This is a genomic window from Streptomyces sp. NPDC059718, from assembly GCF_042733315.1.
Classification (GTDB): Bacteria; Actinomycetota; Actinomycetes; order Streptomycetales; family Streptomycetaceae; genus Actinacidiphila.
Map to the genome: position 1 here is coordinate 93,781 of NZ_JBHWGA010000021.1, position 41,389 is coordinate 135,169.

Annotated in this window: 47 protein-coding genes (1 of these 47 cut by a window edge); 25 read left to right on the plus strand and 22 right to left on the minus strand. The window is 73.6% G+C overall.

The annotated features are described in order from the left end of the window. Together ACFV3E_RS23790 and ACFV3E_RS23795 are read right to left on the minus strand one after the other, a co-directional pair. Positions 1–312, minus strand: partial view of a Sco1979 family transcriptional regulator gene (locus ACFV3E_RS23790; protein WP_500536454.1) — the beginning only. It extends 597 nt beyond the left edge of the window; 312 of the gene's 909 nt are visible here — the first part of the coding sequence; it begins with the start codon at positions 310–312; the stop codon falls past the left edge of the window. 89 nt (positions 313–401) lie between these two features. Beyond that, a complete protein-coding gene (locus ACFV3E_RS23795; protein ID WP_500536455.1) occupies positions 402–638 on the minus strand; it encodes a DUF397 domain-containing protein in 237 nt (78 codons plus the stop codon). 173 nt (positions 639–811) lie between these two features. On the opposite strand from ACFV3E_RS23795, the gene ACFV3E_RS23800 reads away from it, so the two are divergent. From ACFV3E_RS23800 to ACFV3E_RS23810, 3 genes are all read left to right on the plus strand, one after another. Further along, a complete protein-coding gene (locus tag ACFV3E_RS23800) occupies positions 812–1,273 on the plus strand; it encodes an ATP-binding protein (RefSeq protein WP_499509520.1) in 462 nt (153 codons plus the stop codon). A gap of 432 nt (positions 1,274–1,705) precedes the next feature. Next, a complete protein-coding gene (locus ACFV3E_RS23805; RefSeq protein ID WP_500536456.1) occupies positions 1,706–2,665 on the plus strand; it encodes an NAD(P)-dependent oxidoreductase in 960 nt (319 codons plus the stop codon). 137 nt (positions 2,666–2,802) lie between these two features. Further along, entirely contained in the window at positions 2,803–3,702 is a 900-nt protein-coding gene (locus ACFV3E_RS23810; protein WP_500536457.1) for a LysR family transcriptional regulator, read from the plus strand. A 221-nt stretch (positions 3,703–3,923) separates the two neighbouring features. Here ACFV3E_RS23810 and ACFV3E_RS23815 read toward each other — a convergent pair whose 3' ends face one another. After that, positions 3,924–4,556, minus strand: a complete 633-nt coding sequence (locus tag ACFV3E_RS23815; RefSeq protein ID WP_500536458.1) for a CGNR zinc finger domain-containing protein — start codon at positions 4,554–4,556, stop codon at positions 3,924–3,926. Between the two features lie 68 nt (positions 4,557–4,624). On the opposite strand from ACFV3E_RS23815, the gene ACFV3E_RS23820 reads away from it, so the two are divergent. Beyond that, positions 4,625–5,557: a 2-dehydropantoate 2-reductase gene (locus tag ACFV3E_RS23820; RefSeq protein WP_500536459.1), complete on the plus strand. Its 933-nt coding sequence runs from the start codon at positions 4,625–4,627 to the stop codon at positions 5,555–5,557. A 36-nt stretch (positions 5,558–5,593) separates the two neighbouring features. Here ACFV3E_RS23820 and ACFV3E_RS23825 read toward each other — a convergent pair whose 3' ends face one another. After that, positions 5,594–7,042, minus strand: coding sequence for an alpha/beta hydrolase family protein (locus ACFV3E_RS23825; protein WP_500536460.1), 1,449 nt, complete (start codon positions 7,040–7,042; stop codon positions 5,594–5,596). Positions 7,043–7,182: 140 nt separating this feature from the next. On the opposite strand from ACFV3E_RS23825, the gene ACFV3E_RS23830 reads away from it, so the two are divergent. After that, positions 7,183–7,443 (plus strand): acyl carrier protein, encoded by a 261-nt coding sequence (locus tag ACFV3E_RS23830; protein ID WP_500371795.1) that lies wholly within the window; start codon positions 7,183–7,185, stop codon positions 7,441–7,443. 27 nt (positions 7,444–7,470) lie between these two features. Here ACFV3E_RS23830 and ACFV3E_RS23835 read toward each other — a convergent pair whose 3' ends face one another. From ACFV3E_RS23835 to ACFV3E_RS23845, 3 genes are all read right to left on the minus strand, one after another. Next, positions 7,471–8,247, minus strand: a complete 777-nt coding sequence (locus ACFV3E_RS23835) for a class I SAM-dependent methyltransferase (protein WP_500371796.1) — start codon at positions 8,245–8,247, stop codon at positions 7,471–7,473. A 149-nt stretch (positions 8,248–8,396) separates the two neighbouring features. After that, a complete protein-coding gene (gene sthA, locus ACFV3E_RS23840) occupies positions 8,397–9,800 on the minus strand; it encodes a Si-specific NAD(P)(+) transhydrogenase (RefSeq protein ID WP_499509511.1) in 1,404 nt (467 codons plus the stop codon). 133 nt (positions 9,801–9,933) lie between these two features. Then, the gene (locus tag ACFV3E_RS23845) at positions 9,934–11,178 is read right to left on the minus strand and encodes a glycoside hydrolase 5 family protein (RefSeq protein ID WP_500536461.1); all 1,245 of its coding nucleotides are present in this window, start codon (positions 11,176–11,178) and stop codon (positions 9,934–9,936) included. Between the two features lie 445 nt (positions 11,179–11,623). Between ACFV3E_RS23845 and ACFV3E_RS23850 the strand changes: the two genes are divergently transcribed. Together ACFV3E_RS23850 and ACFV3E_RS23855 are read left to right on the plus strand one after the other, a co-directional pair. Beyond that, positions 11,624–12,652, plus strand: coding sequence for a LacI family DNA-binding transcriptional regulator (locus ACFV3E_RS23850; RefSeq protein ID WP_500536462.1), 1,029 nt, complete (start codon positions 11,624–11,626; stop codon positions 12,650–12,652). A 45-nt stretch (positions 12,653–12,697) separates the two neighbouring features. Next, entirely contained in the window at positions 12,698–13,666 is a 969-nt protein-coding gene (locus ACFV3E_RS23855) for an SDR family NAD(P)-dependent oxidoreductase (protein ID WP_500536463.1), read from the plus strand. A gap of 52 nt (positions 13,667–13,718) precedes the next feature. On the opposite strand, the gene ACFV3E_RS23860 is transcribed toward ACFV3E_RS23855, so the two are convergent. Beyond that, positions 13,719–14,204, minus strand: a complete 486-nt coding sequence (locus ACFV3E_RS23860; RefSeq protein ID WP_500536464.1) for a winged helix-turn-helix transcriptional regulator — start codon at positions 14,202–14,204, stop codon at positions 13,719–13,721. 101 nt (positions 14,205–14,305) lie between these two features. Here ACFV3E_RS23860 and ACFV3E_RS23865 point away from each other — a divergent pair, with 101 nt between their 5' ends. Both ACFV3E_RS23865 and ACFV3E_RS23870 read left to right on the plus strand, forming a co-directional pair. Then, on the plus strand, positions 14,306–15,895 hold the full coding sequence (locus tag ACFV3E_RS23865) for an MFS transporter (protein ID WP_500536465.1): 1,590 nt from the start codon (positions 14,306–14,308) through the stop codon (positions 15,893–15,895). Positions 15,896–15,930: 35 nt separating this feature from the next. Beyond that, positions 15,931–16,350 (plus strand): PaaI family thioesterase, encoded by a 420-nt coding sequence (locus ACFV3E_RS23870; protein WP_500536466.1) that lies wholly within the window; start codon positions 15,931–15,933, stop codon positions 16,348–16,350. A gap of 73 nt (positions 16,351–16,423) precedes the next feature. Here ACFV3E_RS23870 and ddaH read toward each other — a convergent pair whose 3' ends face one another. The 3 genes from ddaH to ACFV3E_RS23885 all read right to left on the minus strand — a co-directional run bounded on the left by ddaH (position 16,424) and on the right by ACFV3E_RS23885 (position 18,875). After that, on the minus strand, positions 16,424–17,260 hold the full coding sequence (gene ddaH / locus ACFV3E_RS23875) for a dimethylargininase (protein WP_500536467.1): 837 nt from the start codon (positions 17,258–17,260) through the stop codon (positions 16,424–16,426). A 122-nt stretch (positions 17,261–17,382) separates the two neighbouring features. Beyond that, positions 17,383–17,886, minus strand: coding sequence for an Lrp/AsnC family transcriptional regulator (locus ACFV3E_RS23880; RefSeq protein ID WP_500536468.1), 504 nt, complete (start codon positions 17,884–17,886; stop codon positions 17,383–17,385). Positions 17,887–17,903: 17 nt separating this feature from the next. Then, positions 17,904–18,875 carry a transcriptional regulator gene (locus ACFV3E_RS23885; RefSeq protein ID WP_500536469.1) on the minus strand — a complete coding sequence of 324 codons (972 nt, stop codon included), beginning with the start codon at positions 18,873–18,875 and terminating at the stop codon, positions 17,904–17,906. A gap of 74 nt (positions 18,876–18,949) precedes the next feature. Between ACFV3E_RS23885 and ACFV3E_RS23890 the strand changes: the two genes are divergently transcribed. Continuing rightward, entirely contained in the window at positions 18,950–20,164 is a 1,215-nt protein-coding gene (locus ACFV3E_RS23890) for an MFS transporter (protein ID WP_500536470.1), read from the plus strand. Here the strand turns inward: ACFV3E_RS23890 and ACFV3E_RS23895 are convergent. From ACFV3E_RS23895 to ACFV3E_RS23915, 5 genes are all read right to left on the minus strand, one after another. Continuing rightward, positions 20,118–20,804 (minus strand): alpha-ketoglutarate-dependent dioxygenase AlkB family protein, encoded by a 687-nt coding sequence (locus ACFV3E_RS23895; protein ID WP_500536471.1) that lies wholly within the window; start codon positions 20,802–20,804, stop codon positions 20,118–20,120. The two genes, ACFV3E_RS23890 and ACFV3E_RS23895, sit on opposite strands and share 47 nt — an antisense overlap. After that, positions 20,801–21,637: an Ada metal-binding domain-containing protein gene (locus tag ACFV3E_RS23900; protein ID WP_500536472.1), complete on the minus strand. Its 837-nt coding sequence runs from the start codon at positions 21,635–21,637 to the stop codon at positions 20,801–20,803. The genes ACFV3E_RS23895 and ACFV3E_RS23900 overlap by 4 nt, the downstream gene beginning before the upstream one ends. After that, a complete protein-coding gene (locus ACFV3E_RS23905; protein ID WP_500536473.1) occupies positions 21,634–22,371 on the minus strand; it encodes a 2OG-Fe(II) oxygenase in 738 nt (245 codons plus the stop codon). Before ACFV3E_RS23905 ends, ACFV3E_RS23900 begins: the two co-directional genes overlap by 4 nt. An 11-nt stretch (positions 22,372–22,382) precedes the next feature. Next, the gene (locus ACFV3E_RS23910; RefSeq protein WP_500536474.1) at positions 22,383–22,898 is read right to left on the minus strand and encodes a methylated-DNA--[protein]-cysteine S-methyltransferase; all 516 of its coding nucleotides are present in this window, start codon (positions 22,896–22,898) and stop codon (positions 22,383–22,385) included. A 104-nt stretch (positions 22,899–23,002) separates the two neighbouring features. Next, complete coding sequence (locus ACFV3E_RS23915; RefSeq protein WP_500536514.1) at positions 23,003–24,484, minus strand: AlkA N-terminal domain-containing protein; 1,482 nt, start codon at positions 24,482–24,484, stop codon at positions 23,003–23,005. 100 nt (positions 24,485–24,584) lie between these two features. On the opposite strand from ACFV3E_RS23915, the gene ACFV3E_RS23920 reads away from it, so the two are divergent. Beyond that, positions 24,585–25,106: a hypothetical protein gene (locus ACFV3E_RS23920; RefSeq protein WP_500371811.1), complete on the plus strand. Its 522-nt coding sequence runs from the start codon at positions 24,585–24,587 to the stop codon at positions 25,104–25,106. Positions 25,107–25,189: 83 nt separating this feature from the next. Continuing rightward, positions 25,190–26,158, plus strand: a complete 969-nt coding sequence (locus tag ACFV3E_RS23925) for a YihY/virulence factor BrkB family protein (RefSeq protein WP_500536475.1) — start codon at positions 25,190–25,192, stop codon at positions 26,156–26,158. 42 nt (positions 26,159–26,200) lie between these two features. Here the strand turns inward: ACFV3E_RS23925 and ACFV3E_RS23930 are convergent, their stop codons facing one another. After that, positions 26,201–27,295, minus strand: coding sequence for an NAD-dependent epimerase/dehydratase family protein (locus ACFV3E_RS23930; RefSeq protein WP_500536476.1), 1,095 nt, complete (start codon positions 27,293–27,295; stop codon positions 26,201–26,203). Positions 27,296–27,450: 155 nt separating this feature from the next. Then, a complete protein-coding gene (locus ACFV3E_RS23935; protein WP_500536477.1) occupies positions 27,451–28,617 on the minus strand; it encodes a MalY/PatB family protein in 1,167 nt (388 codons plus the stop codon). 148 nt (positions 28,618–28,765) lie between these two features. Here ACFV3E_RS23935 and ACFV3E_RS23940 point away from each other — a divergent pair, with 148 nt between their 5' ends. Beyond that, positions 28,766–29,422, plus strand: coding sequence for a class I SAM-dependent methyltransferase (locus ACFV3E_RS23940; RefSeq protein ID WP_500536478.1), 657 nt, complete (start codon positions 28,766–28,768; stop codon positions 29,420–29,422). Positions 29,423–29,492: 70 nt separating this feature from the next. On the opposite strand, the gene ACFV3E_RS23945 is transcribed toward ACFV3E_RS23940, so the two are convergent. Both ACFV3E_RS23945 and ACFV3E_RS23950 read right to left on the minus strand, forming a co-directional pair. Beyond that, the gene (locus ACFV3E_RS23945) at positions 29,493–30,611 is read right to left on the minus strand and encodes an SRPBCC family protein (protein WP_500536479.1); all 1,119 of its coding nucleotides are present in this window, start codon (positions 30,609–30,611) and stop codon (positions 29,493–29,495) included. Positions 30,612–30,615: 4 nt separating this feature from the next. Next, entirely contained in the window at positions 30,616–31,416 is an 801-nt protein-coding gene (locus ACFV3E_RS23950) for a histone protein (protein WP_500536480.1), read from the minus strand. Between the two features lie 211 nt (positions 31,417–31,627). Between ACFV3E_RS23950 and ACFV3E_RS23955 the strand changes: the two genes are divergently transcribed. From ACFV3E_RS23955 to ACFV3E_RS23990, 8 genes are read left to right on the plus strand one after another with little or no spacing between them, the layout of a single operon-like run. After that, complete coding sequence (locus tag ACFV3E_RS23955) at positions 31,628–31,867, plus strand: gas vesicle protein GvpO (protein WP_500536515.1); 240 nt, start codon at positions 31,628–31,630, stop codon at positions 31,865–31,867. A 27-nt stretch (positions 31,868–31,894) separates the two neighbouring features. Next, positions 31,895–32,371 (plus strand): gas vesicle structural protein GvpA, encoded by a 477-nt coding sequence (locus tag ACFV3E_RS23960; protein ID WP_500536481.1) that lies wholly within the window; start codon positions 31,895–31,897, stop codon positions 32,369–32,371. 2 nt (positions 32,372–32,373) lie between these two features. Further along, positions 32,374–33,087 carry a GvpL/GvpF family gas vesicle protein gene (locus ACFV3E_RS23965; RefSeq protein WP_500536516.1) on the plus strand — a complete coding sequence of 238 codons (714 nt, stop codon included), beginning with the start codon at positions 32,374–32,376 and terminating at the stop codon, positions 33,085–33,087. 15 nt (positions 33,088–33,102) lie between these two features. Continuing rightward, on the plus strand, positions 33,103–33,357 hold the full coding sequence (locus tag ACFV3E_RS23970; RefSeq protein ID WP_018559348.1) for a gas vesicle protein GvpG: 255 nt from the start codon (positions 33,103–33,105) through the stop codon (positions 33,355–33,357). Between the two features lie 14 nt (positions 33,358–33,371). Next, a complete protein-coding gene (locus tag ACFV3E_RS23975; RefSeq protein WP_500536482.1) occupies positions 33,372–33,821 on the plus strand; it encodes a gas vesicle protein in 450 nt (149 codons plus the stop codon). Continuing rightward, the gene (locus tag ACFV3E_RS23980; RefSeq protein WP_500536483.1) at positions 33,814–34,641 is read left to right on the plus strand and encodes a GvpL/GvpF family gas vesicle protein; all 828 of its coding nucleotides are present in this window, start codon (positions 33,814–33,816) and stop codon (positions 34,639–34,641) included. The genes ACFV3E_RS23975 and ACFV3E_RS23980 overlap by 8 nt, the downstream gene beginning before the upstream one ends. Continuing rightward, entirely contained in the window at positions 34,638–34,853 is a 216-nt protein-coding gene (locus ACFV3E_RS23985) for a gas vesicle protein (RefSeq protein ID WP_500536484.1), read from the plus strand. Before ACFV3E_RS23980 ends, ACFV3E_RS23985 begins: the two co-directional genes overlap by 4 nt. After that, on the plus strand, positions 34,850–35,248 hold the full coding sequence (locus tag ACFV3E_RS23990; protein ID WP_500536485.1) for a gas vesicle protein K: 399 nt from the start codon (positions 34,850–34,852) through the stop codon (positions 35,246–35,248). Before ACFV3E_RS23985 ends, ACFV3E_RS23990 begins: the two co-directional genes overlap by 4 nt. A gap of 25 nt (positions 35,249–35,273) precedes the next feature. Here ACFV3E_RS23990 and ACFV3E_RS23995 read toward each other — a convergent pair whose 3' ends face one another. Further along, a complete protein-coding gene (locus ACFV3E_RS23995) occupies positions 35,274–36,038 on the minus strand; it encodes a YqjF family protein (protein WP_500536486.1) in 765 nt (254 codons plus the stop codon). Between the two features lie 198 nt (positions 36,039–36,236). On the opposite strand from ACFV3E_RS23995, the gene ACFV3E_RS24000 reads away from it, so the two are divergent. From ACFV3E_RS24000 to ACFV3E_RS24015, 4 genes are all read left to right on the plus strand, one after another. Beyond that, positions 36,237–36,668: an ATP-binding protein gene (locus ACFV3E_RS24000; protein WP_500536487.1), complete on the plus strand. Its 432-nt coding sequence runs from the start codon at positions 36,237–36,239 to the stop codon at positions 36,666–36,668. Positions 36,669–36,838: 170 nt separating this feature from the next. Beyond that, entirely contained in the window at positions 36,839–38,050 is a 1,212-nt protein-coding gene (locus tag ACFV3E_RS24005; RefSeq protein WP_500536488.1) for a PP2C family protein-serine/threonine phosphatase, read from the plus strand. After that, entirely contained in the window at positions 38,013–38,627 is a 615-nt protein-coding gene (locus ACFV3E_RS24010; protein WP_500536489.1) for a class I SAM-dependent methyltransferase, read from the plus strand. Before ACFV3E_RS24005 ends, ACFV3E_RS24010 begins: the two co-directional genes overlap by 38 nt. Before the next feature lie 49 nt (positions 38,628–38,676). Further along, positions 38,677–39,273, plus strand: a complete 597-nt coding sequence (locus tag ACFV3E_RS24015; protein WP_500536490.1) for a ferredoxin — start codon at positions 38,677–38,679, stop codon at positions 39,271–39,273. A gap of 126 nt (positions 39,274–39,399) precedes the next feature. Here ACFV3E_RS24015 and ACFV3E_RS24020 read toward each other — a convergent pair whose 3' ends face one another. Next, positions 39,400–41,205 carry a S8 family serine peptidase gene (locus ACFV3E_RS24020; protein ID WP_500536491.1) on the minus strand — a complete coding sequence of 602 codons (1,806 nt, stop codon included), beginning with the start codon at positions 41,203–41,205 and terminating at the stop codon, positions 39,400–39,402. Between the last annotated feature and the right edge of the window lie 184 nt (positions 41,206–41,389).

Below are 41,389 nucleotides of genomic sequence, written 5' to 3' on the forward strand. Positions count from 1 at the left end.
CCAGCCGGGGGTGTTGGCCTGGTGGGCGAGCTTGAGGCAGTCCGCGCGCTCGGTCTCGTCGGTCACGCCGTAGAGGGTGAGGAGGTCGGCGACGTCACGCTCCTTGTAGCCGACGCGGCCCAGTTCAAGACGGCTGATCTTGGCGTGGGAGCCGCGGATCGCGTCACCCGCCGCTTCGCGGGTGATGCCCCGGGACTCCCTCAGCCTCCGCAGCTGGGTGCCGAGCACGATGCGCAGCACCGTCGGACCACCGCGCGGGTGCTCCAGGTACCGCCTTATCGACGGTTCGTTGCTCGGCCGCGTCGCGGTCATGCCGGCTCCCGTGGTGACTGGGCGGACCGTCAGTGTCTCACTGAGTGGCGCCCGAATACAGCCGCATCTTATGGCATGCCGACGTTTTGTCAGCCCGTCATGTCATCGAAGTCCCCGTCCTTCACGCCGCCGAGGAAGGCCTCGATCTCCGCGCGCGTGTAGATGAGCGCAGGTCCGCCCGGGTGGCGGGAGTTGCGCATCGCGAAGCCCCCATCGGGCAGCGCCGCCAGCTCGACGCAGTTGCCGCTGGGGTTGCTCCGGCCGCTCTTCCTCCAGACCGCGCCCTCGATGTCGGTGGCCGGTACGCCGTTGTCGAACTCCCGCATGGCTACGCCTCCTTGACGGGCCATCTGCACGTGCAGATGCACGTGCAGATGTACTTACCCTTGCACTTACGACTGTAATTGCAGATGTGCTTGCACCGGTAGGGATCCGGCGGGGATAGTGGTGGACGCAGACAGCACCGCGCCCCCCGCCCGACAGCTCTGCGGAGTTCCCGATGACCACGCATCCGGCGATCCCCCTCGACTACGGCCTGACCGAGGACTCAGGGTCACGCTTTGCCGCCTGCGGCCTGAGCGGTGACCTCCATGCCGCAGGTTCCGCACGGCAGTTCACGCGTGCCACCCTGAGCAACTGGGGGATGCTCGCGATCGTCGACACCGCCTCGATCGTGGTGTCGGAGATGCTGACCAACGCCGTGCGCTACGGCCTCGACGACCCGGCATACGCGCCGTTGTCTAGCCGGCCGGTCTGGCTGGGCCTGCTCCGCCGCGACGAGTCCGTGCTCTGTACGGTCGCCGACCCCGGCACGGGCGTCCCGGTGGTGAAGGAACCGGACTGGTTCGCCGAGACCGGGCGGGGGCTGCACATCATCGACTCGCTCAGCGAGTCCTGGGGGTGGACACCGCCCGACGAGGCGGGCAAGTCCGTCTGGGCGCTGATCTCCGCGCCCATGTGACTTCCGCCGTACGGCGTCCCGCAGACCGGACGCCGTGGGACGGGGGAACGGGGGCCGGAAGCGCCGCGGCGGGGCACCGGGGGGATGCCTCGCCGCGGCCTGACGGTTCGCCGCTCCGCTTCGCCGCTCCGCGCGGCCGGGAGGACGCATGCGCTCCCCGAGGGCGGTCGATGACTGGCGTCTTTGCCTTTCCCGGGAAAGGAATTCACCTTTTGTTGACGCACCGCCGTTTCCTGCCGCTCGCCGCCAATGGCCCTTTCGTCAGGTGTGCTAGCGTTCGGGAGGTTCACGTCCTGACAACGATGTCAGATTCTCCGGGCCCGCGGACCCGTCCGTCCGCGACGGAAGGGCCCCTGCTCTGAAGGACGGAGCCCCGGGGCACCCGGCGTGGCACGCCCGTTCTCCGAGCTCCACAGAAAAGCACAGCGAATCATGCAAGAAAGCCGCGCGGTCTGGCTCCCCTATCGGTCCGGTGAATTCGCCGGTCCGCTGCCCGACGGCCTCTCGTACCACTTCTGGGACGGCCTCTCGGCCTTCCCCTCCGATCCCCGGGACGTACGGTTCGTCGTCGTCCCGCCCGTCCCGGCCAAGCAGCACCGGATCCTCGACCGGCTGCTGCCCCACGCCGAGCGGCTGGAGGTCCTCCAGGTCCTCAGCTCCGGGCACGACTACCTCGCCCCCTTCCTGGGACTGCTTCCCTCCGGCACCCGCGTCGCCACGGCCAACGGCGTGCACGGCGAGGCCACGGCCGAGCTGGCGGTGACGCTGCTGCTGGCCGCGGGGCGCGGTCTCGACGACTTCTCCCGCCGGCACGCCCTGGGGCAGTGGCAGCCCCGCGTCTTCCCCACGTTGTCCGGCAAGGAGGTCCTGATCGTCGGCCAGGGCGCGGTCGGAAGGGCCGTGGCCGCCCGGCTCGCCCCGTTCGGCTGCCGGGTGGTCCGGCTCGCACGTACCGCGCGCGACACCGCGGACGGGCACGTGCACGGGTTCGCGGACCTGCCCGGGCTGCTCCCCTCCGCCGACGCCGTCGTGCTGTGCGCGCCCCTGACGGACGAGACCCGCGACCTGATGGACGGCTCGCGCCTGGCCCTGATGAAGGACGGGGCCGTCCTGGTCAACGTGGCCAGGGGGGAACTCGTCGACACGCGGGCGCTGGTGCGGGAAGCCGGCCGCGGGCGGCTGCGCGCCGCCCTGGACGTCACCGCGCCCGAGCCGCTGCCCAGCGGTCACCCGCTCTGGTACCTGCCCGGTGTCCTCATCACCCCGCACGTCGGGGCCTTCACCGACGCCTTCACGCCCACCTCCCTCGCCTTCATCGCGCAGCAGCTGGCCCGCTACGCGGGCGGCGACTCTTTGGTGAACGTGCTGCCGCTGATGGCCGCCGCGCGCTGATCGGTGGCGGCCCCCGGGAAACATCCCGGGGGCCGGTCGGCCCGGCGAATCACCCCCAGGGGTCGGCGTGTTCCCCGATCGGGAAATCGCCTGGCCTGTCGGGACGTCCTTCCGGATCCGCGTGCTGGGATGGCCGGATGGAACTGCGGGAGCTGCGTGTCTTCGTCGCCGTGGCGGAGGAGGGCGGGATGTCCGCCGCGGCGCGGCGGCTGCACGTGAGCCAGTCGGCGCTGTCGCAGACCGTCACCGCGCTGGAGCGTCAACTCGGCGTCAAACTCCTGGTGCGGTCCAGTTCCGGCGTACGGACGACGGAGGCCGGGGCGGTCCTGCTCTCCGAGGCGCGCGCCGTGCTCGCGCGCCACGACCAGGCCGTGCGGACGATGGCGGCCCTGACGGCGCAGGGCGGGGGCACCCTGCGGCTGGGCATCCCGCTGGAGCTGCCGCCCGACCTGCTGACCCCCGTGCTCACCGAGTTGTCCCGGGCCTACCCCGACACCCGGGTGCAGGCCCGTCATCTGTCCACGGCGGCCCAGCTGGAGGCGCTGCACGCGGACGAGCTCGACGTCGGCCTGACGCGTGAGCGCCCGGCCGGGCCCGAGTTCGACGCGATGCTGGTGGTCCGGGAGAACCTCGGGGTGCTGCTCGCGGCCGACCAGGCGGCCGAACTCGCCGGACCGCACGGAGTCCCCCTGGAGTGCCTGGCGGGGCTGGAGTGGGTGGGCTTCCCCCGCGCCGGGAGCCCCGCGTGGTGGGACGAGCTGACCTCGGTGCTGCGCAGCCACGGGCTGGACGTGGGTCCCGAGGCGGGCGCGGGGGAGCCGCTGATCGCGGAGGTGAAGCTGGCGGCCGTGATCACCGGGCGGGCGTTCGCGCTGGCCCCGCCGAACTGGGCGCAGCCGATGCCCGAAACGGTGGTGTGGTCGCCCCTGGTGGGAGATCCCCTGGTCCGCAGGACCTGGGCGGTGTGGCCGTCCAGTTCGCACCGGCGTGACCTCGGCCATTTCATCGCCGCCTTCGCCCAGCCGGTGTCGCCGTAGGCCCTGTCGTCAAAGTAGCTCCCCCAGCTACCGCCGGGAGGTGCCCCCACCGCCCGGAGGGCGGGCCCCGCGGTTCCCCCAGCTCCGCTGGGAGGTGCCCCCAGGTGCGGTGCATCGCAAGGCGGAGAGTCGTCCTCGTAGTGGGCTACTCGGACGATTCGACAACTCCCCCGGCCGAAGGCTGGGGGAGGGACTTTGACGACAGGGCCCAGGCGGTGGGGCTACGGAGTGGGCGCGGAGGCACGGTGCCGGTGCCGCGCGGCCTTCGCGTTGTTGCCGCAGCGCTCCATGGAGCACCACTTGCGCGGCTTCCCGTTGCCGGGGTCGAGGTAGAGCATGCCGCAGATCTCCGCGGCGCAGGTGCGCAGCCGGTCCCGCAGGCGCGGCTCGGTGACCAGCGCGATCAGGTCCCGGGCGACGGCGGAGAGCAACTGGGCGGCCGACAGCGGTTCCGTCCCGGCACTCGGACGCCCGTGGGCGTCGACGCGGAGGAGGGGCGCGGGCGGCTCGACGCGGGCCAGGTCGTTGAGCAGGCCCACGCACTCCGCTCGCGGCGTGCGGCCGTCGACGACCGCGGTGGCGACGTCGGTGGCGGCGGCGCGCAGCTCGTGGAGTGCGTCGAGCAGGGCCGTGGCGTCCTCCCCGTCCCGCAGGGTCAGTCCTACGCCGCCGCACCAGTCGCGGAGGCGGTCGTGATCGCCGAGCCGCTCCACGGGGGTGCCGGGACGGCGGCCGACGGTGGCGACGAGGTCGAGCGAGAGGGAGCCCGCGTCGAAGCGCAGCGCACGGACCTTGGCCGTGACGCGGGTGCGGGGAGTGGCCGGGGTCCCCGTGGCCGGTGCGCGCTCGCTCATGGGTTCATAGTAACCTTGAAGACGGTTACCAAGCCATCGGTCAGGCCGGGCCGGGAAGGGAGCACGCCATGCGCATCGCGGTCGTGGGAGCGGGCGGAGTGGGGGGCTACTTCGGCACCCGCCTCGCGGAGGCGGGCAACGAGGTCACCTTCGTCGCCCGCGGTCGGCATCTGGAGGCGATCCGGGCCAACGGCGGGCTGGCCGTCCGCAGCCCGCTGGGGGAGTTCCGGGCACCGGCCGACCAGTTCGTGCCGGACATCGGCGACGTCGGTCCCGCCGACGTCGTGCTGGTCGCGGTCAAGCTGTGGGACACCGAGGACGTCGCCACCCGGCTGCGCGGACTCGCCGAGGCGGGCGCGCGGGTGATCTCCCTCCAGAACGGCGTCCGGAAGGACACGGTCCTGCGCCGGCACCTGCCGCCCGAGGCCGTGTGGGGCGGGGTCTGCTACATCTCCGCCGTCATCGAGGAACCCGGCGTCGTCTCCCACCGCGGGACGATGCAGAAGCTGGTCTTCGGCCCGTACGACGGGGAGGGGGCCGCCCGGGCGGAGGAGTTCCGAGAGGTGTGCGAGAAGGCCGGAGTCGACGCGGAGGTCAGCGCCGACATCGCGCGGGTCGTGTGGCAGAAGTTCGTGTTCCTCACGGGCCTGTCGGGCACCACTTCGGCCGTGCGCCAGCCGATCGGCGTCGTCCGCGCCGATCCCGCGACGCGGTCGCTGCTGCGGGACGTCATGGCGGAGGTCGTCGCCGTCGGCCGGGCCTCGGGCGTGCACCTCGACGAGTCCTACGTCGACGAGCAACTGGCCTTCTGCGACACGCTGCCCGCCACGATGACCTCCTCCATGCACAACGACCTGGAGCAGGGCAACCGCCTGGAACTGCCCTGGCTCAGCGCAGGCGTCGCCGACCTCGGCCGCGAACTGGGCGTCCCCACGCCACGCAACCGCACCGTGGCCGACATCCTCGCGCCCTATGTGCCGGGCCGGCCGCGCGTGCCGTGACCGCCGTACGGGGCGGCCGGTCGCCACGCCCCCCGGTCAGCGCACCGAGAGCGTGTCCTGCAGCCAGTCGAAGACGACCTCGCAGTGCTGCTGGGGGGCCATCGGGGAGCAGTGCAGCTGCGCCCCGGTGGCCGCCGTCAGTTTCACGTAGTCCTTGGGGGCGGTGAGCCCGTCGTACAGCCGGCGCGGCTGCCCCGGGTAGAACTGCTCGAACTCGTAGTCCAGCACCAGAGTGGGCGCCTTGATCCGGTCCAGCACATCGCTGACGTCCAGTGAGGCGATGAGCCGGGCGGGGGTGAAGAAGTCGGTGAACATCCTGCCCTCCCGCGCCTCGGTCATCGCCGGGGCCGAGAAGGGTTCGAAGCGCTTCTTGAGCGTCGCCGCCTCGGACGGGCTCAGCGCCGGGACGACCTCCTTGTTCCAGAGGGCGTTGGTCCGTTCCTTGTCGGCGGTGAGGATCTCCCTCACCTCCCGGGGGAAGGCCAGCCAGGGGGACACGCAGCCGGGCATCGCCACCAGGGCGGCGATCCGGTGCTCGAAGGCCGCCGCCCGGGGCGCCAGGTTGCCGCCCATGCTCAGCCCGGTGAGGGCGATCCGGCCGGGGTCCACGTCGGAGCGGGCGGTCAGCCAGTCCACCAGCGGGGTGACGACCTTCTCCCAGCGCGGGGTGAAGACGACCTCCTCCACGAAGAGCACATGGCCCTGCCCCGGGCCGTCGTAGACGAGCGCGTTCCAGCCGCGGTCCAGGGCCGCTGACACGCCGTAGGTCCACATGTCGACGTTCTGGCCGTCGCTGCCGTTGGTCAGGATCACGGTGGGCCGCCGCCGTTCCGCCCCTTCCGGCCGGAAGAACCACACCGGCATCCGCGTCCTCCCGTAGGCCACGCCCGCCGTCACCGGGGCCGGATCGCAGCGCTCGCAGAAGGCGTCCCAGGCGCGGCGCCCGGCACGGTAGAGCCGCTCCTCGTCGCCCGGGTCCTCGGAGCCGAGGACGAAGAACAGCGCCTGGCCGTAGTACTGGGCCGCCCGCAGCGTCCGGAACCGTGTCGTCTGACGCCCGGGCATGCTGCCCCTCGGTGTCGTCAGCAGCCGGTCGCCCAGTTCCCTGAAGGTGCGGGTGTACGCCTGCGCCGACACCCCCGCCGTGGTGACGGCGTTCACGGCGGTGAGCACCTCGCCGACCTCTGCGGAGCCGTAGCCGCAGGCACCGAGGGCCAGCAGCGCGCTGAAGTCGTAGGCGGGGTCGTCGAAGAGGGCCATCACCCCGGGGGCGGCACCGCCCGCGGGACCCGCAGCGGTGGCCGACGTCCGCCCGGACCCGGACCCGGGCCCCGTTCCCGGACCGCCGGGCGAAGGCGGGCCCGTGGGGGAGGCGCCCGAGGGCGTACACCCGGCGGCCGCCAGGGCCCCGGCCCCTACCGCGAGCCCGGCCAGTGCGGTGCGACGGGTGGGCGCGGGGGCGGGGTCGTACGGAAGGCGCGTCATGCCAGCCGAACGTACGAGCCCCGCCCCGGCACGCCGCACCACGACACCGGCCGTTCCCCCGAACGGCCCGGCGCACCGGTGCGGTCCTCCGCCGCCAGCGGGGTAGACGTATCGGGCAGTCACCGGAGGGGAGAGGGAACATGACCGAGGACGTCGCCGGGATCGTGCGCAAGGTGGTCGCCGGATGCGCGGACGTGGCGCCGGAGGAGATCGGGCCGGACACGACTTTCGCCCAGTTGCGCCTGGGCGACCGGGCCAAGCAGCGTGCCGCCGACGCCGTCGAGCGCGAGGTCGGTGTGATGCTGCTGGCCGACGAGGTCGAGCGGATGGGCACCGTGCGCGACCTCGTCGAGCACGTGGCCGGCAAGCGCGCCGAACAGGAGGCCGCGGAGGCCCCCTGACGACGGCCGAGGGCGTCCCGGCCCGGCTCAGCCCGCGTAAACGCGGATCTTCGACTGCCCGTGGCCGCGCAGCTCCCAGTCGTCCATGAAGCGGGCGCGCAGCTCGTGCCGGGCGGCCAGACCGACCAGCGTCTCGGTGCGGTAGTAGAAGTCCTCGCGCAGCACGTGGTGTTCCTTCCCCTCGGTGCGGTCGAACGTGAAGTCGAACCACCCGCCCGGGGCCAGGATCCGCGCCACGTGGGCCAGGCACTCGTCGATGACCTCCAGGGGCGAGTGGGAGAAGACGCTGTGCGCGTGGACCACGTCGAAGTGGCGGTCCGGCAGGAAGTCGAAGGTCAGGTCGTGGGTGAGCGTGAGGTACGGCAGCTTGCGCTGCAGGCCCTGCGCGGTCACGGTGCGCTTGGCGGCGATCAGGATGTCGGGGGAGATGTCGATGCCGTAGTAGTGGCCGGCGTCGAGGTGCTCGATGAGACGCCAGCCCGCCCGCAGGTTGCCGCACCCGATGTCCAGCAGCCGGTGCCGGGGCGACAGGCCGTGCTCGCGCAGGTAGTCGAACTGCATCGCGCCCAGCGCCAGCCAGCGGTCGTGGCTGCCGCTGCCGACGGCGGCCTCGGGGTCCCGCGCGGTGTCGCTGGCCATGACGGCCCGGTAGTACGCCACGTGGTCGCGGTGCCGATGCGCGAGCCAGCGGTCCCGAGCGGCCCGGCGCGCGTACCCGGCGACCCGCGTGGGGTGCCGGAGGGCGTAGCCGACCTTGTGGGTGAGGCTCGTCCGGTCGGCCCGGAGGTTCTTCCTGGTGGCCATGGCGGGTACTCCCTCGGGGATCACGGGGGACGCGTTCTTCGCCCCTCTCGGGAGGCTGCCACGCAGCGCCCTCGCCGCTCCCCCTCCGAACGGGTGGTACCGGTGCGGGGCGCCCCGGCCCGGGGCACCCCGCACACGACGGCCCGGCGTCAGCCGGTGAGGCGGTTGATCTGGCGGAGCTTGTTGGTGGCGTCGAGGGCGGCCACCTTGTACGACTCGGCGAGGGTCGGGTAGTTGAACACGGCGTCGACCAGGTAGTCGACCGTGCCGCCGCAGCCCATCACCGCCTGGCCGATGTGCAGCAGCTCCGTGGCACCGGTGCCGAAGCAGTGGACGCCGAGCAGCGTGCGGTCCTCCGTCGACACCAGCAGCTTCAGCATGCCGTGCGAGTCGCCGATGATCTGGCCGCGGGCCAGCTCGCGGTAGCGCGAGATGCCCACCTCGAAGGGCACGTTGTCGTCAGTGAGCTGGTCCTCCGTGCGGCCGACGAAGCTGATCTCCGGGATCGTGTAGATGCCGATCGGCTGCAGGCCGTGCATCGCGTTCACCGGTTCGCCGCAGGCGTGGTACGCGGCGAGCCTGCCCTGCTCCATGGAGGTGGCCGCGAGCGCCGGGAAGCCGATGACGTCGCCGACGGCGTAGATGTGCGGCACGGAGGTGCGGTAGTGCTCGTCCACGGATATCCGGCCCCGCTTGTCCGCGGTGAGGCCCGCCTTGCCGAGGTCGAGGGCGTCGGTGAGGCCCTGCCGCCCGGCCGAGTACATGACGGCGTCCGCGGGGATCTTCTTCCCGCTCTGCAGGACGGTCAGCGCGCCCGTCGCATGCCGCTCCACGGCCGCCACCGTCTCGCCGAAGCGGAAGGTGACGGCGAGGTCCCGCAGGTGGTACTTGAGCGCCTCGACCACCTCGACGTCGCAGAAGTCCAGCATCCCGTCACGCTGTTCGACCACCGTCACCTTGCTGCCCAGCGCGGCGAACATCGAGGCGTACTCGATGCCGATGACGCCGGCGCCGACGATGACCATGGAGCGCGGGACCCGGTCCAGGTTGAGCACGCTGTCGGAGTCCATCACCGTGCGGTCGTCGAACTCCACGGTCGACGGTCGCGCCGGGCGGGTCCCGGTGGCGATGACGATGTTCCCGGCGGTGACCAGCACCTCGCGGCCGGAGGGGTCCTCCACGGCGACCGTGTGGTCGTCCATGAAGCGGCCGGTCCCGGTGAGCATGGTGACGCGGTTGCGGGAGAGCTGACTGCGGATCACGTCCACCTCGCGGCTCACCACGTGCTGGGTGCGCGCGGTGAGGTCCGCGATGGTGATGTCCTCCTTGAGGCGGTAGCTCTGGCCGTACAGGTCCCGCTGGGTGAGCCCGGTCAGGTAGAGCACGGCCTCGCGAAGCGTCTTCGACGGGATGGTGCCGGAGTGGATGGAGACCCCGCCGACCATGTCGGGGCGGTCGACGACGGCGACCCGGCGGCCCAGCTTGGCCGCGGCGATGGCGGCCTTCTGGCCACCCGGGCCGGATCCGATGACGAGCAGGTCGAATTCGGTCACCGGACGAGTCTGTCAGGCCACGGCGTCCCCGGGAAAGGGTTGCCGGAGATGCGGCCGGTGACGTCCCCGAGCCCCCGGGCACGGGTGCGGGACCCGTGCCCGGGGGCCCGCCGGGGGACGGGGCAAGGGGGGCTCAGCGGGCCTGGGCGGGTGTGACGACCTCGGTGATGCCGCGGGCGGCCAGGTGCGCCGCGTCCGCCGCCCGGTCGGCGAGCACCAGGGCGGGCCGTACGCCCCGGGCGGTCAGCGCGGCCCAGGCCTCGAACACCTCGCCGCCGGGGGCGCATCCGGCCCGGTGGGGCGCCGTCAGAGCGTCGCCCACGTCGATGACGAGCGCGGTCGTCCGCGGCCGCGGCGCGTACCCCCGGTCGCGCAGCTCCGCCACGGCGCGGGCCACGGCGGTGCCCGCCGGCTTGACCTCACGGTCGTTGGTGAGGAGCCCGAGGGTGTACTCGAGTTCGGGGAAGTCGGCGAGGGACCGGGCGACGTCGTGCGAGCACCACCAGGTCACCCCCCAGACGTCCTCGCAGTCCAGGGCGCCCGCGACGGTGGCGGTGGCGAACGCCGCCGCGTGCTCGGGCGGCACCACCGGCGCGGGGGCGCCGACCTCCTGGAGCCAGACCGGGCGGTGCGGATCGGTGGCCCAGGCCTTCGACAGCTCGATCAGGTAGGCGGCGTGGTGCTCGGTGGCCACGCCCGCGTGGCCGTGGCGCTGAGCCGTTCCGTTGAAGACCCAGGAGTGGACCGCGGTCGCGAAGCCGAGGCGGGCGGCCTGCGCGGGGGTGAAGGCGTGGTCGTCCTGGTACCAGGCGGCGTCGTACTCGGCGTGCAGGTGGAGCTTGCCGGGGGCGCCGCGCTCGCACGCGTCGAGCATCAGGCGCAGCCAGGCCTCCGCCTCGGCCGGGCCGATGGGGTCCGGGTCCGGGTGCGGCGGGCCGGAGAACTGGTTGATCTCGTTGCCCACGGTCATGCCGAGGAAGTTGGGCCGGTCGGCGAGCGCGGCGGCGAGCGTGCGCAGGTACTCGGCCTCGGCGGCGACGACGTCCGGGTCGGTGAAGATGTTCCGGCGGTGCCAGGTGGCCGTCCAGGAGGGCAGGAAGTCGAAGCTCGACAGGTGGCCCTGCAGCCCGTCCACGTTGACGTCCAGGCCGTGCTCGGCTGCGGCGTCGACCAGCGCGACCAGCTGCTCCACGGCGCGCGGCCGGATCAGGGTGCGGTTGGGCTGGAACAGCGGCCACAGCGGGAAGACCCGGATGTGGTCCAGGCCGAGGCGGGCGATGGACTCCAGATCGGCGCGGACGGCGTCGAGGTCGAAGTCGAGCCAGTGGTGGAACCAGCCCTGACTGGGCGTGTAGTTGACGCCGAAGCGCGGTGTCATGGCGGTTCCCGTGATCGTACGAGCTGGGGTGGGCGCGCGGCGGCGGAACCGGTGGTCGCGGGGCGGTCGGGGGATGTCCGTCCCGTGATCGGCGCGGCTGGGGGAGTCGCCGCCGGCGCCCACGACAAGGTGACACCGCGCTACGGGAAAGTCAACTCGCCTCTCTCACCTACGCCTTGGGGTCATGAAGTCGCAGGTCAGCGGTGTGCGAAGGGAATTCGGGCGTGAGCGCTAATGCGCTTTAGAACCGAGCCGCTCAAGCGCTTTAGTGCCCAACCCTCCCGGGCTGGGGGATACTGGTCCCCGCGTCGCGCCGCCCGGGGCCCGGCGCGTACGACGTCAGGCGGACGATCCGAGGGGGCCCACGATCGCGGCGCACGAGCCACCGGTGGAGCCGCCGCCGGCTGCCCGGACCGGCCGGCGCGTCCCCGCCCGGCGCCCCACGATGAAGGACATCGCCCGGCGGGCGGGTGTCTCCGAGAGCGCCGTGTCCTTCGCCCTCAACGACCGCCCCGGGGTCTCCGAGACCACCCGCCGGCGTGTGCGCCGGGTCGCCGACCAGCTCGGCTGGCGGGCCAGCACGGCCGCGCGGGCCCTGTCGGGGGAGGGCGCCGCCACCGTGGGCCTGGTGCTCGCCCGCCCGGCGAGCTCGCTGGGCATCGAGTCGTTCTTCCTCCAGCTCGTCTCGGGCATCCAGGAGGTGCTGTCGGAACGCCACCTCGGCCTGCTCTTCCGGGTGGTGGCGGACGCCGAGGAGGAGTGCGCGGTCTACCGCAGGTGGTGGGCCGAGCAGCGGGTCGACGGGGTCATCGTCGTGGACCCGCGGATCGGCGATCCCCGGCCGGCCCTCCTGGACGCCCTGGGCCTGCCCGCCGTCGTGGTCGGCGGCCGCGACGTCGACCGTGAACCGCACGAGCCGGTCGCGTACCCGGTGATCTCCACCGTCCGGGTGGACGACGCGGCCGCCATGGGCGCGATCGTCGAGCACCTGGCGGGGCTGGGCCACCGCCGTGTCGTACACGTCGCGGGCCTGGCCGGCCTGGCGCACACCACGCGCCGCATCGGCTCGCTGCGGGCCGGGGCCGCGCGCCTGGGGATGTCCGGCGTCCGCTCCGTCACCACCGACTACTCCGAGGGCCAGGGCGCCGAGGCCACCCGCCTCGCGCTGGCCGGCCCCGAGCCGCCCACCGCGATCATCTACGACAACGACGTGATGGCGGTCGCGGGCGCCGGTGTGGCCCTCGGCATGGGCCTGTCCGTACCGCGCGACCTGTCGGTCGTCGCCTGGGAGGACTCGGCGCTCTGCCGGGCCACGCATCCGCGCCTGACCGCCCTGGACCGCGACGCGACGGCCTTCGGGCGGCGTGCGGCGGCGGAACTGGTCTGCCTGCTCGGCGGCCGCCCGGCCCGCGACGTGGCCCAGCCGACGCCGGCACTCGTCGTCCGCGACAGCACGGTGCCGCCGCGCGGCTGAGCGCGCACTTGCCCTGGAGCGCACTCCAGCTCCGAGCATGGGGGCATGACAGCTCAGACCAGGATCGGAACCGGATTCGGTGCCCGCACGACCGCGCGGGAGGTGCTGCGCGGGATCGACCTCACCGGGAAGCTCGCCGTCGTCACCGGTGGTCACGCGGGCCTCGGACGGGAGACCACACGCGCCCTCGCCGGCGCGGGCGCCCACGTCGTGGTGGCCGCCCGGCGTCCCGAAGTGGCCAGGGAGGCCCTCGCGGGGATCGGCGGAACGGAGGCGGACGCGCTCGACCTTGCCGACCTCGACAGCGTCCGCGGCTTCTCCGAGCGCTTCCTCGCCTCCGGCCGCGGCATCGACCTGCTGATCGGCAACGCCGGGATCATGGCCTGCCCGGAGACCCGGGTGGGCCCGGGCCGGGAGGCGCAGTTCGCCACCAACCACCTCGGGCACCACGCCCTGGTCAACCGGCTGTGGCCGGCGCTCGCCAGGCGCGGTGGGCGCGTGGTCTCGGTGTCCTCGCAGGGCCATCAGCTTTCGGGCATCCGCTGGGACGACGTCATGTTCGAGCGCGGCTACGACAAGTGGGCGGCGTACGGGCAGGCGAAGACGGCGAACGCGCTGTTCGCCGTCGAGCTGGACCGGCTGGGCCGGGAGGCGGGTGTACGGGCGTTCTCGGTGCACCCGGGCGTGATCCTCACGGACCTGGCCCGTCACGTCCCGCTGGAGGAGAGGGTCGCCGCGGGCTGGATCGACGCGGAGGGCAACCCCGCCGATCCGGCGCTCAAGACACCGCAGCAGGGCGCGGCGACCCAGGTCTGGGCCGCCACGTCACCGATGCTCGCCGGCAGGGGCGGTCTCTACTGCGAGGACTGCGACGTGGCGGAACGCCTCACCGAGGACGCGGACGGGCTCACCGGCGGGGTCCGCGACCATGCCACCGACCCCGAGCAGGCCGCGCGCCTGTGGCGGCTGTCCGCGGAGCTGACCGGCGTCGACGCGTTCGCCGCGGGCGCCTGAACGCCCCCGCCCCGGGCGCCCCGCCCCCGCCCCGGGTGCCGCGCGGCCGGTCTCAGGCCGTCGCGCCCGCGGTGGGGCGGGGCCGGGCGCTGGGGCCGGGGTGGCGGTCGACCTCTTCCGGGGCGTCGATCACATGGCCCTCGTCGCAGACCAGCCGGGCCCGGACGGGCGCGCCGCAGTCGTGGTGGGTGGTCAGGAGGGAGGGCCCCTCGGGGTCGGCGAGGTACTTGTCGCCCCACTGCCGCAGGGCGGTGATCAGGGGGTACAGGTCGCGGCCCTTCTCGGTGAGCACGTACTCGGAGCGGCTCCGGGCGCCGGGCTCCCGGTACGCGCGCTGTTCGAGCAGCCCCTGGGCGACCAGGCCGTTCAGCCGGTCGGTCAGCACCGAGCGGGACACGCCCAGGTGCTCCTGGATGTCGCTGAAGCGCCTGACCCCGCGAGTGACCTCGCGAAGGACCAGCAGCACCCAGGAGTCGCCCACGAGGCCGATGGCACGGCCGACGGAGCAGTTGGAGACGTCCTGGTCGAGGTATTCCATGGTCCGGATCCTACCTGAGTTCGCGGAAAGAACTTAGGGCTGGTAGCGTTCGCTCCGCAGCTAGGTTCGAAATGCGGACTCAGCTCAGGAGGGAACAGTTCATGACGAGCACGAGCGCCGCCGCGGCCAAGGCCGTGACCGTGGGTGCGACCACAGCAGGGACCACCGCGAGGACAACGGACCCGGGGGAGTCGAGGAAGCGCTGGATCGGCTTCGTCGTCGCGAGCCTCGGCCAGATGGCGATGTTCGTGAACATCACCCAGACCGTCGCGGTCCTCGCCCCGCTCCAACAGGACCTTCGGGTGTCGGGTGCGGCGTTCGTGTGGATCGCCGGCATCTACTCGATGATGGTCGCCAGCTTCGTGCTCGCCGCCGGCACCGTCGGCGACCGCTTCGGCCGGCGCCGCGTGTTCGCCCTCGGCATGCTGCTGCTCGGCGTGGGCAGCCTGGTCACCTCCCTGGCCTCCGGCGCCGCGGGCGTCATCGCCGGCCAGGCCCTCATGGGCCTCGGCGGCGCCGCGATCCTGCCGAACAGCCTGTCCCTGGTGACGCACATGTTCGCCGAGCCGCACGCCCGCACCCGGGCCGTCGGCATCTGGGTCGCCGTCTCCGGCATCGGCCTCGCCTTCGGCCCCGTGGCCGCCGGGCTGATCCTGGAGCACTGGTCCTGGCACGCGGTGTTCCTGGTCAACGTGGTCCTCGCCGTCCTGGTGCTGGTCCTCACGCCCCGATTCGTCACCGAGAGCCGGCAGGCCGGACGCCACCTCGACCCGCCGGGCCTGGTGCTCGCGGTCGCGTCCATCGGCGCGCTGAACTACGGCCTGATCGAGGGCGGCCACACCGGCTTCGGCACGGCCAAGGCGATCACGGCCTTCGCCGTCGCGGCCGCGGCGCTCGTCGCCTTCGTCGTGCACGAGGCGCGCACCCGTACGCCCATGCTGAAGCTCGGGCTCTTCCGCGGCCGCTCCTTCGCCACGGCCAACGTCGTCGCGATGATCGCCCAGTACGCCTTCGTGGCCACCGCCTTCGCCCAGGTGCTGTACTTCGAGCGGATCCGGCACGAGTCCATCCTCGACGCGGGACTCCTGCTGCTGCCGATCATGGGTTCCTACGTGCTGGTCAGCTACGTCGCCGCGGGGATCGCGCGCCGGATCGGCTTCAAGGCCACCCTCGGCGCGGGCGCGGCGCTCGCCGCGGCCGGGGCGCTGCTGATGACCGCCCAGACCCCCACCGCGTCCATACCCGTGCTCGCGGTGCTGATGGCGATGTTCGGGGCCGGTGCGGGCCTGGTCCTGCCGCCGAGCACGGCCGTGGCCGTCATCAGCGTGCCGCACACCGACGGCGGCATGGCCAGCGGCACCGTCAACCTCTTCCGTCAGGTCGGCGGCACGCTCGGGGCGACCGTCACGGGCACCGTGCTGACCAGCGGCCTCGCCTCCCGGCTGCCGGGCGAACTCGCCGACCGGGGCGTCCCGTCCGGCATCGCCGAGCAGGTGACCCAGGCCGTCGGCACCGGAGCCCAGGGCTCCACGCTGCCGGCGGCGCTCCGCGACACCGTCACCTCGGCCGTCGGCGACGCCTTCACCGGAGCCCTGCACCTGGCCGTGCTCATCCCGGGCGTCGGCCTGGCGGTCGCCGCCGTCGCGGCCCTCGCGCTCATCGCCAACCGTCCCGCCCCGCAGGCCCACTGATCCCGGGCACGTCCAGGACGAACAGGAGAGTCACGATGACGGAGACGACCGGCCCCGCCCTCGGCCCGGAGGCCGCAGGCGCCTTCCTGCGCGCCGTCGGGCTGCGCTTCGACGCGATCAGCGCGCAGGAGGTCACCGCCCACCTGGAGGTCACCGAGGAGCACCACACCCCGTGGGGGATCACCCACGGCGGCCTCCACGCCACGGTCATCGAGAGCGTGGCGAGCGTCGGCGCCTCCCACGCGGTGCGCTCCGAGGGCCGGTTCGCCGTCGGCGTGAGCAACCAGACCGACTTCCTGCTCCCGTACGTCAAGGGCCGCCTCGACGTCCGCGGCACACCCCTGCAGCAGGGCCGGAGCCTGCAGCTGTGGCTGGTGGTGATCACGGACGCCGAGGGCCGGACCATCGCCCGCGGGCAGGTACGGCTGTTCAACCGGTCGCTGCCCGGGCAGTGACCCCGGGGCGTCGTCCAGGGCCCTCGTCCCGGGCGCTCATCCCGGGCCGTCACCCGGGCAGGGACCACGGACGTCAGACCGCCGGGCGGAGCTCCTGCGTGCAGCACTTGATGCCCCCGCCGGCCTTGTGGAACTCCGTGAGGTCGACGGGGACGGGCACGTAGCCCCGCCCGGCGAGTTGTTCGACCAGCCCCGTCGCCGCGGGCGCCACGAACACGTGCCGCCCGTCCGACACCGAGTTGAGGCCGAACGCCAGCGCGTCGTCCGTGGTGGCGACGACCGCGTCCGGGAACATCCGGCGCAGCACCTCACGGCTGCCGGGGGAGAAGGCCTCCGGGTGGTACGCGATGTTCGCCTCGCCGCCGCCGGCCCCGTCGTCCAGGACGAACAGCGCGGTGTCCAGGTGGTAGAAGCGCGGGTCCGTCAACTGCAGGCCGATCGTCGGCACGCCGAAGAACTCCTGCACCTCGTGGTGCGCCGCCCGGACCGTGCGGAAGCCCGTACCCGCCAGGACGAACCCGCCGACCGGCACCAGGTCGCCCTCGCCCTCGCAGACCGACGCCGGGCGGTGCACCTCGAAACCCGCCGACTTGAACCAGGCCGCGTACTCGTCGGCCTCCGGGCGCCGCTCGGGCGCGTGGAACGACGAGCCGAACACCCGCCCCTCCACCACCAGCGCCGAGTTGGCGGCGAACACCATGTCCGGCAGCCCCGCGACCGGCCCGACGGACTCCACCGTGTGGCCGTGCTCCCGGTAGGTCCGCACCAGCGCGGCCCACTGCTCCCGGGCGAGCGCGGTGTCGACCCGCACGCCCTCCCGCATCCAAGGGTTGATCGCGTAGCGCACGTCGAAGTATTCGGGCGGGCAGACCAGATAACGCCGGGGGCGGGCCACACGGTTCTCGGGCACGGCGAACTCCTCCGCTTCCTGCGGGACGGCCAGGGGATGGCTCAACGGTAGGAAGCACAGGCCGCGGGCGACAAGATCGGGACGCTGCGCACAGGCGCAGCGATGCTGCGTCGAAGGACCCGTCAGCGCAGGTCCGTTGCGCTTTCCGCGGCGGACCGTCCCGCCCCCGCCTCCGGGCTCTCCGGCAGCAGGTGCGACAGCACCATGTAGCTGATCGTCTTCCGGATGAAGGGCTCGGTCCTGATCCGCTCCAGGACCTCCTCGAAGTGCTCGACGTCGGTGGCCCGCACGTGCAGCAGGGCGTCCGCGCCGCCCGTCACCGTCATGGCCGCCGTGATCTCCGGGTGGTTCCTGACGACCTCGGCCAGCCGCCGGGGCGGCGCCGCGCCCTCGCAGTACACCTCCACGTACGCCTCCGTACGCCAGCCCAGCGCGGCGGGCCGGACGGTGGCGGTGAAACCCGTGATGATCCCGGACTCGCGCAGCCGGTCCACCCGCCGCTTGACGGCCGTCGCCGACAGGCCGATGTCCGCGCCGATCTCCGCGAAGCTCGTCCTGGCGTTCACGATCAGGGCCGCGACGATCTTGCGGTCGAGCTCGTCGAACGGCGCGGGTCTGTGGACCATGCCCGGTGCTCCTTCCCTCAGCCGTCCTGCTGGGCCGCGACCAGGGCGTCGCCGGTCTCCGTCCGGTAGTAGAGCACGGAACGCCCCGCGCGCCGCCGCCGCACCAGACGGGCGTCGAGCAGCACCCTCAGATGACGTCCCACCGAGCCGAGCCCCTGGCCGGTCAGGGCCACCAGTTGCGTCGTGCTCATCGGGGTCGCGAGCAGCACCAGGACCGCGGCGCGCGCCGGACCGAGCAGCGCGCCCAGCGCCTCGGGGACCGGCTGCCGCCCCGCCTCGGCCAGCGCCCCCGAGCACGGGTACACCACCGCGTACCGTACGTGCTCGTCCCAGGACACCCAGCCGGTGCGTGGGGTGACGGGCACGAACATCAGCCGGGCGCCGGACAGGTCGCGCGGCGGGTACTCCCGCGTGTTGATCTGCAACCGGCCCTCACCGAGCCAGCGCATCCCCCGGCGCATGTCGTCCAGCGCCTCCGCCCAGCCGCCCCGGCCCAACTGGGCGGTGCGTGCCACGATGTCGGCCTCGATGACCCGTCGGCGGCGCGGCCAGTCCGGCAGCACCGTGTGCGTCCACACCCAGGCGACGACGTCCGCCGCACGCTCCGGCAGGTCCGCGCGGCGAAGCCGCCCCGGGAGCGGTCCGCCCAGCGACACCGCCAGATGCTCACGGGCGGCCTCCGGCGGGGTCTCCCGGATCCGCGTCAGCTCCTCCTCGAAGCCCGGGCTGCCCTCGCCGCTGGGCGTGGGGGTCAGGAAGTCCGCGTTCCAGGCGCGCCCCAGGGCGGCGCGCACCAGCAGCCCGGTCACCGGGTCGGCGGCCAGCCGCTCCCGGTACGCCGCCAGGTGCGCGCCCAGCCAGGCGCGCTCCCCGGGGTGCGCGGCCGTGCCCCGGTCGAGCAGCTTCAGTGCCGCGACGGCCTCGGCCAGCGGGGAGACGACGAAACGGCTCGCCACCAGCGTCTCCGCGTCGACCAGCCACCAGCCCATGCCCCGCACTCCTCACCTTTCGCGCCTGCGCGAAACATTAACCGCCCGATGCGCCGCCGCCGAGACTCAGGTCCATGCGCACCTACCAAGAACTCTTCCGCACACGGGAGTTCACCCCGCTCTTCCTGGTCTCCACCGGACAGGTCGCGGCGCAGACGGTGAGCGGGCTGGCCCTGAGCACCCTGGTCTACGACGCCACGGGCTCACCGCTGCTGTCCGCCGTCGCCATGTTCGGCCCGTCCCTCGCACAGGTGGTGGGCGCGACGACACTGCTGTCGGCGGCCGACCGGCTGCCGCCGCGTGCCGCGCTCACGGCGGTCGCCCTGCTCTTCGCCCTGGGCACCGCCGTTCTGGCCGTCCCCGGTCTGCCGATGTGGGCCGTCTTCGTCATCCTGCCCGTCGAGGGCCTGGTGGCGTCACTGGGCGGCGGAGTGCGGTACGGACTGCTCCACGAGATCCTCCCCAAAGGCGGCTTTCTGCTGGGCCGTTCCGTGCTGAACATGGCCACCGGCACCATGCAGATCTGCGGCTTCGCCGCAGGCGGCCTGCTGCTGGCCGCACTCTCCCCCCGCGGCGTCCTGCTCGCCGGCGCGGCGCTCTACCTCACGGCTGCGGCCGCCGCCCTGACCGGACTGCGCCCCAGGCCCCCGCGCGCGGGCGGCCGCCCCTCGGCGGCCGAGACCTGGCGGACCAACGCACTGCTGTGGTCGGCCCGGCCGCGCCGCTATGTGTACCTCGCGCTCTGGGTTCCCAACGGCCTGATCGTCGGCTGCGAGTCGCTTTTCGTGCCCTACGCGCCCGACCACGCCGGGCTGCTCCTGGCCGCCGCGGCCTGCGGCATGCTTGCCGGCGACACGATGGCCGGCCGCTTCGTCCCGCCGTGGTGGCGCGAACGCGCGGGCGCTGCGCTGCGACTGCTGCTCGCGGCCCCCTACCTGCTCTTCGCCCTGCACCCGGTGCTGCCCCTGGCGGCGGCCGTCGTCGCCGTCGCCTCCGTCGGCTACGCGGCGAGCCTGCTGCTGCAGGAGCGGCTGATGGCCCTCACCCCGGACGAACTCAGCGGTCACGCCCTCGGGCTGCACTCCTCGGGCATGCTCGCCTGCCAGGGCCTGGGCGCCGCCCTGGCCGGTGCCGTCGCCCAGCACACCTCCCCGGCCACCGCGATGTCGGTCATGGCCGCGGTCTCCGTCGCCGTCACCCTGGTGCTGGCCCCGGGCCTGCGCCCGGGCGCCGCGGACGCCGTCATCGCCGCGGCGCCCGCCCCCGCGTCCCGTCGTCCAGTCCCGTGACCCGCATCGTGATGTTGAGCCGGCCGGAGGCGAGACCGGTGGCCGGGTCACCCGTGCCCGGGAGGACCTTCGGCACCGCGTGGTAGGCGAAGCGGGACGGGCCGCCGAAGACGAACAGGTCGCCCGAGGCCAGCTCCAGGTCCGTGTAAGGGCGGTTGCGGTTCTCGGTGTTGCCGAAGCGGAACACACAGGTGTCGCCGATGGTCAGCGACACGACGGGGGCGGTGCTGCGCTCGTCCTTGTCCTGGTGCATGCCGAGCTTGGCGTCGCCGTCGTAGAAGTTGATCAGCGCGGTGTCCGGAGTGTAGCCGTCACCTGCCGCCGGGTCCTCGTACGCCTCGACCAGGGCGCGGCGGCCCAGGTCCACCATCCAGTCGGGGAAGGGGGCCACCCGGGCGCCGTTCACGTCGTCCGCGGTACGGGTGTAGCGATAGGGCCGCCAGTGCCAGCCGACGCAGACCGTGCGCACCGACATCACCCCGCCGCGGGGGAGGCGGGTGTGCCGGATCGGGACCGGGCCCATGGCCCAGGCGCGGCACGCGACGACCAGCTCCCGCTGCTGGTCCAGGGTGAGCCAGCCCGGCACGTGCACCGCGCCCGGCGCCACCTGCAGCCGGGGACGCGGGATGAGCGCGCTCACCGGGCACCGCCCTTCCCTGGGGCGGCCGCGGTCACCCGGCCCCGGTCCACGCGCCAGGTCCCGCCGTCGGCGGCCGCGCCGCGCAGGCCCTGGACCGTCTCCGCGCCCGCGGCGGCCACCGCGCGCGCGTCGCCGAGGGAGGCGAAGCCGTACGTACGGGCCGGGTCCCACGGCGTGCTGTGTCGCAGACGGCGGGCCAGCTGTGCCCACCCGGCGGGCGCCGCGGCCACCACCCAGGCGTCCGGCGCCGGCGCGGTCAGCCGCCCGGCGGCCCGCAGCCAGGACGCGGCCCGTTCGGGCCAGTCCACGACGGCCACCACGGTGCCGCCCGACGCGCGCCACGCCGCGGCGAAGGCCCCGGCGGCGGCACGGGAGGCGGCGTCCCGGCTGTGGCCGACGGCGACGGCGCGCACGCGGGGGCGGGCGTCACCGAGCAGGCCGAGCAGGGCCATGAGTTCGGTCCCGGTGTGCGGCTGCGGCGCCGGCACGCCGTCGAGCACGGCGAGCCCCTCGGGCGTGACCAGCGGCGAGGCCGGTGCCGCGGCGGGTGCGTCGGGGTGGGTCATGGCGTTCCGCTCCGTCGGTGTCGCCTTCCATTGTCGGTACCGTCCGGGCAGGCAGCGGGCGCAGGGCCGGAAGCCCGCGGCGACCGCCGTCGCCTCGTCCGCGAAGAAGACCCGCTCCCGCACGTATCCGCCGCGCGCGATGGCCTTCTGTGCTGCCGGGCAGTCGAGGCGGCCGTACAGCCGGCCGCGCCGGTGCCCGCCGAGCGTCCCCGGGACCGCGCTGCGGTACGGCAGCCCGTCCGGGCCGGTGAGCACGTACGTGGTCACGTCGCGTCGTGGAAGACCAGGCCCAGGGTGTGGCGGCGGCCCGCGCGCACGGTGCTCACCCCGTGCCGCATCGGGCCGGCGGACCAGCCGCGGACCGAGCGTACGGGCCGGTCGCGGGTGGTGAAGACCAGCGCGTGGCCCTGGGGCAGGGTGGTGGACGAGCCCCGGGTCTGCGCCCGCGGCCGCTGCTCCGTCATCAGGAACTCGCCGCCGGTGTAGTCCTCGCCGGGGGCGTCGAGCCCGATCACGACCTGGAGCGGGAAGACGAGGTCCCCGTACAGGTCGCGGTGGAGCGCGTTCCAGTCCCCCGCGCCGTAGCGCAGCAGGATCGGGGTCGGCCGCGTCTGACCGGCGGCGTGGCACATGGCCAGCCACGCGTCGAGGGTGTCCGGCCAGGGCGCGGGCTGCCGGAGCCGGGCCGCCCAGTCGCGGGCGATCGGCAGCAGCCGCGGGTAGAAGGCCGCCCTCAGGGCCCGCACCGGCTCGGGGACGGGGTACGCGAAGTAGCGGTACTGTCCGGAGCCGAAGCGGTGCCGGGCCATGTCGACGGTCGAGCGGAACCGCCCGGGCTCGTCGTAGAACGCGGCGACCGCCCGGCACTCGGCGGGGGAGAGGACCGGACGGGCGGTCAGGGCGCTCCCGTGGGCGTCGAGTCCGGCGGCGACCGCGGGCCAGTCCTCGGCGTCGACCCGCTCGGGCAGGGCGGTCGTGGGCGGTGCGGCGGTGGTGGTCATGGCCGTCGTCCTCATGCCGTACCGTGCCCGGCCTCGAGGTCCAGCAGCAGCCGCTTGCGCTCGACTCCGCCCGCGTAGCCGGTGATCGCGCCCTTGGCGCCGAGCACGCGGTGGCAGGGGCGGACGACCAGCAGCGGATTGCGGCCGATCGCGGTGCCGACCGCGCGCGAGGAGGTCCGGGGGATGCCCATGGCGTCGGCGACGTCCGCGTAGGTCAGCGTCGTGCCGTAGCCGATGGCCTCCAGGGCCTTCCACACCTGCTGCTGGAAGGCGGTGCCCGCGCTGGTGAACTCGATGTCGAAGTCGGTCAGTTCACCGGCGAAGTACGCCCGCAGCTGGCGGGCGATCTCGGTGAACGCGGCGTCGTCGGCACGCGCGCTGTCCGCCAGGTCCGCCGCGAGGACGCCGCCCTTCTGGTCCGGTACGGACAGCGAGGAGAGCGCGGTGCCGCCCTTCGCGGTGGGCGACTCCTCGCCGACCAGCAGCAGTTCGCCCAGCGGGCTGTCGAGCGTCGTGTAGACCGTCATCGGTCTTTTCCTTTTCTCACGGTTTCAGTGACATCTACGATTCTGCGGTGGTTCATCACCGATGTCCGGCGGGATTCGGACGTCGCATTCCCGCTGCCTCCCGGTCAACCGGCGCCCCACAGCAGGTGCATCGCGTAGCTGCGCCACGGCCGCCAGCCCTCGGCGTCCTCCAGCGGCACACCGGCACGCGCGGCCCCCGCGCGCACGGCGACGTCGCCCTCCAGCAGCACGTCGGGATCGCCCAGGGCGCGCATCCGGATGTAGCCGGCCGTCCACGGCCCGATGCCGCGCAGCGCGAGCAGGTCCTTCTCCGCGCCGTCCCGGTCCGCGCCCGGGTCGAGGACGACCTCGCCGACGGCGAGGGCGCGGGCCAGGCCGCGCAGCGTCTCCCGCCGGGCCTCCGGCATGCCGACCGCCTCCAGCGACGCCCCGGCGAGGGCGTCCGCGTCGGGGAACAAATGCGTCAGGCCGCCGCTCGGCGCCGCCAGCGGCTCGCCGTGGGCGGCGACCAGGGCCGCGCCGAGCCGGCGTCCCGCCGCCACGGAGACCTGCTGCCCGAGCACCGCCCGCACCGCCAGTTCGTGCGGGTCCGCCGCCCCTGGAGCGCGCAGCCCGGGGCGGGCGCGGGCCAGGGCCCCCAGCGACGGGTCCGCGGACAGTCGTTCCACGACCGCGTACGGATCGGCGTCCAGGTCGAACAGGCGCCGCACCCGCTGCGTCCCGGTGGTCAGGTCGCGGAGCCCGGTCATGTGCAGCCGGGACTCGAGCCAGTCACCGCCCCTGCCGGGCGCCGCCTCCTCGACCTCGGCGACCGCGGGCCCGTGCGGCAGGCGGAGGGTGCGCCGGTAGACACGCCGGCCGCGGGTCCCCGTGATCTCCTCGACGCCGGTGATCGCGCGGGCCGCCAGGTAGTCGAAGACCTGCCCGGTGTCGTACGGCCCCCGGTACGCCAGCCGCAGCGGCACCCCGGCGGCGGCGTCGGCGGCCGCGTGCCGGGCGGGGCGCGCCCGCCGCAGTGCGGTCGGCGTGAGCGCGTACACCTCGCGGACGGTGTCGTTGAACTGCCGTACGCTCGCGAAGCCGGCCGCGAAGGCGATCTCCGCGGCCTGCATGTCCGTGGTCTGCAGCAGGATCCGGGCGGTGTGCGCCCGCTGCGCACGCGCGAGGGCGATCGGACCCGCCCCCACCTCGGCGTTGAGCTGCCGTTGCACCTGCCGGGCGCTGTAGCCGAGCCGTGCGGCCAGCCCGGCGACGCCTTCCCGGTCGACGACGCCGTCGCCGATCAGCCGCATCGCACGGCCCACCACATCGGCCCGCGCGTTCCACGCCGCGGACCCCGGCACCGCGTCCGGACGGCACCTCCGGCAGGCCCGGAAACCGCCCCCCTGGGCGGCCGCCGCCGTTCGGAAGAAGCGGACGTTGCGCCGCTTGGGCGTGACCGCCGGGCAACTGGGGCGGCAGTAGATCCCCGTCGTCGCCACCGCGAAGAAGAACTCGCCGTCGAAGCGCGCGTCGCGGCTGCACACCGCCTCGTACCTGCTGTCCTCGCCGGTCGCGTCGTTCGTCACCCCTCCACTGTGCGGCATCGCGGGAGCGGGACGCTGGCGGGATTCGGACGTCACGTTCCGGGCGTGCCCTGCCGGGCACGGCCGTGCGGGGTCGGGTCGCCTCGGTGATCCTGAAGGGGTGACAGCCGGCTCCGCCCCGCGGGACCTCGCCGGCCGGGAGGCTCCCGGCACGGGACGCGCCAACTACACGGGCGCCGTCTACGGATCGCTGCTGGCCGCCTCGGTGGTGGCCGGGGCCGGCTCGGCGGGGCCGTACCCGCGGCTGGAACTGGTGCTGCTGCTGATCTGCACGGGCCTGGTGTTCTGGGCCGCCCACGTCTACGCGGGCTTCGTCGGCGACCGGTTGCGCGGGGGGAGGATCACCTGGCACGAGATCCGCCAGGTGTGCGTCCGCGAGTGGCCGATCGTGCAGGCCGCGCTGCTGCCGGCGACGGCGGTGGCGGTGAGCCCCCTGCTGGGGCTCGGGCTGGAGGGCGCGGCCTGGCTGGCCCTGACCATCGCCGTCGTCCAGCAGGTCGTGTGGGCCAGCGCGGCCGTCATCCGGGTGGGAGCCTCCCGCTGGGCGGTGGTGTCGGTGGGGATCGTGAACCTGGTGCTGGGCCTGGTCATCGTGGCGGCGAAGGTCGCGCTCCAGCACTGAGGGCCGGTGCGTCGTTCATCCCTTGTGAGGCGGTTTGCCCTGTTTCCTGTGGGGGACGTGTGCCCTGAGGAGAGTGATCGCGCATGGCTCGCCACCCGCAGACCGGCGTCAGCAAGCCGACCGAGCTCCCCCAGGAGTCCTGGCGCGTGGTGCTCCGGCGCACGGTCAAGGAGTTCTGGGCGGACCACCTGACCGACTGGGCCGCGGCGCTGACCTACTACGCCGTCCTGTCGGTCTTCCCGGCCCTCCTCGTCATGGTCTCGGTCGTCGGCCTGCTGGGCGGCCCCAGCGTCAAACCCCTGATCGTCAACGCGAGCGGGCTCGCGCCCGGACCGGTGCGCGACACGCTGACCGGCGTGCTCGGGCAGTTGCAGCACGGCGTCGGCCGCGGGGGACTCGCCCTCGCGATCGGCATCGTGGTCGCCGTGTGGTCGTCCTCCGGCTACGTGGCGACCTTCATGCGGGCCGCCAACGCCCTCTACGACATCGACGAGGGCAGGCCCGTGTGGAAGACCCTGGCCGCCCGATTCGTCATTCCCGTGGTGCTGTTGGTGGTGACGGCGCTCATCGCGCTCGGCGTGGTCCTCACCGGAGTCCTGGCCCGCAGGACGGGTCAGGTGCTGGGGGTCGGCGACGCCGCGCTCGGCGTGTGGGGGATCGCCAAATGGCCCGTGATGCTCCTGCTGTTCAGCCTGGTCCTCGCGCTGCTGTACTGGGCGGCGCCCAACGTGAAGCACGGCGGCTTCCGGTGGGTGAGCCCCGGCAGCATCCTGGCCGTGGTCATCTGGGCCCTCGCCTCGATGCTCTTCAGCCTCTACGTGTCCAACTTCAGCAACTACAACCGGCTCTACGGCAGCCTGGCGGCGATCATCGTCTTCCTCGTCTGGCTGTGGATCTCGAACATCGCCGTCCTCCTCGGCCTGGAGTTCAACGCCGAGCTCGAACGGGCGCGGGCGCGGCCGGACGGAGGCCCGGACGACGGTCCGGACGAGACATTGCCCAAGGCCGAACCGCAGGACACCGAGCGGCTCCACGCCGACGAAGGGCGATGACGGGACGCCGTCCGGCCGCTACGCCGTCACGGCCACGGACCGTCACGGCCGTGAGCCGACGCCGGTCGCGACCTCATGGAGCCGGCTGCCGGCCCCGCCCGGTGCCAGCGGGGCGGTGGAGGTGTCGCCCGCGCCCTCGCGCAGACCCGCGAGGAACTCCTCGATCGCCTGCGTGGCGGTGTGGCGGGGCTCCCAGCCCAGCTCGCGGCGGGCCCGCGCGGTGTTCATCAGCGGCAGTCTGACGACCGCGTCGAACAGGCCGGGCGACGACGGCACCAGGTGCAGCCGCCACGCCCCGGCCAGCGCCGCCCGCACCGCGCCCCGCGGCATGCGGACGACCTGCGCCCCGAGCAGCGTGGCGAGTTCACCCGCGTCCAGCGGCGGATCGGCCGCCAGGTTGAAGGCGCCCCGCACGGGACGGTGCAGCGCCGCCCGGTAGGCCTCGGCCGCGTCGTCGGAGTGCAGCGCCTGGAAGCGCAGACCGCGCAGGTCCGGGACGACCGGCACCAGGCGGGGCCGTACGAGCCGGTTCGGCAGGAACGGCCCGGCGAACAGCCTGCGTTGCTGAGCGGCGGACTCCCGTTTGAAGATGAAGCCCGGTCGCATCCGCACCACGCGCAGGCGCGGGTTCTCCCGCTCGAAGGTGTCGAGGTAGCGCTCGACGTACGCCTTCTCCCGGGAATACGCGGCCCCCGGCCAGCCGTGCGTGGGCCATGACTCGTCGACCGGGTACCGCTTCGGGCCGGGCGAGTACGCCGCCACCGACGAGGCGTGCACCAGGGCCGGCACACCGGCCGCCGCGGCCGCCTCGAAGACGCGGATGCTGCCCAGGACGTTGGTGCGCCACGTGATCGCGGGGTCGTGGGTGGGCTGCAGCAGCCAGGCCAGGTGCACGACGGCGTCGGCACCGCGGAAGTGCTCCACCAGGCGCGTTCTGTCGTCGCCCAGGTCGGCGTGCACCCACGAGGTACGGGCGGGCTGCCAGTCCTCGGGGATCCTGCGGGCGATGCCCACGATCCCGGCCACCGCCGGGTCCTCGCCGAGCGCCCGCACCAGGCTCGTCCCGACGTTTCCGGTCGCCCCTACGACGACGACGCGCAGGCCGCCGCCGCTCCCGGGCGTGGAGTCGTCCGTCACGTTCCTCGCCTCCCTGGGGCCGCCGGGAGCGCCCGGGCACCGCGCGGTGCCGGACCGCGCCGTCCGGCGTCACGGCGGCCTCGTCCGATGCCTGCCTCGGTCTGTCGGGGCGGCTACCCGGCGAGGGACGTTTCAGGCCTCGGCCGCGGCGGCCGTCAGCCGAGCGCCTTCGCCATCCGGCGCACCGCCTCCGTGAGCACCTCGGGCGTCGTCGCGAGGTTCAGCCGTACGTGCCCGTCGCCGCCCGTGCCGAAGTCCGGCCCCGCGCTGAGGGCGACCCGCCCGCGGGCGAGGAAGGCGGCGGCCGGGTCGTCGCCCAGGCCCAGCTCCCGGCAGTCCAGCCAGGCCAGGTAGGTGCCCGGGGCCGGCCGGTAGCCGACCGACGGCAGGTGCTCGGCCAGCAGCTCCGCGAGCAGCCGCCGGTTGTGCGCGAGGTCGTCCAGCACGGCGTCGAGCCACGGGCCGCCGTCGCGCAGCGCCGCCGTGTGGGCGATGACGCCCAGGTGGCTCGGCCCGTGACTCACCTCCTCCGGCATGCGCGCCAGGTCGTCCGCCGCGGCGGGCCCGGCCAGGGCGAGGGCCGCCTTCAGACCGGCCAGGTTCCACGCCTTCGAAGCGGACATCAGCGACAGGCCGCTCTCGCCGCCGGGCACGCTCAGGTACGGCACGAAAGCCGCCTCGGCGGTCACCAGAGGTGCGTGGATCTCGTCCACCACGACCCGCACCCCGTACGACCCGGCCAGCGCCGCCACCGCGGACAGCTCCTCGGCGGTGTGCACCGTGCCGGTCGGATTGTGCGGGCTGCACAGCAGGTAGGCGGCCCGTCCGCCGCCGGCCGTGCACCGGGCGAAGGCCTCCTCCAGCGCCGCGAGATCCAGCCGCAGGCCGGAGCCGAACGGGGTCTGCACCACGCGCCGGTCCATGTGCGTCACGAACTGGTAGAACGGCGGGTACACCGGACAGTTGACGATCACCGGGTCCCCGGGATCCGTGACGAGCTTCAGCATCTCGACGACACCCAGCATCACGTCGGGCACGATGGAGGCGCGCTCCACGGCCAGACCGTCCCAGCCCCACCGCTCACGGGCGAAGTCCGCCAGCGCCTCCGCGTACGCGGTGCCCGCCGGATACCCCGTGTCGCCGACCGCGATCGCCTCCGTGAGCGCGCGGGCCACGGGCCCGGCCAGCGGCACGTCCATCTCCGCCACCCACAGGGGCAGCACGTCCTCCGGATGGGTGCGCCACTTCATGCTCGTCCGGCGCCGGAGCTGGTCGAGCGTCAGGCGGCGCAGGGGGTGGTCGTCATTCGACGCGGTGTCCATGACACCAAACATAGGTGCCGGCCTGCCGCCGGGGCAGAGGACGGCCTGCGGACGAGTTGCCGAACCGGCAAGAAGGCTTGCCCGGCGAGCGCGCGGGGCCGCAAGGTCGGGGCAGGTCCACATCCACGGCACGGAGGAGACGACATCCATGACCGACGGCACCACCAGCACGACCGGCGCCGCATCCGAGGCGGAGTTCTGGGACGCCCGGTACGCCGGGAGCGACCGCGTCTGGAGCGGAAAGGCCAACGAGGTCCTGGTCCGCGAGGTCGGGCGCCTGAAGCCCGGTACGGCGCTCGACCTGGGCTGCGGCGAGGGCGCCGACGCGGTCTGGCTGGCCCGGCAGGGGTGGCGGGTCACCGCCGTCGACATCTCCCGCGTCGCCCTGGAGCGTGCCGCCGCCCACGCGACGGCCGAGGGCATCCCGGACGGCGTCGTCGACTGGCAGCGGCACGACCTGTCCGAGACGTTCCCCGGGGGAACCTACGACCTGGTCTCCGCGCAGTTCCTGCACTCGCCGAACGACATGCCCCGCGAGCGCATCCTGCGCGCCGCGGCGGCGGCCGTGGCACCCGGCGGCGTGCTGCTCGTCGTCGGGCACTCCGGGTTCCCGGCCTGGCAGACCGAGCCGCACCCTGAGGTGCACTTCCCGACGCCGGAGGAGGTCCTGCGGAGCCTCGAGCTCGCCGAGGAGGAGTGGGAGGTGCTGCTGACCGACGAGCACGAGCGCGTCCAGAACGACCCCGACGGACGGCCCACGACGCGTGTGGACAACACCCTGGAGATCCGCCGCTTGGAGCGGTGACACGACGCGCGGCGGGCCGTGCCGACCACGGCCCGCCGGGGCATGTGCGCGGGCAAGGAGTGACGGGGCGTCAGCGGCGCGCGCCCTCGTACTCTTCCTCGTCCTCTTCGTCGTACTCCTCGTCCTCGTCCTCCGGTTCGTCCTCATCCTCCGGTTCTTCTTCGTCCTCGGCGTACTCTTCGTCCTCCTCTTCGTCCTGCTCGTCTCCCTCCTCGTCTCCCTCCTCTTCTTCTTCCTCTTCTTCGTCCTCGTCCTCGGGGTAGCCCTCGTCCTCAGGCTCTTCCTCTTCCTCGTCCTCGGGGTACTCCTCTTCGCCCTCCTCGGCTTCCTCCGCCTCCAGGGCCTCCTCGTGCGTGCGGACGACCTCGCCGTCGCGGATCTCGCCGCGCCAGCCCTCTGGTTCCTCGTTGGTGAGTGAGACGTACCGCTGGAAGTGCTTGAAGTCGAGCCGCAGACGGCGGCCTTGCGCTCGCCAGATGTTGCCGGTCTTCTCGAACAGGCCGGAGGGGTAGTACTCGACGACGAGGACGATGCGGGTCAGGGACGGCGCGAGCTCGTGGAAGCTGACGCTGCCGCGCGTGGTGCCCTTGGCGCCGTCGGAGTGCCAGATGATGTGCTCGTCGGGGACCTGCTCCACGACGGTCGCCTTCCAGCCGCGGGTCGACGGGCCGACCTTGACCTTCCAGTCGCTCGACGTGTCGTCGCCCTTGGAGACGCTGCGGACGCCCTTGGTGAAGGCGCTGAACTTCTCGAACTGGGTCCAGTGGTCGTAGGCGAATCGGAGGGGGACCCCGACGTCCAGGACCTCGACGATGTTCGTCACCTTCTGCGTACCGGACTTGCGGCCCTTGCCCTTGCCGCCCAAGAGCTGTTTCGCCTTGTCCAGGATCCCGCCCCCGCCCCCGTCCCCGCCGCTGCCGCCGCCGAACGCCTGTTTGGCCCTGTCGAGCATCCCGCCGCCGATGGCCTTGAGGGGAGAGTCGCCCTGGAGGATGCGCAGGCCCGCTTTGGGCAGGACGCCGCCGTTGTCGGCCACGTCCTGCAACTGGCCGGTGAGGTCGGCGACTTTGTCCCCCGCCTTGTCGGCCAGGTTCCCCACCTGGGCGCCGAGGAAGTTGGCGAGTTCGTCGCGCAGCTGATCCAGGCCGGAGGCCTGGCCGTTACCGGTGTCCTGTGCCGTCCTGGCCATCGGGCTACCTCCGCCGTGTGGACGTCTTCTTGGCCGCCGTCTTCTTCGCCGGGGCCTTGCGCGCCGTGGTCTTCCTGGCGGGCGCGGAAGTCTTCTTCGCCGTGCGCTTGGCCGGTGCCGCGGTCTTCTTGGCGGCGGCGGACTTCTTCGCGGGCTGTGCCTTCTTGGCGGGTGCCTTCTTGGCCGTCGGCCTGCGCTCCGGTTTGCGTTCCGGCCGTGGCTGCCGGCGCTTCGCGGCGCGGCGCCTGGGCGGTTCCTCCTCGCCTTCGTCCTCCTTTTCCTCCTCTTCCTCGGGCTCCTCTTCCTCGGGTTCCTCGTCCTCGGGCTCCTCTCCCTCGGGCTCCTCGTCCTCAGGCTCCTCGTCCTCAGGCTCCTCTCGCCTCCGGGAGGGACGACGGCGCTTGGGGCGGGGCCTCTCCGCGGCCTCCTCTTCTTCCCCCTCTTCCGGTTCGTATTCCTCTTCCGTCTCCTCTTCCTCGCCGCCTGCCTTCTTGGCGCCGATCTTGGCGGTGCGGTCGTGCAACACGCCCGCCAGGTCGGCCAGCTTGCGGTCCGCCGCCGACGTGAGGGCCTTGCGGCCGGCGTCCATCAGCTCGCCGCGCAATTGCTCGTTGAGGTCGGCGATCTGGGGGATGTCCTGGAGCTTGCGAATACCCTCGGTGACCAGTTGTTGCGGATCGAGTCCGGCACGGCGACCTGCGATAAACGTCGCCATCGCGAAGGCGAGCCGCCCCTTCTTGGCGCGACCGAGCACGTAGCCACCGGCAACAGCGGCGGCAAGAGCGATCTTGGTCGTGTCCTTCATCAGTCGTTCCCTTCGGAAAGCGACCCGTCGCCGCACACAGGGGTGGGGGTGTATATGCTGAAATAGTACGTTTCTTAGTGGGGGTGGCGCTCCTCCGGAACCGGAGAACGGGATGGCCGCAAGCGACAGGAACGCCCGGAGCAAGGGCACCGGGCGCGGCCGGGACGGCGAAGGTGCCCAGCGGCCGCGCAAGCGATCGGCCGCCTGGGCCATGCGTTCCGCGGCCGAGCAGCTCTTCGAACTCCTGGGCCGCAGGCCGGAGTCGGTCTCGGCGGTCAAACCCGTCGACGAGGGCTGGGAAGCGGACGTCGAGGTGCTGGAGTTGGAGCGCGTGCCCGAGACCACCAGCGTGATGGCCACTTACCACGTGAAACTCGACGAGGAGGGAGACCTGGTGGCGTACGAACGCACCCGCCGTTACACGCGGGGGCAGATCGACCGGCGCTTCTGAGACGACGAGGTGCTGAAGGGAGGCGCCATGACCGTGGTGCCGCAAGGTGGCGGCAGTATCTCCCGGGGCGGCGGGACGGGAAGCCTGTACGACGTCCTGGAGCTCATCCTGGACCGAGGACTCGTCATCGACGTGTTCGTCCGTGTGTCCCTGGTGGGCATCGAGATCCTGAAGATCGACGCCCGCATCGTCGTGGCCAGCGTCGACACCTATCTGCGCTTCGCCGAAGCCTGCAACCGCCTCGACCTGGAGTCCGGCCGGAAACAGCCCACCCAGCTCACGGACCTCGTCGGCGAGATCACCGAGAGCGGCGCGAAGGGCAAGTCGAAGGGCGCGCTCTCCGGTGCCGTGGAAGCCGTGACCGGCGCCCTGAAGGGCGGCGACGAGGACGAGGAGGACGAGTACGAGGAAGAGCCCGAAGAGGAGGAAGCGGAGTACGAGGAGGAGCCCCGGCAGCCGCGGCGCAGGAGCACCGGGCGGGCTTCCCGGCGGGAGAGGGAATGACCATGGCCGTCTACGTCTACTCCATCACCGCGAAGGACCACCCGTTGCGCCTGGACGGCCTCACGGCCGTCGGCGGATCGGACCAGGAGTTGCGCACGGTGACGAATGCCGAGCTCTCCGCGGTCGTGAGTGAGGCCCCCGAGGACCTGCGTCCCCGGCGCAGGGACGTGCTCGCCCATCAGGAGGTCCAGGAACGGCTGATGGCCGACGGTGCTGTGCTGCCGCTGCGCTTCGGCTTCACGGCACCCGACGAGGAGGCCGTGAAGGCCGTACTGGAGGACCGGGCGGTGGAGTACCGGGAGCAGCTGAAGAACCTGCAGGGCTGCGCCGAGTACCACCTGAAGGTCTCGTGGGACGAGGACTCCCTGCTGCGCCGGATCCTGGAGGAGAGCGACGAGGCACGCCGGCTGAACGAGGAGATCCGCGGCGGAGCCGCGTCCCCCGACATGCCGCTGATGCTGGGCGAGCTGCTCGCCAACGAGGTGCAGGCCCGCCAGCAGGCCCTCGGGGCGGGCATCGTCGAGGCGCTGCGCCCCTTCGTCCGGGACGATGTGGCCTCCGCGCCGGGCGGACAGGACTTCCTCAGCGTCTCCTTCCTGGTGGACGACAGCAAGGAGGAGATGTTCCTGGCCACCCAGCTGAGCCTCGCCAGCCAGGTGGGCGAGGAGTGCGACTTCCGGCTGCTGGGACCGCTGCCCCCGTACAGCTTCGTGTGAGAGGGAGTGGCCCCCATGGGACTGTTCACCCAGATCGTCACCCTCCCCCTGGCGCCGGTGCGCGGGGTGGGCTGGGTGGTCGAGCGCGTACTGGAGGCCGCCGAGCAGGAGTACTACGACCCCGAGCCCGTCGAACGCGAACTCGCCGCCCTGGAGAAGGAACTCCTCGCCGGACGGATCGACGAGGAGACCTTCGAGGCCCGCGAGGAGGAACTGCTCGACCGCCTCGACGAGATCGCGGCCTTCCGGCGCGGCGAGCCCGCGCCCTGAGACGAGGTGACGCAGTGACGGATTCCCCGGCGGGCCGGCTCGGCTCGTACCCCACGAGGGCCGCTCCCCAGCCGTACGCCCAAGGGCAGGGGTCCTCGGCCAACCTGGCGGACATCCTCGAACGGGTCCTGGACAAGGGCATCGTCATCGCCGGCGACATCCAGATCAACCTGCTCGACATCGAACTGCTCACCATCAAGCTGCGGCTGCTGGTGGCCTCCGTCGACAAGGCCAAGGAGATGGGCATCGACTGGTGGGAGCACGATCCGTCGCTGTCCTCCCGTGCCCACGGGGAGAGTTCGCTCGCGCAGGAGAACCGCCGGCTGCGCGAGGAGATCGAGGCGCTGAAGGAAGGGCGGGAGCTGACGGACACGCCGCGGGGCAGCGTGGCCTCCCGCCACCGCACGCGGTCCTCCTCGGCGACGCACCGCCGTGGCGGCGATCCCGGGACGGACGATGGATGACCGGGTCAGCTACGCGTACGCCGTGCTGCGCGGCGGCGGCGTTCCGGAGGGCGCCCTGGACGCGCTGACGGGCGTCGCCGGGGCACCGGTGCGGCTCGTGACGTCCGGTCCGCTGGCCGCGGCCGTCAGCCCGGTGCCCGCCGCGGACTTCCGGGAGGACGCCCTCCGCCGGCACCTGGAGGACCTGGACTGGCTGGAGGCCGTCGCCCGCGCCCACCACACCGTCATCGAGGCGCTCTCGGCGCACACCACCGTGCTGCCCCTGCGGCTGGCCACCGTCTACCTGGACGACGCACGCGTCCTGGCCGTGCTGCGGGACGACGACGCGGCGTTCACGCAGGTCCTGGAGCGGCTCGCAGGACACCTCGAATGGGGGGTCAAGATCTACGTGGAGGCCACGGCGGCGGCTGCGTCCGCGGGCGCCGCCGGTACCGGCGCCGGCGCCGGCGCCGGCGAGGACCTCAGCCCCGGCCGCGCCTATCTGCGCGCCCGCCGCGCCCAGCGGCACTCCCGCGACGAGGCCTACCGCGCGGCGGAGGAAGCCGCCGCACGTGTCGGGACGATCGGCCGCGAACTGGCCACCGGGCACGCCCGGCACCGCGTGCAGCAGGGGCAACTCGCCGCCGACGCGGGGGAGAACGTCCTCAACGACGCCTTCCTCCTCGCGGACGAACGGGCCGAGGCCTTCCGCACCCGCGTCCTCGCCGCCGGCGAAGGACTGCCCGGGGTGCGCGTCGACGTCACCGGCCCCTGGGCCCCGTACTCGTTCGCCGCCCTCCCCGACGCGGACGTGGCGGACGTGGCGGACGCGCCGGCATGACCGCCGCCGACCGGGCCCCCGAACCTCTGGCGGAGCGTCAGGTGGCCCTCGTCGACCTGCTCGACCGCCTCCTGAGCGGCGGCGTCGTCCTCACCGGCGACGTGGTGCTCTCCATCGCCGACATCGACCTCGTCCGCATCTCCCTGCGCGCCCTGATCGTCTCCGTCAGCGAACGCAACCCCTCCCCGTGGGGCCCGGAGCCCGGCCCATGACACCCCCGGCACCCCCCGGCGACGACCACCCCCCGGACCGTCTCGGCGAGGTCGCCGACGCCGCCGCCCGCGCCTTCCGCCTGCTCCCCGCCGTGCCGCGCGACAGCCCGTCCCCCCACCCCGCGCGCCGCATCAGCACCGACCCCGACACGGTCGAACGCGACCTGATGAAGCTCGTCCTGACCCTCGTCGAACTCCTCCGCCAGCTCATGGAACGCCAGGCGCTCCACCGCGTCGACGCGGGCGACCTCACCGAGGAGGAGGAAGAGCGCCTCGGCGCCACCCTGATGATCCTCCACGACCGCATGACAGGGCTTTGCACGCAGTACGGCCTGTCCATGTCCGACCTCAACCTCGACCTCGGGCCCCTGGGCACGCTCCTCCCGCCCGACTGAGCCGCGGTCCCGGATCCCGCGGACCTCAGGGCGTGGGGATGCCGCCCGGGCGGGAGGGGCGGCCGAAGCGGACGGGGACGCCGGGGGAGTACAGGACGCTGACCGGGGGGCCCACGGGGGCGGGGAGGCCCGCGGCCGTGATCAGGCTCTCGTCGCAGTCGAGCAGTTCGGCGCGGTGGAGCGGCCAGCGGGGGTGGGAGTTCGGCAGGTACAGCTGCCGCTCGAAGAAGGTGTTGTGCAGACCCCAGCGCGCGGTGAGGAAGTGCTCGAGTTCGGTCGGTTCCGCGACGGGCTCGCCGACGCGCACGGTGATGCGCGAGTGCGCCCCGCGCGGCCCCGGCCAGCGGCGCGTGCTGCTGTACGTGAGGGTGTCGCCGTCGCGGCGGATCGCCATCCGCGACCACAGGTACGGCAGGCGGAACGCGGCGCGCGCGACCGCCACCGGTATCAGCCGGGACGCGTCGAGCGACCGGAAGACGACACCGCGCCGCCCGTGGGCGTCCACGGAGTACAGCCGGACGTTCGTCTCGGGGAAGGTGCCCAGATAGGGCACGCCCGGGAGGCGGAACCAGCCGACCCGGTGCATGCGGAAGGCGACGAGGCCGACGTAGGTGAAGCCGTCGAGGGTGTCGGGGAAGGTGCCGGCCGGCAGGAGCGGCGCGATGTCGGCGGGGTCGGCCGCCCAGTGGAGGAAGGCCAGGTCGAGCCACGACTGGGTGAGCAGCGGGCCGGCGGCGACGTCGGGCGGGTCCGCGGTGATCGGTTCGGGGGTGGTCTGCGGGGGCGGCACGCGACCAGCATCGCAGACGGGTCACGGGCCTCCGGGAGCCGCTGCGCGACCGCTGTGACACGTGGGGTTCAGGAGGTCACGGCGGGGTACACCATGTGAGCGGGTGCCGGGGCCCCGCATCCGTTGGGGACGGACCGGGGGCCCTTCCCCATACCGGTGACGCTGCGGAGCAGCCCTTCGGCGTGGGGAGTGATGGACATGACGCACTGGTACGCCACCCCGTCATCGGCCGGCCGTACCGACGTGTACGTGTGCGAGCTGGAGCACCGCGCCGTGGCCGTGGCCGTCGCGCGACGCACCGCGCGCACCGTGCTGACCGGCTGGTCGGTGCCGGAGGAGGCCGTCCACGACGCCGTCCTCGTCGTATCGGAACTGGTGACCAACGCCGTGGAGCACGCGCTGCCCCCGGTCGCCCTGCGCCTGCGCCGCGGCGAGGTCGACGGCACGGCGATCATCCGCGTCGAGGTCACGGACGGGGGGCCCGCGCCGTGGCACGGCGCCTGGGCCGCCGGCCGCGGCCCCGGCGAGCACGGCCGTGGAGCCGCCATCGTCGACAGCCTCGGCATCGGGTCCGGCGTCGGTACCCGCAGCCGTGGCGGCGGGCGCTGGGCGGATCTGCTGGCCGCCTGAGCCCCCGGAAAGCGCCCGTGGGTCTCCCGCCCACACCTCCGGACGTCGGATGATGGATTCTCGTACGAGAATTTTGTCCGGAAGAAAACGAAAAGCCCGTATGTTGAGTCGCGCAGAGCGAGGGCTTGTCGTGGTCGCACCCGCCCCGGGTGCGGGAAGGGAGGACCCGCATGGAGCTCGGGTCCCGTCTCTCGGCGATGCAGGATCCCAACGGATCGGGTTGCAGGGTCTTCCTCGCCGTGATGTTCGCGCTCATCACGGCGGTGCCGGTCGCCGACCACTTCCTCCCGAAGGACATCCACCTCGCCCACGTGCTGGTCATCCCGGTCGCGCTGGCCTCCGCGTTCGCCGGAGCCGTACGCGGCGCCCTGGCGGGACTCGCGGCGGTGCTCGCGCTCGTCGCCGCGGGCGCCGAGCGGCACACGCTCCTCACCGAGAACGTCCTCCTCCAGCTCGGTTCCCTGGTGCTGCTCTCCTTGCTGCTCGTCCTCATCAGCGCCCTGCGCGAGCGCCGCAGACGTGAGCTCGCCGAGCTGCGCGAGGTGTCCCAGGCGACCCAGGGCGTGGTGCTGCGGCCGCTGCCGCGCCAAGCCGGGCCGGTGTCCATCGCCACGGCGTACCGCAGCGCCGGCGACGGTGACCGCATCGGCGGCGACCTGTACGCCGTCGCCCGCACGGCGCGGGCCACCCGCCTGCTCATCGGCGACGTGCGGGGCAAGGGACTGGGTTCCATCGGCGACACCGAGACCGTCCTCGGGGCGTTCCGCGCCTCCGCGCACCGGCAGGCGCCCTTGGCGGAGCTGATGGAGTTGCTGGAGGGCAGCGTCCGCTGGGAGCTGACCCAGGCGTGGGACGAGCCGGGCGAAACCGACGTCGTGGAACGCTTCGTCACCGCCGCTGTCGTCGAGATCCCCGACGACGAGCCGTACGTGCACGTGGTCAGCTGCGGCCACCTGCCGCCGATCCTCCTCCACGACGGAACCGTCACGACCCTCGACGTCCCCGAACCGGCGCCCCCGCTGGGCCTCGGTGGGCTGACCGGGAGCAGCTACGCTCCCACCACCTTCACCTTCGCCCCCGGCGACCGGCTGCTGCTCTACACCGACGGCGTGACCGAGGCCCGGAACGGCGACGGGGAGTTCTACCCGCTCATCAGCCGGGTCGCGGAGTGGGGTGACCGGCGCCCCGACCAGCTCGTACGGGAGATGACCGAGGACCTGCTGGCCCACGTCTCCGCCCCGCTGCAGGACGACATGGCCGTCGTCGCGATCGTGCGCGACGCCCTGGGAGGACCGCCACCGCATGCACGGGCCCACGCCGGAGCCGACACGGCAGCGGACGCCGATGAGCCAGGCGTTCGACCTGCTGGCCGCGGACTATGACGACGACCATCACGACGCCGTCGCCGCGGCCCTGATCGAGCTGGCGGACCCCACGCCGGTGGACCGGCGGGTGGCCGACGTGGCCTGCGGCACCGGGGCGGTGGCCCTGACGCTCGCCCGCTCCCGTTCGTCCGCCGACCCCGCGGTGCTGGCCGTGGACGTCTCCGCGGCCATGATCGCCGCGGGCCGGGCCCGCGCCGAGCGCATGGCGGCTCCCGGGGCGATCGACTGGCGGGTCGCGGACGCCGTGCCCCTGCCCTGCGCCGACCGTGCGCTCGACCTGGTCCTGTGCGCGTCGTCCCTGCACTTCCTCGGTGGGCGGGCCCTCGCCGACTGGCGGCGCGCCCTGCGGCCCGGTGGCCGTGTCGGGTACAGCCTCCCCCTCGCGTCCGGCTTCCGGGCCTCCGGCCCCTTCGCGTCGCTCGTCGCACGCGACCTGCCGCTCCCGGTGACGGCACGGGACGCCGCGGACCTGGCGGTCGCCTCGGGCCTGCACGCCCCGGTCGCCCGCGTCGTCCGGATCGGCGACCGCGCCGTCGCGCTGACCGTCGCCCGCACCCCCGGCGCGGTGTCCTGACCGTCCACACGCGATACTCGCTGCCGTCGACGGAGGGGGAGGAGACGCCGTGCACGCCCACTGGGATCCGCTGCCCACGGCCCGGCGGCTGCTGGCCGCCGAGGAGCCGGACCGGGAGGTCTTCACCGGCGTCTGGGCCGACCGCAACTGGCGCAACGTCCCCGGCCCCTTCTACGGCGCGGCCACCGACTCGATGGCGACCGGCCGGCTCGACGCCCCGCGCCACATCGCCTACGACGACGACCTGGGCGGTGGCTTCGGGACCGAGTTCGTCTTCCGCCAGCCGGTGGACGAGGCCGAGACGGAGGCCCTGGTCGCGGCCGCCCGCCTGGAGCTGTACAGCGGATACGGCTGGGACGGCGACGAGCACTGGACCCCCGACCTCGTCCGCGCCTGGTGGCGCGACCGGGGCCGGGTCCGTGAGTGGGCGGTGGCGATCGCGGCCGACTGGGGCGCCGACGCGCATCCCGGCTGGGGCGACAACGCCGCGCTCAGGTACCGGCCGCACTATCAGGACGCCATTCGCGGCCACCGTGACTTCGTCGCCTACCTCGACGACGGTCTGGAGACCTATCTGCGCGGCTACGTCCTCTGGCTCGACCTCCGCCGTCCCCGCCGTCGCTGGGAGGCCCTGCCGCGGCTGTGAGCCCGCCCGGACGCCACGTACGGCGCGTGGACGAGCAGCGGAACGATGCGCACGCGCCGGCGGGGCGTGAGCGGGCGGTGGTCCGGGAGACGGGACCGGACCACCGCCCGGTGCGCGGGGCGCGTCTCAGTTGGGGGAGGGCGAGCCCGTCGCCAGGGGGTCGGCGGACGCGTCGAACGTCGCCGCCGTCGAGGCGGCGAGACCGAGCGCGGTCGGGGCGTCGGGCAGCCCGGCGCCGACGCGCAGCGGTTCGGTGACGGGCAGCGGCCGGCTGGCGCCGCGGAGCAGGGCCATCAGCTGGTCCGTGCGGGCGGCGCCGCGGGGGTGCGGCGTCGCCCGCAGCTGCTCGTGGTGGGCGAGCAGCAACGCGGCCAGCCCGGTGAGATGGGCCGCCGCGATGGCGGTGCCCTCGGCGACCGTGTAGGTGGCGCCGAGCGCCGTGGTGACGATCGCGGTGCCGGGCGCGGTGAGGTCGACGCCGGGCCCGGTGGGCGTGAAGGGCGCCGGGTACGGACCGGGCCACGGAGGCTGGGTGGCGGCCGCAGGGCTGTCCGGCGGGTAGGTGCCGGTGTGCGCGAGGGCGCCCGCGGCCAGCACGGTGGGCAGGGCGGCGAGCGGACTGAGCGCACCTGAGGTGTCGCCCGCCGGGGCGATGACGGCGATGCCCGCCGCGTGCGCGTCCATCAGCTTCCACGCCGCCAGCTGCGAGGGCTGGTCGTAGGTGACGTTGATCTGCGCGACGTCGATGTCGTGGGAGATGCAGTGGTCCACCGCGCGCAGCAGGTCGGCGACGCGGCCGCCGGGGAACAGCTTGAGGGCGTGCACCGTGGCGTCCGCCGCGATGCCGGTGACCCCGGTGCGGTTGTCGGCGGCGGCCACGATCCCGGCGCAGCGGGTGCCGTGCCCGGTCGCGTCCGTCCGCCAGCCCGCGTCGTCGGCGGCGGGGGTGAAGTCGGCGCCGGAGCGGACGGTGTCCTTCAGGTCCGGGTGCGAGGTGTCGACGCCGGAGTCCAGCAGGGCCACGGAGACGCCGTGGCCGCGGTAGGTCGGGGGGATCTCGTGCAGGCGCATCGCCTGCCAGCCCCAGCCGGTGAGCGGCCGGTCCGGGAAGCCCTCGAAGGTCTCCGCCAGGGAGCGGACCACCACCTCCACCTCGGCGCCGGACAGGGTGTCGTCGTCCGGGAATGGGCGGCCGGTGCGCACCGGCCAGTGGTCGCCCGCCGGGCGCACGTACAGGGACCGGAGGGTCGCCGGGGTGTCCGCCGGCAGGACGAGCTGCGCCCGGCCGTCGGCGCCGGTGACGGCGTACGCCGTCGCGCCGGTGCCCGTCGCCCACACCTGCGCGTCGGGTACGCCCTGACCGCGACTCGTCACGCGCACCGTGATGCGCGGCGGCTCCTGGAGGGTGACCTCCATCGCCGGGTCCACGGCCCAGGCGGCCGGCCGCCCCGCGGGGGCCGGCGCGTAGGCGAGCGGCTGGTCGGCCTCGACGACCACCTGGGGGTTGGCGGCCAGCGCCCGCGCACGCTCGTGGGGCATCGTCACCACGGCCACCGGGGGGCACACCGGGTGGGGTTCGGCGATCGCCTCCAGGCCGCGGGAGCGGGAGGGGTGCACCTGGGCGACCACCTCCACCTCCGGATCCTCCTCGAGCAGCGTGAACAGCGCCGAGGCCTCGACGGGCGGTACGCCCGCGGTCAGCCAGGGGCCCGGCCGGGGCGCCACCAGGTACCGGCCCCAGCCCGCGCGGCCCGGGTGCCCGGCGTGCGTCCCCGCCATCCCCATGTAGTGCTCGGGGCCCTGTTTCGTCCCGCCCGGTCCCGTGACCGGTCCGTTCGCCCCGCCGGCTTCCGATCCGGCACCGGGCTTGCGGCCGCCCTTGGCGCCGCCGTGTCCCTTCGCCATGCCGCCGTTGCCCTGCTGCTCACTCATCACGCTTCCGCCTTCACCGATCACCTTGCGTTGGACCACACCGCGCCGCTGCCGCGGCCGGACGGCCCGGTCCGGCGGGGCGGGCCCCCGGGGCGCCCCCCCCCCACCCCTGCGCCCGGCCCTGTACGACGCGCTGATCGGACTGATCATCAAAGGCGCCCACACACCGGGCCAGCACCAGGTC

What these genes read in the sequence shown, in the direction of transcription:
- ACFV3E_RS23990 (WP_500536485.1), top strand. Translation starts at nt 34,850, where the DNA reads ATGACACCCCCGGCACCCCCCGGCGACGACCACCCCCCGGACCGTCTC.
- ACFV3E_RS23945 (WP_500536479.1), bottom strand. Translation starts at nt 30,611, where the DNA reads ATGGCCAGGACGGCACAGGACACCGGTAACGGCCAGGCCTCCGGCCTG.
- ACFV3E_RS23950 (WP_500536480.1), bottom strand. Translation starts at nt 31,416, where the DNA reads ATGAAGGACACGACCAAGATCGCTCTTGCCGCCGCTGTTGCCGGTGGC.
- ACFV3E_RS23880 (WP_500536468.1), bottom strand. Translation starts at nt 17,886, where the DNA reads ATGGTCCACAGACCCGCGCCGTTCGACGAGCTCGACCGCAAGATCGTC.
- ACFV3E_RS24010 (WP_500536489.1), top strand. Translation starts at nt 38,013, where the DNA reads ATGAGCCAGGCGTTCGACCTGCTGGCCGCGGACTATGACGACGACCAT.
- ACFV3E_RS23865 (WP_500536465.1), top strand. Translation starts at nt 14,306, where the DNA reads ATGACGAGCACGAGCGCCGCCGCGGCCAAGGCCGTGACCGTGGGTGCG.
- ACFV3E_RS23835 (WP_500371796.1), bottom strand. Translation starts at nt 8,247, where the DNA reads ATGGCCACCAGGAAGAACCTCCGGGCCGACCGGACGAGCCTCACCCAC.
- ACFV3E_RS23965 (WP_500536516.1), top strand. Translation starts at nt 32,374, where the DNA reads ATGGCCGTCTACGTCTACTCCATCACCGCGAAGGACCACCCGTTGCGC.
- ACFV3E_RS23905 (WP_500536473.1), bottom strand. Translation starts at nt 22,371, where the DNA reads ATGACCACCACCGCCGCACCGCCCACGACCGCCCTGCCCGAGCGGGTC.
- ACFV3E_RS23910 (WP_500536474.1), bottom strand. Translation starts at nt 22,898, where the DNA reads ATGACGGTCTACACGACGCTCGACAGCCCGCTGGGCGAACTGCTGCTG.
- ACFV3E_RS23925 (WP_500536475.1), top strand. Translation starts at nt 25,190, where the DNA reads ATGGCTCGCCACCCGCAGACCGGCGTCAGCAAGCCGACCGAGCTCCCC.
- ACFV3E_RS23955 (WP_500536515.1), top strand. Translation starts at nt 31,628, where the DNA reads ATGCGTTCCGCGGCCGAGCAGCTCTTCGAACTCCTGGGCCGCAGGCCG.
- ACFV3E_RS23985 (WP_500536484.1), top strand. Translation starts at nt 34,638, where the DNA reads ATGACCGCCGCCGACCGGGCCCCCGAACCTCTGGCGGAGCGTCAGGTG.
- ACFV3E_RS23855 (WP_500536463.1), top strand. Translation starts at nt 12,698, where the DNA reads ATGACAGCTCAGACCAGGATCGGAACCGGATTCGGTGCCCGCACGACC.
- ACFV3E_RS23935 (WP_500536477.1), bottom strand. Translation starts at nt 28,617, where the DNA reads ATGGACACCGCGTCGAATGACGACCACCCCCTGCGCCGCCTGACGCTC.
- ACFV3E_RS24005 (WP_500536488.1), top strand. Translation starts at nt 36,839, where the DNA reads ATGGAGCTCGGGTCCCGTCTCTCGGCGATGCAGGATCCCAACGGATCG.
- ACFV3E_RS23960 (WP_500536481.1), top strand. Translation starts at nt 31,895, where the DNA reads ATGACCGTGGTGCCGCAAGGTGGCGGCAGTATCTCCCGGGGCGGCGGG.
- ACFV3E_RS23805 (WP_500536456.1), top strand. Translation starts at nt 1,706, where the DNA reads ATGCAAGAAAGCCGCGCGGTCTGGCTCCCCTATCGGTCCGGTGAATTC.
- ACFV3E_RS23885 (WP_500536469.1), bottom strand. Translation starts at nt 18,875, where the DNA reads ATGGGCTGGTGGCTGGTCGACGCGGAGACGCTGGTGGCGAGCCGTTTC.
- ACFV3E_RS24000 (WP_500536487.1), top strand. Translation starts at nt 36,237, where the DNA reads ATGACGCACTGGTACGCCACCCCGTCATCGGCCGGCCGTACCGACGTG.
- ACFV3E_RS23830 (WP_500371795.1), top strand. Translation starts at nt 7,183, where the DNA reads ATGACCGAGGACGTCGCCGGGATCGTGCGCAAGGTGGTCGCCGGATGC.
- ACFV3E_RS23890 (WP_500536470.1), top strand. Translation starts at nt 18,950, where the DNA reads ATGCGCACCTACCAAGAACTCTTCCGCACACGGGAGTTCACCCCGCTC.
- ACFV3E_RS24020 (WP_500536491.1), bottom strand. Translation starts at nt 41,205, where the DNA reads ATGAGTGAGCAGCAGGGCAACGGCGGCATGGCGAAGGGACACGGCGGC.
- ACFV3E_RS23860 (WP_500536464.1), bottom strand. Translation starts at nt 14,204, where the DNA reads ATGGAATACCTCGACCAGGACGTCTCCAACTGCTCCGTCGGCCGTGCC.
- ACFV3E_RS23980 (WP_500536483.1), top strand. Translation starts at nt 33,814, where the DNA reads ATGGATGACCGGGTCAGCTACGCGTACGCCGTGCTGCGCGGCGGCGGC.
- ACFV3E_RS23850 (WP_500536462.1), top strand. Translation starts at nt 11,624, where the DNA reads ATGAAGGACATCGCCCGGCGGGCGGGTGTCTCCGAGAGCGCCGTGTCC.
- ACFV3E_RS23970 (WP_018559348.1), top strand. Translation starts at nt 33,103, where the DNA reads ATGGGACTGTTCACCCAGATCGTCACCCTCCCCCTGGCGCCGGTGCGC.
- ACFV3E_RS23795 (WP_500536455.1), bottom strand. Translation starts at nt 638, where the DNA reads ATGCGGGAGTTCGACAACGGCGTACCGGCCACCGACATCGAGGGCGCG.
- ACFV3E_RS23845 (WP_500536461.1), bottom strand. Translation starts at nt 11,178, where the DNA reads ATGACACCGCGCTTCGGCGTCAACTACACGCCCAGTCAGGGCTGGTTC.
- ACFV3E_RS23815 (WP_500536458.1), bottom strand. Translation starts at nt 4,556, where the DNA reads ATGAGCGAGCGCGCACCGGCCACGGGGACCCCGGCCACTCCCCGCACC.
- ACFV3E_RS23940 (WP_500536478.1), top strand. Translation starts at nt 28,766, where the DNA reads ATGACCGACGGCACCACCAGCACGACCGGCGCCGCATCCGAGGCGGAG.
- ACFV3E_RS23800 (WP_499509520.1), top strand. Translation starts at nt 812, where the DNA reads ATGACCACGCATCCGGCGATCCCCCTCGACTACGGCCTGACCGAGGAC.
- ACFV3E_RS23870 (WP_500536466.1), top strand. Translation starts at nt 15,931, where the DNA reads ATGACGGAGACGACCGGCCCCGCCCTCGGCCCGGAGGCCGCAGGCGCC.
- ACFV3E_RS23810 (WP_500536457.1), top strand. Translation starts at nt 2,803, where the DNA reads ATGGAACTGCGGGAGCTGCGTGTCTTCGTCGCCGTGGCGGAGGAGGGC.
- ACFV3E_RS23825 (WP_500536460.1), bottom strand. Translation starts at nt 7,042, where the DNA reads ATGACGCGCCTTCCGTACGACCCCGCCCCCGCGCCCACCCGTCGCACC.
- ACFV3E_RS23915 (WP_500536514.1), bottom strand. Translation starts at nt 24,484, where the DNA reads ATGCCGCACAGTGGAGGGGTGACGAACGACGCGACCGGCGAGGACAGC.
- ACFV3E_RS23820 (WP_500536459.1), top strand. Translation starts at nt 4,625, where the DNA reads ATGCGCATCGCGGTCGTGGGAGCGGGCGGAGTGGGGGGCTACTTCGGC.